52 protein-coding genes (2 of these 52 cut by a window edge) are annotated in these 56,046 nt (G+C 65.7%); 23 read left to right on the forward strand and 29 right to left on the reverse strand.

The genetic code is table 11. The annotated features are described in order from the left end of the window. From urtE to urtA, 5 genes are all read right to left on the reverse strand, one after another. Positions 1-509: the 5' portion of an urea ABC transporter ATP-binding subunit UrtE gene (gene urtE / locus Q376_RS0100510; protein WP_027348629.1), read on the reverse strand. 181 nt of this gene lie to the left of the window's left edge; the window shows 509 of its 690 coding nt (coding positions 1-509); the start codon lies at positions 507-509; its stop codon lies beyond the left edge, outside the window. Positions 510-521: 12 nt separating this feature from the next. After that, positions 522-1,268, reverse strand: a complete 747-nt coding sequence (urtD, locus tag Q376_RS0100515; protein WP_027348630.1) for an urea ABC transporter ATP-binding protein UrtD — start codon at positions 1,266-1,268, stop codon at positions 522-524. Further along, positions 1,265-2,419: an urea ABC transporter permease subunit UrtC gene (urtC, locus tag Q376_RS0100520; protein WP_027348631.1), complete on the reverse strand. Its 1,155-nt coding sequence runs from the start codon at positions 2,417-2,419 to the stop codon at positions 1,265-1,267. The genes urtD and urtC overlap by 4 nt, the downstream gene beginning before the upstream one ends. 15 nt (positions 2,420-2,434) lie before the next feature. Next, positions 2,435-3,355, reverse strand: a complete 921-nt coding sequence (gene urtB / locus Q376_RS0100525) for an urea ABC transporter permease subunit UrtB (RefSeq protein ID WP_027348632.1) — start codon at positions 3,353-3,355, stop codon at positions 2,435-2,437. Positions 3,356-3,443: 88 nt separating this feature from the next. Continuing rightward, entirely contained in the window at positions 3,444-4,694 is a 1,251-nt protein-coding gene (gene urtA, locus Q376_RS0100530; RefSeq protein ID WP_027348633.1) for an urea ABC transporter substrate-binding protein, read from the reverse strand. 329 nt (positions 4,695-5,023) lie between these two features. On the opposite strand from urtA, the gene Q376_RS0100535 reads away from it, so the two are divergent. From Q376_RS0100535 to Q376_RS0100575, 9 genes are all read left to right on the forward strand, one after another. After that, a complete protein-coding gene (locus Q376_RS0100535; protein ID WP_245598870.1) occupies positions 5,024-8,404 on the forward strand; it encodes a hybrid sensor histidine kinase/response regulator in 3,381 nt (1,126 codons plus the stop codon). Further along, positions 8,401-9,309 (forward strand): response regulator transcription factor, encoded by a 909-nt coding sequence (locus tag Q376_RS0100540; protein WP_027348635.1) that lies wholly within the window; start codon positions 8,401-8,403, stop codon positions 9,307-9,309. The genes Q376_RS0100535 and Q376_RS0100540 overlap by 4 nt, the downstream gene beginning before the upstream one ends. 364 nt (positions 9,310-9,673) lie before the next feature. Next, the gene (locus tag Q376_RS0100545; protein WP_052364805.1) at positions 9,674-10,708 is read left to right on the forward strand and encodes an ABC transporter substrate-binding protein; all 1,035 of its coding nucleotides are present in this window, start codon (positions 9,674-9,676) and stop codon (positions 10,706-10,708) included. Then, positions 10,705-11,523: an ABC transporter ATP-binding protein gene (locus tag Q376_RS0100550; RefSeq protein WP_027348637.1), complete on the forward strand. Its 819-nt coding sequence runs from the start codon at positions 10,705-10,707 to the stop codon at positions 11,521-11,523. The genes Q376_RS0100545 and Q376_RS0100550 overlap by 4 nt, the downstream gene beginning before the upstream one ends. Then, a complete protein-coding gene (locus tag Q376_RS0100555) occupies positions 11,520-12,287 on the forward strand; it encodes an ABC transporter permease (RefSeq protein ID WP_027348638.1) in 768 nt (255 codons plus the stop codon). Before Q376_RS0100550 ends, Q376_RS0100555 begins: the two co-directional genes overlap by 4 nt. Next, the gene (locus tag Q376_RS20910) at positions 12,280-12,765 is read left to right on the forward strand and encodes a nucleoside 2-deoxyribosyltransferase (RefSeq protein ID WP_052364806.1); all 486 of its coding nucleotides are present in this window, start codon (positions 12,280-12,282) and stop codon (positions 12,763-12,765) included. The genes Q376_RS0100555 and Q376_RS20910 overlap by 8 nt, the downstream gene beginning before the upstream one ends. A gap of 17 nt (positions 12,766-12,782) precedes the next feature. Continuing rightward, positions 12,783-13,787 (forward strand): ABC transporter substrate-binding protein, encoded by a 1,005-nt coding sequence (locus Q376_RS0100565; RefSeq protein WP_027348639.1) that lies wholly within the window; start codon positions 12,783-12,785, stop codon positions 13,785-13,787. A gap of 10 nt (positions 13,788-13,797) precedes the next feature. Then, on the forward strand, positions 13,798-14,322 hold the full coding sequence (locus tag Q376_RS0100570) for a nucleoside deaminase (RefSeq protein ID WP_052364807.1): 525 nt from the start codon (positions 13,798-13,800) through the stop codon (positions 14,320-14,322). 16 nt (positions 14,323-14,338) lie between these two features. Continuing rightward, positions 14,339-15,274: a LysR family transcriptional regulator gene (locus tag Q376_RS0100575; protein WP_027348641.1), complete on the forward strand. Its 936-nt coding sequence runs from the start codon at positions 14,339-14,341 to the stop codon at positions 15,272-15,274. Positions 15,275-15,304: 30 nt separating this feature from the next. Here the strand turns inward: Q376_RS0100575 and Q376_RS0100580 are convergent, their stop codons facing one another. After that, positions 15,305-15,817 (reverse strand): nucleoside deaminase, encoded by a 513-nt coding sequence (locus Q376_RS0100580; protein WP_027348642.1) that lies wholly within the window; start codon positions 15,815-15,817, stop codon positions 15,305-15,307. Between the two features lie 5 nt (positions 15,818-15,822). Then, on the reverse strand, positions 15,823-16,848 hold the full coding sequence (locus tag Q376_RS0100585) for an ABC transporter substrate-binding protein (RefSeq protein ID WP_043445493.1): 1,026 nt from the start codon (positions 16,846-16,848) through the stop codon (positions 15,823-15,825). A gap of 177 nt (positions 16,849-17,025) precedes the next feature. Here Q376_RS0100585 and Q376_RS0100590 point away from each other — a divergent pair, with 177 nt between their 5' ends. Both Q376_RS0100590 and Q376_RS0100595 read left to right on the forward strand, forming a co-directional pair. Continuing rightward, positions 17,026-18,090, forward strand: coding sequence for an AbrB family transcriptional regulator (locus Q376_RS0100590; protein ID WP_027348644.1), 1,065 nt, complete (start codon positions 17,026-17,028; stop codon positions 18,088-18,090). A gap of 172 nt (positions 18,091-18,262) precedes the next feature. Continuing rightward, complete coding sequence (locus tag Q376_RS0100595; RefSeq protein WP_027348645.1) at positions 18,263-20,092, forward strand: SLC13 family permease; 1,830 nt, start codon at positions 18,263-18,265, stop codon at positions 20,090-20,092. 26 nt (positions 20,093-20,118) lie between these two features. On the opposite strand, the gene Q376_RS25285 is transcribed toward Q376_RS0100595, so the two are convergent. The 7 genes from Q376_RS25285 to Q376_RS0100630 are packed head-to-tail and all read right to left on the reverse strand — an operon-like array spanning position 20,119 to position 26,474. Further along, positions 20,119-21,303, reverse strand: a complete 1,185-nt coding sequence (locus Q376_RS25285) for an ABC transporter substrate-binding protein (RefSeq protein ID WP_027348646.1) — start codon at positions 21,301-21,303, stop codon at positions 20,119-20,121. Further along, positions 21,300-22,289 carry a CobW family GTP-binding protein gene (locus tag Q376_RS0100605; protein ID WP_027348647.1) on the reverse strand — a complete coding sequence of 330 codons (990 nt, stop codon included), beginning with the start codon at positions 22,287-22,289 and terminating at the stop codon, positions 21,300-21,302. The genes Q376_RS25285 and Q376_RS0100605 overlap by 4 nt, the downstream gene beginning before the upstream one ends. Beyond that, positions 22,286-22,585 carry a hypothetical protein gene (locus tag Q376_RS0100610; RefSeq protein ID WP_027348648.1) on the reverse strand — a complete coding sequence of 100 codons (300 nt, stop codon included), beginning with the start codon at positions 22,583-22,585 and terminating at the stop codon, positions 22,286-22,288. Before Q376_RS0100610 ends, Q376_RS0100605 begins: the two co-directional genes overlap by 4 nt. Before the next feature lie 17 nt (positions 22,586-22,602). Beyond that, positions 22,603-23,388 (reverse strand): SDR family NAD(P)-dependent oxidoreductase, encoded by a 786-nt coding sequence (locus tag Q376_RS0100615; RefSeq protein WP_245598871.1) that lies wholly within the window; start codon positions 23,386-23,388, stop codon positions 22,603-22,605. Between the two features lie 31 nt (positions 23,389-23,419). Continuing rightward, on the reverse strand, positions 23,420-24,190 hold the full coding sequence (locus Q376_RS0100620; protein WP_043445499.1) for an SDR family NAD(P)-dependent oxidoreductase: 771 nt from the start codon (positions 24,188-24,190) through the stop codon (positions 23,420-23,422). Then, a complete protein-coding gene (locus Q376_RS0100625; RefSeq protein WP_027348651.1) occupies positions 24,187-25,557 on the reverse strand; it encodes an MFS transporter in 1,371 nt (456 codons plus the stop codon). Before Q376_RS0100625 ends, Q376_RS0100620 begins: the two co-directional genes overlap by 4 nt. 35 nt (positions 25,558-25,592) lie before the next feature. After that, the gene (locus tag Q376_RS0100630) at positions 25,593-26,474 is read right to left on the reverse strand and encodes a polysaccharide deacetylase family protein (protein WP_027348652.1); all 882 of its coding nucleotides are present in this window, start codon (positions 26,472-26,474) and stop codon (positions 25,593-25,595) included. A gap of 466 nt (positions 26,475-26,940) precedes the next feature. On the opposite strand from Q376_RS0100630, the gene Q376_RS0100635 reads away from it, so the two are divergent. Beyond that, positions 26,941-27,948, forward strand: a complete 1,008-nt coding sequence (locus tag Q376_RS0100635; protein ID WP_027348653.1) for a GntR family transcriptional regulator — start codon at positions 26,941-26,943, stop codon at positions 27,946-27,948. A 25-nt stretch (positions 27,949-27,973) separates the two neighbouring features. On the opposite strand, the gene pdxT is transcribed toward Q376_RS0100635, so the two are convergent. Continuing rightward, on the reverse strand, positions 27,974-28,546 hold the full coding sequence (gene pdxT / locus Q376_RS0100640) for a pyridoxal 5'-phosphate synthase glutaminase subunit PdxT (protein WP_027348654.1): 573 nt from the start codon (positions 28,544-28,546) through the stop codon (positions 27,974-27,976). Next, complete coding sequence (gene pdxS / locus Q376_RS0100645; protein ID WP_027348655.1) at positions 28,543-29,475, reverse strand: pyridoxal 5'-phosphate synthase lyase subunit PdxS; 933 nt, start codon at positions 29,473-29,475, stop codon at positions 28,543-28,545. Before pdxS ends, pdxT begins: the two co-directional genes overlap by 4 nt. Before the next feature lie 163 nt (positions 29,476-29,638). Between pdxS and Q376_RS0100650 the strand changes: the two genes are divergently transcribed. Then, the gene (locus Q376_RS0100650; RefSeq protein ID WP_027348656.1) at positions 29,639-31,051 is read left to right on the forward strand and encodes an aminotransferase-like domain-containing protein; all 1,413 of its coding nucleotides are present in this window, start codon (positions 29,639-29,641) and stop codon (positions 31,049-31,051) included. 7 nt (positions 31,052-31,058) lie between these two features. Here Q376_RS0100650 and Q376_RS0100655 read toward each other — a convergent pair whose 3' ends face one another. Further along, positions 31,059-31,445 (reverse strand): diacylglycerol kinase, encoded by a 387-nt coding sequence (locus tag Q376_RS0100655; protein ID WP_027348657.1) that lies wholly within the window; start codon positions 31,443-31,445, stop codon positions 31,059-31,061. A 220-nt stretch (positions 31,446-31,665) separates the two neighbouring features. Between Q376_RS0100655 and Q376_RS0100660 the strand changes: the two genes are divergently transcribed. From Q376_RS0100660 to Q376_RS0100675, 4 genes are all read left to right on the forward strand, one after another. Then, entirely contained in the window at positions 31,666-32,658 is a 993-nt protein-coding gene (locus tag Q376_RS0100660; protein ID WP_027348658.1) for an MDR family oxidoreductase, read from the forward strand. Between the two features lie 204 nt (positions 32,659-32,862). After that, positions 32,863-34,146 carry a quaternary amine ABC transporter ATP-binding protein gene (locus tag Q376_RS20915; RefSeq protein ID WP_081803324.1) on the forward strand — a complete coding sequence of 428 codons (1,284 nt, stop codon included), beginning with the start codon at positions 32,863-32,865 and terminating at the stop codon, positions 34,144-34,146. Next, a complete protein-coding gene (locus Q376_RS0100670) occupies positions 34,146-34,982 on the forward strand; it encodes an ABC transporter permease (protein WP_043445594.1) in 837 nt (278 codons plus the stop codon). The genes Q376_RS20915 and Q376_RS0100670 overlap by 1 nt, the downstream gene beginning before the upstream one ends. A gap of 38 nt (positions 34,983-35,020) precedes the next feature. Beyond that, complete coding sequence (locus Q376_RS0100675) at positions 35,021-35,878, forward strand: glycine betaine ABC transporter substrate-binding protein (RefSeq protein WP_155834069.1); 858 nt, start codon at positions 35,021-35,023, stop codon at positions 35,876-35,878. 115 nt (positions 35,879-35,993) lie between these two features. Here Q376_RS0100675 and Q376_RS20920 read toward each other — a convergent pair whose 3' ends face one another. Continuing rightward, positions 35,994-36,677 (reverse strand): TetR/AcrR family transcriptional regulator, encoded by a 684-nt coding sequence (locus tag Q376_RS20920; RefSeq protein WP_211266570.1) that lies wholly within the window; start codon positions 36,675-36,677, stop codon positions 35,994-35,996. 57 nt (positions 36,678-36,734) lie between these two features. Here Q376_RS20920 and Q376_RS0100685 point away from each other — a divergent pair, with 57 nt between their 5' ends. Further along, entirely contained in the window at positions 36,735-37,607 is an 873-nt protein-coding gene (locus Q376_RS0100685; RefSeq protein ID WP_027348661.1) for an aldo/keto reductase family oxidoreductase, read from the forward strand. On the opposite strand, the gene Q376_RS0100690 is transcribed toward Q376_RS0100685, so the two are convergent. From Q376_RS0100690 to trmB, 5 genes are all read right to left on the reverse strand, one after another. Continuing rightward, the gene (locus Q376_RS0100690) at positions 37,604-38,521 is read right to left on the reverse strand and encodes a LysR substrate-binding domain-containing protein (protein ID WP_027348662.1); all 918 of its coding nucleotides are present in this window, start codon (positions 38,519-38,521) and stop codon (positions 37,604-37,606) included. The two genes, Q376_RS0100685 and Q376_RS0100690, sit on opposite strands and share 4 nt — an antisense overlap. 136 nt (positions 38,522-38,657) lie before the next feature. Then, on the reverse strand, positions 38,658-40,685 hold the full coding sequence (locus Q376_RS0100695) for a CocE/NonD family hydrolase (protein WP_027348663.1): 2,028 nt from the start codon (positions 40,683-40,685) through the stop codon (positions 38,658-38,660). Continuing rightward, complete coding sequence (locus Q376_RS0100700; RefSeq protein ID WP_027348664.1) at positions 40,686-42,263, reverse strand: BCCT family transporter; 1,578 nt, start codon at positions 42,261-42,263, stop codon at positions 40,686-40,688. A 256-nt stretch (positions 42,264-42,519) separates the two neighbouring features. Then, positions 42,520-43,989, reverse strand: a complete 1,470-nt coding sequence (dacB, locus tag Q376_RS0100705) for a D-alanyl-D-alanine carboxypeptidase/D-alanyl-D-alanine endopeptidase (protein ID WP_245598872.1) — start codon at positions 43,987-43,989, stop codon at positions 42,520-42,522. A 108-nt stretch (positions 43,990-44,097) separates the two neighbouring features. After that, complete coding sequence (gene trmB, locus Q376_RS0100710) at positions 44,098-44,769, reverse strand: tRNA (guanine(46)-N(7))-methyltransferase TrmB (RefSeq protein ID WP_027348666.1); 672 nt, start codon at positions 44,767-44,769, stop codon at positions 44,098-44,100. Between the two features lie 355 nt (positions 44,770-45,124). Here trmB and Q376_RS0100715 point away from each other — a divergent pair, with 355 nt between their 5' ends. The 3 genes from Q376_RS0100715 (at position 45,125) to Q376_RS0100725 (ending at position 47,853) form a co-directional block, all read left to right on the forward strand. After that, complete coding sequence (locus Q376_RS0100715; protein WP_027348667.1) at positions 45,125-47,002, forward strand: beta-ketoacyl synthase; 1,878 nt, start codon at positions 45,125-45,127, stop codon at positions 47,000-47,002. 64 nt (positions 47,003-47,066) lie between these two features. Next, positions 47,067-47,567, forward strand: coding sequence for a pantetheine-phosphate adenylyltransferase (coaD, locus tag Q376_RS0100720; protein WP_027348668.1), 501 nt, complete (start codon positions 47,067-47,069; stop codon positions 47,565-47,567). Positions 47,568-47,598: 31 nt separating this feature from the next. Continuing rightward, positions 47,599-47,853, forward strand: a complete 255-nt coding sequence (locus Q376_RS0100725; protein ID WP_027348669.1) for a YfhL family 4Fe-4S dicluster ferredoxin — start codon at positions 47,599-47,601, stop codon at positions 47,851-47,853. Positions 47,854-48,119: 266 nt separating this feature from the next. Here the strand turns inward: Q376_RS0100725 and Q376_RS20925 are convergent, their stop codons facing one another. Continuing rightward, complete coding sequence (locus Q376_RS20925) at positions 48,120-48,425, reverse strand: metal-sensing transcriptional repressor (RefSeq protein WP_043445600.1); 306 nt, start codon at positions 48,423-48,425, stop codon at positions 48,120-48,122. A 300-nt stretch (positions 48,426-48,725) separates the two neighbouring features. Here Q376_RS20925 and Q376_RS0100735 point away from each other — a divergent pair, with 300 nt between their 5' ends. Next, positions 48,726-50,171, forward strand: a complete 1,446-nt coding sequence (locus Q376_RS0100735) for an aldehyde dehydrogenase family protein (protein WP_027348671.1) — start codon at positions 48,726-48,728, stop codon at positions 50,169-50,171. An 81-nt stretch (positions 50,172-50,252) separates the two neighbouring features. Then, on the forward strand, positions 50,253-51,545 hold the full coding sequence (locus Q376_RS0100740; protein WP_027348672.1) for an NAD(P)/FAD-dependent oxidoreductase: 1,293 nt from the start codon (positions 50,253-50,255) through the stop codon (positions 51,543-51,545). 43 nt (positions 51,546-51,588) lie between these two features. Here the strand turns inward: Q376_RS0100740 and Q376_RS0100745 are convergent, their stop codons facing one another. The 5 genes from Q376_RS0100745 to Q376_RS0100765 all read right to left on the reverse strand — a co-directional run. Beyond that, on the reverse strand, positions 51,589-52,704 hold the full coding sequence (locus tag Q376_RS0100745; RefSeq protein ID WP_052364810.1) for an ABC transporter ATP-binding protein: 1,116 nt from the start codon (positions 52,702-52,704) through the stop codon (positions 51,589-51,591). Positions 52,705-52,807: 103 nt separating this feature from the next. Further along, positions 52,808-53,998, reverse strand: a complete 1,191-nt coding sequence (locus Q376_RS0100750; RefSeq protein ID WP_027348674.1) for an ABC transporter substrate-binding protein — start codon at positions 53,996-53,998, stop codon at positions 52,808-52,810. Between the two features lie 57 nt (positions 53,999-54,055). Then, on the reverse strand, positions 54,056-54,865 hold the full coding sequence (locus Q376_RS0100755) for an ABC transporter permease (RefSeq protein ID WP_027348675.1): 810 nt from the start codon (positions 54,863-54,865) through the stop codon (positions 54,056-54,058). Next, on the reverse strand, positions 54,866-55,735 hold the full coding sequence (locus Q376_RS20930; RefSeq protein ID WP_081803325.1) for an ABC transporter permease: 870 nt from the start codon (positions 55,733-55,735) through the stop codon (positions 54,866-54,868). Positions 55,736-56,030: 295 nt separating this feature from the next. After that, positions 56,031-56,046 carry the final stretch of a helix-turn-helix domain-containing protein gene (locus Q376_RS0100765; protein ID WP_027348676.1) on the reverse strand. The gene runs 590 nt beyond the window's last position, so the window shows 16 of its 606 coding nt (coding positions 591-606); the start codon falls outside the window, past its right edge — the gene reads right to left on this strand; its stop codon occupies positions 56,031-56,033.

The following is a 56,046-nucleotide window of genomic DNA, read 5'->3' on the forward strand; positions in this document are numbered from 1 at the left end:
GCGATGTCTTTGATGATCGAGGGCTGGATGCCCTCGGTCGGCTCGTCCAGCAGCAGCACTTTGGGCTCAGAGACCAGCGCCCTGGCGATGGCCAGCTGCTGCTGCTGCCCGCCGGAGAGATTGCCCCCCTTGCGGCCGCGCATGTCGCGCAGCACCGGAAAGAGCTCGAAGATCTCATCCGGCACCTTCTTGGTCTTGACCGTCTCCAGTCCCGACTCGATGTTCTCCATCACGGTCAAACTGGGGAAGATCATTCGCCCCTGCGGGACATAGGCCAGGCCCGCCGCTACCCGCTCATGGCTGGGCAGCTCGTTCAGCTCGCGGCCGTCGAGCACGATGCTGCCCGAACTGGCCGGGAGGATGCCGATCAGCGACTTGAACAGCGTGGTCTTGCCCATGCCGTTGCGGCCCATGATCGCCAGGGTTTCATCCGCGGCGGTGGAGAAGTCGATGCCATGAATGACCTCGCTCTGGCCGTAGCTCACTCGTAGATCCCTCACTTCCAGCATCGCGGTGCCCTCTCAATGACCCAGATAGACGTCGATGACGCGCCGGTCCTGCTGCAGCGCCTCCATCGCCCCCTCGGCGAGTATTTTCCCCTGGTGCAGCACGGTCACCTTGCCGCCCAGGGATTTCACGAACGCCATGTCATGCTCGATCACCACCACCGAGCGACCCTTGGCGATGGTCTTGAGCAGCTGCGCCGTCTCCAAGCGCTCGCTCAGGCTCATCCCGGCCACCGGCTCGTCGAGCAGCAAAAGCTCTGGGTCCTGGATCAGCAGCATGCCGATCTCGAGCCACTGCTTCTGGCCATGGCTCAGCAGTCCAGCCTCCTGCTCCAGCTTGTCGTCGAGCTGGATCTCCCGCGCTACCTGGCGAATTCGCTCAACGACCTCCTCGTCGCGCTTGAAGGCCAGGGCGCCGAATACGCCACGCCCCCGAGGGTAGGAGGCTTCGAGGTTGTCGAACACCGTCAGCCCTTCGTAGATGGAGGGGTTCTGGAACTTGCGACCCACGCCCTCCCAGACGATGCGGTGCTCGCTCATGCGGGTGAGCTCCTTACCCTTGAACTTGATCGACCCCTCGGTGGCCCGGGTCTTGCCGCAGATCAGGTCCAAAAGCGTGGTCTTGCCCGCGCCGTTGGGGCCGATCACCACCCGCAGCTCGTTTTTGTCCATGTAGAAGGACAGGCCCTCGATCGCCTTGAAGCCGTCGAAAGAGACGGTGAGATCCTCGATGGCAAGCAGAAAATCGGTGTTCGAGCTCATCGCCGTCCCTCCGTGGCGCTGTCCTGCGGTAGAGAGGACGGGGGCGGCGGTGGTGCACGGCGCGAACCCTTGAGCCTTGAGAGCACCCGCTTGCCGTAGCGCTGGTAGACGCTGGCAAGCCCATAGGGCAGCACCAGCACCACCAGGATGAACACCGTGCCGATCATCACCTGCCACAGCTGGGGATAGGCTTCGGCGAACAGGGTCTTGGCGTAGCTGACCAGCAGCGCGCCGTAAACCCCGCCGAGCAGCGACAGGCGACCGCCCACGGCGGCGAAGATGACGAACTCGATGGAGGGCACGATGCCAACGAAGGAGGGCGACATGAAGCCGACCTGGAGGGTGAACATCGCCCCCCCGATCCCCGACATGAACGCCGCCAGGCAGAAGATGAAGATCTTGAAATCGGCCACGTCGTAGCCGGAGAAACGCACCCGGTCCTCGCGGTCGCGAAGCGCAGTGAGAATGCGCCCGTACTTGCCGTTGAGCACCCAGCGCCCAAGCAGCACGCAGCCGATCAGAAGCACTGCGTTGAGGTAATAGAACAGGTACTGGGCGGACTCGTCGCGAATGTCCCAGCCCTTGAGCGTGCGCAGGTCGGTGATGCCGTTGATGCCCCCGGTATAGCCCTGCTGGCCGACGATCAGGATGGTCAGCACCACCGCCAGCGCCTGGGTGATGATGGCGAAGTAGACGCCGCTGACCCGGCGCTTGAACATCGCATAGCCGATCACGAAGGCGAATGCGGCCGGCAGTACCAGCACCGCGACCAGGGTGAAGGCCAGGCTTTCGAACGGCACCCAGAACCACGGCAGCTCGGTGATCCGGTTCCAGTCCATGAAGTCGGGAATCCCCGGCGTGGTCTGGATGCGGGTGCTCTCTGGATCGGAGGCCTCGAGCTTGAGGAACATCGCCATGGCGTAGCCACCGACGCCGAAGAAGATCCCCTGGCCGAGGCTCAGGATGCCGCCGTAGCCCCAGCACAGCACCAGCCCGACGGCGACGAAGGCATAGGTCAGGTAGCGCCCGGCCAGGTTCAGCCGGTAGAGATCCAGCAGTGCCGGCATCGCGACCAGCAGCACCGCCGCCAGGATCAGGATGCCGAGGGGGCCGCCGTGGCGGCCGCGGAGAAAACCGGGAAGCTTGATCATCGCAAGAGTGCTCCTTTAGCGCCGGACCTTGCTGGCCACCAGCCCTTCCGGGCGAAGCAGCAGGATGACGATCACCGTCAGCAGGGTGAGCACCTTGGCCATCGATCCGCCCATGAAGAACTCCATCACCGATTGGGCCTGGGCGATGGAGAAGGCCGAGGCGATGGTGCCGATCAGGCTGCCCGCGCCGCCGAAGACCACCACCAGGAAAGTGTCGACGATGTAGAGCGATCCACTCGTCGGCCCGGTGGAGGAGATGGTGGTGAATGCCGCTCCAGCGATACCGGCGATGCCGCAGCCGATCGCGAAGGTCATGCGGTCGACCCGCTTGGTATTGATCCCCACCGCGCCGCTCATCTCGCGGTTGGCGGTGGTGCATCGCACCCTCAGCCCCCAGCGCGAGCGATAGAGGAACCACCACACCGCGGCGGTGACCAGCACGGTGAGCAGCATGATCGCCAGGCCGTTCAGCGGGATGTCGATGATCATCGTCGGGCGATAGGAACCGCGCAGCCAGTCCGGTACCGGCACGCTCACTTCACGGGCACCGAACGCCGAGCGAAAGCCCTGCTGCATGATCAGCGCCAGCCCCCAGGTGGCCAGCAGGGTATCCAGCGGCCGGTGATAGAGATGTCGGATCAGAAGCCACTCGATCAGATAGCCGGCCACGAAGGCGGCGAGGAACGCCACTGGAATGGCCAGCAGCACCGCGATATCCGTGCCCGCCGGCAAATGGCGCAGGGCGCCGGAGAGCAGGTAGGAGGCATAGGCACCGATCACCATGAACTCGCCATGGGCCATGTTGATCACCCGCATCTGGCCATAGATGATCGCCAGCCCCAGTGCCATCAGCAGCAGCACGCTGAAGAAGCTCAATCCAGCGAAGCCTTGCATGACGAAGATGGCGGTTAGATCTTGCGCGCTGAATCCACCCATGGTGGCTTCCCCCTGTAGCAGGCAGCGTTAGGCGAAACGTCTCGGTGGGCCGCGGCGACGCGGGGGTCGCCGCAGGCAGGGGCGCGGCTTACTGATAGCCTTCCGGGAAAGGATTGGGCTCGATCGGCTCGGACTCCCAGACCACCGTCGCCTGGCCATCATTGTTCCAGCGCCCGATCCGGGTCTGGCTCCATAGGTGACGATTCGGGTGCACCTTGACGTAGCCTTCGGGCGCGGTGGTCAGCTCGATGTCGGCCATGGCGGCGGAGACCGCATCGATGTCGAAGCTGCCGGCCTTCTCCACCCCGGCCTTCCAAAGCCAAGGGCCGAGATAGGCGGCCTGGGTCACGTCGCCGATCACGCTATCCTCGCCCCAGCGCTGCTTGAAGGCTTCGACGAAGGCGGCGTTGTTGTCGTTGTCGAGGCTCTGGAAGTACTTCATCGAGGAGAAGAAGCCCTCGACGTTCTCACCGCCGATGCCCAGCACCTCGTCCTCGGTGACAGAGATGGTCAAAAGCTTCTGGTTCTCGGCGTTGATCCCGGCGGCATTGAGCTGGCGGAACCACGCCACGTTGCTGCCGCCGACCACGGCGGCGAAGATCACGTCGGGATTGCGCAGCCGGATGCGGTTGATGTTGGAGCCGAAGGAGGTGTGGCCGAGGGGTGCGTAGTCCTCGCCCAGCACCTCGCCGCCGAGCACGTCCTCGATGTGGATGCGCGCGATCTTCATCGACGTGCGCGGCCAGATGTAGTCGGAGCCGATCAGGTAGAAAGTGCGAGCGCCCTGCTCGTTCCATGCCCAGTCGATGCCGGCGAGGATCTGCTGGGTGGCTTCCTGGCCGGTGTAGATCACGTTGGGAGACTGTTCGAGCCCTTCATAGAAGGTCGGGTAGTAGAGCAAGCCGTTCTCACGCTCGAGCACCGGCAGCATCGCCTTGCGCGAGGCGGAGGTCCAAGCGCCGAAGATCGCCGCCACCTTGTCCTGGGTCAAAAGCTTGCGGGTACGGTCGGCGAAGGTCGGCCAGTCGCTGGCGCCATCCTCGATGATCGGCTCGATCTGGCGGCCCAGCACTCCGCCCTGGGCGTTGATCTGCTCGATCGCCAGCCGCTCCGCCTCCACCGATCCGGTCTCGCTGATCGCCATGGTGCCGGTCAGGGAGTGCAGGATACCGACCCGTACCGTATCGTCGGTGACCGCAAGGCCGGTGGTATTGATCTCTTCGGTGGGCGAGTTGGCGAGAGCGAAGGTGGACAGCGCAAGCGCCACCGGCAGTGCCATCAGTCCCATCGTCAGGCTGCGCCACGGCGTCGGCGAACATGGGTATTGGATCGTTTTCATGGTTGTCCCCTGGTCAGCGTCTTCGATGGGAATCACTCTGAGTCCCTCGGCTAGCCAGTATGGGAACCGCGCCCCGATCGGCCCATGCGGGAAATACTCCAGGCCACTACGTCATTTGACGCATACCGCACCGCACCTTCAGCCCCTAGGCTTCGCAGGTACCCAACGAAGATGCATAGGCGAACTGGAGATACCTCCTGGTCGTTTAATGGCTTCTGCGATCTTTTCCGCTTATAACCAGGGCGCAGCCTGCACTCGGTCGCAGGCTCCGCGATACGCCCAAGGCCAAGGACAATAACAAAAGCGCCATCATGCGGAGGGTTGCGACCTTGCCGTACAGAACCGGAAGAGAACGGACCACTACCCCGCAGCGGATCTTCCGTGTCAGGCGAAACTACAACAAGTGGGTAGCCAACCAGACCCTCGAAGACTTCGCCCTGCGCTTCACCGCCAAATCGGCGCGCCGCTGGTCCATTGGACGCGTAGCCCATACCGCGCTCGGCGCTATTTCCTTCCTCGCCCTGGAAGCGATCGGCGGGGCCCTGACCCTCAACTACGGATTCACCAACGCGGTCGCGGCGATCATCGTGGTGAGCCTTGCGATCTTCCTGCTCAGCCTGCCGGTGAGCTACTACGCCGCCCGCTATGGGGTGGACATAGACCTGCTCACCCGCGGCGCCGGCTTCGGCTACCTGGGCTCCACGCTGACATCGCTGATCTACGCCACCTTCACCTTCATCTTCTTCGCCCTGGAAGCGGCGATCATGGCGCTGGCGCTGGAGGTGCTGTTCGCCATTCCACTCACCTGGGGTTACGTGATCAGCTCCCTGGTGGTGATCCCAATCGTCACCCACGGCATCACCTACATCAGCCGTTTCCAGATCTGGACCCAGCCGCTGTGGATCGTCCTGCAGCTGGCGCCCTTCGTCTTCATCCTGCTGCAGGACCCCGCATCGCTCGGACGCTGGTCGGACTTCGACGGGCTCGACAACGTCGGGGGAGGATTCGACCTGCTGCTGTTCGGTGCCGGGGCGACGGTGATGTTCGCACTGGTGGCGCAGATCGGCGAGCAGGTCGACTTCCTGCGCTTTCTGCCGGAGCCCACCGCCGGCAAGCGCCTGCACTGGTGGCTGGCGATGCTGAGCGGCGGCCCCGGCTGGGCGATCGTCGGCGCGATCAAGGCCCTGGCCGGCTCGTTTCTCGCGGTACTGGCCTTTTCCCATGGGCTGTCACGCAGCGAAGCCCAGGAGCCGATGCACATGTACCTGGTGGCCTTCGGCCACATCACCTCCCACCCCGCCACGCTGATGGCGATGGCCGGCATCTTCGTGGTGCTCTCGCAGCTCAAGATCAACGTCACCAACGCCTACGCAGGCTCGATCGCCTGGTCGAACTTCTTCTCGCGCCTCACCCACAGCCATCCGGGTCGCGTGGTGTGGCTGGTGTTCAACGTGATGATCGCCCTGGTGCTGATGGAGATCGGCATCTACCGCGCCTTCGAAGCCATCCTCGGCACCTACTCGATGGTAGCGATGGCCTGGATCGGCTCGCTGGTGGCGGACCTGGTGATCAACAAGCCGCTGGGGCTGAGCCCCAAGCACATCGAGTTCAAGCGCGCCTACCTCTTCGATCTCAATCCGGTGGGCTTCGGTTCGATGCTGCTGGCCACGGCCGTAGCCCTGGCGGCACGCCTGGGCCTGTGGGGAGAGGTACCGGCGGCGCTGGCCTCCTTCCTGGCGCTGCTCACCGCCTTCATCGCCGCTCCGGCCATCGCGCTCCATACCCGCGGGCGCTATTACATCGCCCGCACCCCGGAGCCGGCCACCGCCACCCGGGGCCGCCCGTGCTGCATCTGCGAGCACCACTTCGACGACGAAGACATGGCCTTCTGCCCGGCCTACAACAGCCCGATCTGTTCGCTGTGCTGCTCGCTGGACGCACGCTGCAACGATGCCTGCAAGCAGCATGCGGGTTTCCAGCAGCAGCTGATTGACTGGCTGGGCATGGCCCTGCCGCAACGAGCGCTCCAACACATCAATTCGAGGATCGGACACTTCATCAGCCTGCTGATGCTGATCATCCTGGTGATCGCAGGCTTCTTCGCTCTGGTCTTCTACCAGCTCCCCGCCACGTCGCCGGAGGTGAGCGAACTGATGATCGCCACCCTGGCGAAAGTCTTCGCCATTCTGGTGATCATCAGCGGCGTGGTGGCCTGGCTGTTCGTGCTCGCCCACGAGAGCCGGGTGGTCGCCCAGGAGGAGTCCCATCGACAAACCCGGATGCTGATGGCGGAGATCAAGGCCCATGAGAAAACCGATCTCGCCCTGCAAAAGGCCAAGGAGTTGGCGGAAGCCGCCAATCAAGCGAAGAGCCGCTACCTCACCGGGCTCAGCCACGAGCTCCGGTCACCCTTGAATGCCGCTTTCGGCTACGCCCAGCTGCTGGAGCACGACCCGCTGATTCCCGAACATCGCCGGGAGGCGGTGGCCGCCATCCGCCGCAGTACGGGGCATCTCTCGGATCTCATCGAGGGGCTGCTGGAGATATCCAAGATCGAGGCCGGGCGCCTGGAGCTCTATCGCAACCGGGTCCGGGTACGGTCGCTAATCGACGAGCTGGTGGCGATGTTCCGCCTGCAGGCGCAGGAAAAAGGCATCGGCTTCGAATTCCACCACCAGGGGAGCATTCCCGAATGGGTCACCACCGATGAAAGGCGTCTGCGCCAGATTCTGATCAACCTGCTTTCCAATGCGATCAAGTTCACCAACCAGGGCAAAGTGACGCTGAGCTTCCGCTACCGCAATCAGGTGGCGGAGTTCACCGTCAAGGACACCGGGATAGGGATCGCCGAGGAGGACATGCAGCGCATCTTCCGACCGTTCGAGCGGATTCGTAAGCCCGGGGTACCGGCGGTTAGCGGCACCGGGCTGGGACTCACCATCACCCAGCTACTGACCGGGATCATGGGCGGCGACCTGCAGGTCTCGAGCCAGCCCGGCAAGGGCAGCGAGTTCCGCCTTTCGGTGATGCTCTCGAGCGTCACCCAAGGGACGCAGCCACGAGCGTCGGATCGCCCTATCGACGGCTACGACGGCGAGCGCAAAACGCTGCTGGTGATCGACGACGACCCTACCCATCGAGGCCTGATCAGCGACATGCTGACCCCGCTGGGATTCCAGGTCATCGAAGCGCCGGATGGCCGCTGCGGCCTGGATCTGGCACTGCACAACCCGCCGGACCTGGTGCTGATGGATGTGGCCATGCCGCAAATGAACGGCTGGCAAACCGCGCGATTGCTGCGCCGGCAGGGATACCGCGCGCCCTTGGTGATGATCTCCGCGAGCGCGCGGGAAAATCACGCCGCGGCCCTGTCCCAAGGGCTGCACGACGACTACCTGATCAAGCCGTTCAAGCTGGGGGCACTGCTCGACACCTTGGCCCGGCAGCTCGAGCTGGGCTGGACCCATCGGTACGAACGCCACACCGCCCCCGCCGGCCTCACGCTCGAGGAGGTGCGGGAGCTCGACGGCGATCTACGTGACGAACTAATCGCGCTCGCCGAGATCGGTCATCTGCGCGGATTGCGAGAGCGCCTGCTGCAAGCGCGCCAGAGTGGGCTGATTCCCGCACCGCTGGCGATGTCCCTCGAGTCGGCGATGAACCGATTCGATTTCCATGAACTGATACGACTACTGGAGTCGCACCAATGACCGCCGCCACCCGCAAGGATCTGATTCTGGTGGTGGACGACTCCCCGGACTCCCTGGGCATGATCCACCACGCGCTGGACCAGGCCGGGCTCACCGCGCTATTGGCCCTGGAGGGCGCCCAGGCGCTCAGCATCGCGGAAAAGATGGTTCCCGACCTGGTGCTCATGGACGCGATGATGCCCAACATGGACGGCTTCGAAACCTGCCGCCGGCTGAAAGGCAAACCGGATCTCGCCGCCGTCCCGGTGATCTTCATGACCGGGCTCACCGAGTCGGAGGACGTGATCCGCGGACTGGAGGCGGGAGGAGTGGACTACGTCACCAAGCCGGTGCGCCCCTGCGAGCTCATCGCGCGCATCCGCGTGCACCTGAACAATGCCCGCCTCGCCCATAGCGCGCGCATCGCGCTGGACCAGCTCGGCCAGGCTTCGTTCTCCACCGATACGACCGGCCGCTGGCGATGGGCGACACCCTTGGCGGAAAGCCGCCTGGGAGGCAGCGAAGAGCAGCGCCAGGAGCGCCTGGCGAGACTGTCGCAGCACATTCGCCAGTGGCTGCTGCGCGCGCCTCGAGCAGGCGACCAGCTGGCGTTGAATCTGCTGCCTTGCGATCTACGCCTGCGCTACCTGGGAGAGGCCACCCCAGGTGATCACCTTTTCCGGCTGCAGAGGCACGGCGCGGACGAGGAGAGCGAAGTGCTCCAGACCCAGCTGCGCCTGACCCGACGCGAAGCACAAGTGCTGCTATGGATCGCCCAGGGCAAGACCAACCGGGAAATCGGCCAGATCCTCTCCTTGAGCCCTCGCACGGTGAACAAACACCTGGAGCAGGTATTCAGGAAGCTGGGGGTGGAAAACCGCACCGCCGCCGCGGCCATGGCCCTGCAGTGCCTGACCGCGGCCTGAACCCGCGCCAGGGATGGCTCTCGGCGGCAGTTGGCTGATGCCTGTTTTCTCGAGCGCCAAACTGAGGCATGAATGGACTACGGAGGAAATTATTGCACCAAACTGAGACAACCAAATCCCATAGTCCCCCGCTTCGTCGCTTGCACCCGCACGCTGACGCCGTGATGCCAATTCAGCATCATCGTGATCGACAAATCGCAATTATCCGAACGCTTTGGGGTTAGCAGCGGTTACGCTCTCCTCCCTGGCCCACCGCCCTGCGCCCATGGCGCAGTTGGTAAGCAAATTGCACTGGCCTTCGCCATCCGTGGGATCGCGGCATACCGGGCGCGCCCACCGTCATTTCCAAAGATCAGGAGACACCATGACTTCGCGGCATAATTCGACGCTTCCAAGCCGCAGCGCCGGCGCTGCCCTGCTCTCGGGCCTCGGCTTCTCGCTGCTGCTCGGCTTGAGCCCTAGCGCGCATGCGCTCGATGCGGTCAGCGTACAGCTCGACTGGCTGCCCGCCGGCGACAAGGCCTTCGTCTATGCAGGCGTTGCCGAAGGCTTCTACCGTGACGCCGGCCTCGAGGTCACCATTCGCCCCGGGCGTGGCTCGGCCGATGCCGTCACCCAGCTCGCCGCCGGCAATGCCGACGTCGGCACCGCCGGGATCGGCTCGCTGATGCAAGCCGCCGCGGAGGGCGGTGTGCCGGTCAAGGCGGTGATGTCGATCTACTCGAAGCCGCCGGATGCGATCTTCACCGTCGAGGGCTCGGGGATCACCGACCTTGAAAGCGCAGTCGGCAAGCGGCTCGCGATGCCGACCTTCTCCTCCTCCAATGCGCTGTGGCCGGCGGTGCTCGAGCGCAATGGCATCGCTCCCGACTCGATTCCGGTCATCAATACCGATCCCAGCGGCATGGCGCCGCTGCTGGCGCAGGGGCGGGTCGACATGACCCTGAACTGGGTGACCAAGGCGCCGGAGTCCGAGTCGGTGCTGGCCCAGGCCGGCAAGCAGCTCCAGGTGCTGCCGCTCTCCGACTTCGGCCTCGAGGGCTATGGCTTCTCGCTGATGGCTTCCGAGCGAACCATCGAGCAGCGCCCGGAGGTGCTCAGGCGCTTCGTCGAGGCCTCGCGCCGCGCGATCGAATTCTCCTCCGCCCATCCCGACCAGGCCGCGGCGGCGGTCAAGGCAGCGGTGCCGGAGGCGGATCTCGCCGTGCTCGAGGGCGAGCTGCGCAACTCGCTGCCGCTGATCGACAACGAGATCTCCGCACGCGACGGATTCGGCGCCTTCGACCCTGCCCTGCTCTCGACCACCTGGGAGTGGATCGCCGACTCGATGGACTTCGATCGCGATGCGCTCGACCCGGCGAGCCTGGTCGACACCCGCTTCCTCGGAGCCGAGCAATGAGTGCCGACGCCCACGAGCGCGCGGTGATCACTCTAGAAGGGGTCGGCCAGACCTTCCGCTCCAGCGACGGAAGCCCGGTGATCGCGCTGGACGGCGTCGACCTGGCGCTGGAGCGCCATGAGTTCGTCTCGCTGATCGGCCCCTCCGGCTGCGGCAAGTCGACCATCCTGCGGCTGGTCTCGGGGCTGCTGCTGCCGACCAGCGGTACGCTTTCGATCTACGGCAAGCGTGTCACCGAGCCGCGCGACGAGATCGGCATGGTGTTCCAGAAGGCGACCCTGCTGCCGTGGCTCTCGGTCGCCGACAACATCACCTTCCCGATGAAGCACAAGTACGGCCGGGTCACCGCGGAGGAGAAGCGACGCGCCGGTGAGCTGCTGGAGATGATCGGGCTCAAGGAGTTCGGCCACAAGCGGCCCAACGAGCTCTCCGGCGGCATGCAGCAGCGGGTCGGGATCGCCCGCTCGCTGCTGCATGATCCCGACATCCTGCTGATGGACGAGCCGTTCTCGGCGCTCGATGCGCTGACCCGCGACGAAATGAGCTTCGAGCTGCTGCGGATCTGGAGCGAGCGGCCGAAGACCGTGGTATTCGTCACCCACTCGATCCAGGAGGCGCTGCTGCTCTCCGACCGGATCGTGGTGATGAGCGCTCGTCCCGGCCGGGTCGCCGAGATCATCGATGTGCCACTGGCACGTCCGCGCACGCTGGATACCCTGTCCGATCCGCTGTACAACCAGCTGGCCAACGATATCCGCCGCAAGGTATTCAGCCGCGCACCGCTCGAGGCTGGCGGCGAGGAGGCCCGCGCATGAGCGCACTCAAGCGAATCGCGACGCGCTATGCCTCGCTGATCGCCTTCATTTTCGTCGTACTCGCCTGGGAGCTCGGCTGCGACCTGTTCCAGGTTCCCGCCTTCGTGCTGCCGGCGCCGAGCGCGATCCTCACCGCCTTCACGACGCTGTCGCCATCGCGCTGGTTCGAACACACCTGGGCGACCCTGGAAGTGGCGCTGCTGGGCTTCGCCATCGCCACTGCGATCGCGGTGCCGCTGGCGATCACGATCACCCGCTCGAAGCTGGTCTCCCGCGTGGTGATGCCGTGGCTGATCGTGATCCAGTCGACCCCGATCGTCGCCATCGCGCCGATCATCGTCGTCACCCTCGGCGCCGGGGTGCTGCCCCGGGTAGTGATCACCACTTTGATCTCGTTCTTCCCGATCGTGATCTCGACCGCCACCGGACTCGCCTCGGTGCCGGCGGAGTTCACCGAGCTTTCGCGCTCGCTGCGCGCATCGCGCAACCGCGAGTACTGGCAGATCCGCATGCCCTACGCCCTGCCGCACCTGTTCAGCGCACTGCGGGTGGCGATCACCCTGGCGATCGTCGGCGCGGTGGTGGCGGAGTTCGTCGCCGCCGAGCGCGGGCTCGGCTACCTGATCCTCTATTCGACCTCTTCGTTTCGCATCGCGGTCGCCTTCGCCGCACTGGTGATCCTGGTCGCCTCGAGCCTGGTGCTCTACGGCCTGATCACCCAGCTGCAGCGGCGTCTCTTCCCGTGGAGCGAGCATCGTGGCTGAACGGATCTACTTCGCTGGCCCCGAGGTCTTTTACCCCGAGGCGGAGGCACTCGCCGCGCAGGCCCATGCCCAGGCGACGGCGCGCGGGTTCGAGGCGATGACACCGATGGACAATCGCCTGCCGGCGCTGGCGGATGGCGCAGCCATGCGCGCGGCGATCTTCCACAAGAATCTCGCGCTGCTCGACCGTGCCGAGCTGGTAGTGGCGAACCTGTCACCGTTTCGCGGTCCGTCCGCCGATGCCGGCACGATCTGGGAGGTCGGCTACGCCTTCGCCCGGGGACTGCCGGTGTTCGCCTGGAGCGACTGCGCCGGCGACTACCGCTCGCGGGTGGTCGACGACGGCCTGCGCATCGAGGATTTCGACGGCTTCGACAACCTGATGATCAGCGAAAGCATCATCGCCCCGCTGCATCCGAATCTCGCCGCCGCCCTCGACGCCGCCGTGCTCTTCCTGCATCCATCCACCGCCCGATGACCAAGGACCATTCTTCCATGACCCTGCGCCGCCTGATTTCCGCCCTGCTGGCCGTACCCGCCTGCACAATGCTCGCCGCGATGCCAGTCCAAGCCGCCGAGCTCGACCCGGTAAGGGTCCAGCTCGACTGGCTGCCGACCGGCGACAAGGCATTCTTCTATGCCGGCGTGGCCGAAGGCATCTACCGTGACGCCGGACTCGACGTCACCCTGGCGCCCGGCCGCGGCTCGCCCGATGCGGTGACCCAGGTCGCCGCCGGCAACGCCGACATCGGCGCCGCCGGCATCAATGCGCTGATGGAGGCCTACGCCGAGGGCGGGGCACCGGTCAAAGCGGTGATGTCGATCTACTCCAAGCCGCCGGAGGCGGTATTCACCTACGAGGGCTCGGGCGTGACCGACCTCGCCTCGACCCTTGGCAAACGCATGGCCTATTCGATGACCAGCGCGCCGTGGCCCGGGGTGCTGCGCCAGGCCGGGCTCGATCCCGACGAGGTGAACATGGTCAACGTTTCGCCGGCGAGCCTCGCGCCGATGCTCGCCCAGGGCCAGGTCGAGATGAACCTCAACTGGGTGACCAAACAGCCCGATGCCGAGGCGCTGATGGAGGCCGCGGGGCGCAAGCTCAAGGTGCTGCCGCTCTCCGAGCACGGCCTCGAAGGCTACGCCTACAGCCTGATGGCGAGCCAGCGGATGATCGACTCGCGCCCCGAGGTGCTCGCACGCTTCATCACCGCCACCCGTGAGGCGATCGAGTTCTCCATCGCCCATCCGGATCAGGCCGCGGCGGGCCTCGCCAAGGTGGTGCCGGAGAGCGACCCGGCGATTCTCGAGGGCCAGCTGCGCGCCTCCTTCCCGCTGATCGACAACGAGATTTCCCAGACCGAAGGGCTGGGCGTCTTCGAGCCTCAGCGCCTCGCCACCGCCTGGCGGTGGGTTGCCGAGTCCGACGGCTACGCGATCGACGCGATCGATCCCGCCGCGCTGATCGACTCCCGCTTCCTCGATACCGCCGCTCAATGACGAGCCCGAAATGACTCAGGAACCTTGTGTCGCAACCACCGGGGCGCCGCGCAGCGCCCCCAGCCGCGAGCAGGTGATCCGCCACCTGCGCCGCTCCAACCAGGTCGCCCAGCGCGCGGTCGCGCTGGGCCACCATCCGTTCGGCGCGGTGCTGGTCGCACCGGACCACGAGACGGTGCTGCTCGAGCAGTGCAACATCGATACGGTCAACCACGCCGAATCGACCCTGGCGCGGATCGCGGCGACCAACTTCAGCGCCGACTACCTCTGGCGCTGCACGCTCTACACCGCGGTGGAGCCGTGCTGCATGTGCTCGGGCACGATCTATTGGGCCAACATCGGCCGGGTGGTGTTCGGCCTCCACGAGCACCAGCTGCTCGAGGCCACCGGCGATCATGGCGAGAACCCGACCATGAGCGTCTCATCGCGCTACGTGTTCGATCATGGCCAGAAGCCGGTGGAATTGATCGGGCCGATCGAGGAACTGACCGAAGAGACCGCGCGGATGCAGCGCGAATTCTGGGCGACCCGCTGATACTGGGAGCAGCGCAATGAAGCAGACCCTGCGCGTGCACAATGCCGCGATCCACTACTTCGACATGGTCCGCCGCTGCGGCTCGATCCGCGAGGCGGCGCGACGGCTCAACGTCGCCTCCTCGGCGGTCAGCCGGCAGATCATCAAGCTCGAGGACGAAATCCAGGCGCCGCTGTTCGAACGCCTGCCCAGCGGGCTCAAGCTGACCACCGCCGGCGAGATCTTCGCCCGCCACGTGATGGTAGTGATGCAGGATACCGAGCGCACCCGCTCGGAGCTCGGTGCGCTGCGAGGCCTGCGCAGCGGCCATGTGAGGCTGGCGATCGTCGAAGGGCTGATCAGCGACCTGATGCCCACGGTGATCGAGCGCATGCGCGAGCGCTACCCGAACATCTCGACCGATATCGCGATCCTCGGCTCCCAGCAGATTCCCGAGGCGCTGGCCAAGGGCCAGGCCGACCTGGGCGTCGCTTTCTCGCTCAAGCGCCATGCCGATCTGCGCCAGCTGGCGATCGCCCACTTCGAGCTCGGCGCGATCATGCGCCCGGACCATCCGCTCGCGCGCCACGCCGAGCTCAACCTGATCACCTGCAGCCAGTATCCGATGATCCTGCCCACCCCGGAGCTGTCGCTCTATCAGCTGGTCGCCCCCTTGTTCAGCGGCCAGGAGCGGCCGACCAACGGCGTCGCCCGGGTCAGCTCGGTGGAGCTCGCCAAGCAAATGGCCAAGCGCGGGGTCGGCATCGCCTTCCAGACCCGGATCGGCATCCTCGAGGAGCTCGAGAAAGAGACGCTCGCCTTCGTTCCGGTACGTCTCGGCGGGCCGATCTACAGCGACCTCGGCGTCTACGCCCGCAACGGCCGCTTCCTCCCCGTCGCCGCCGACGCCTATGCTCGAGCGCTCAACGAGGAGATCGTCGCCCGCGGCCAGGGCGACCGCCGGCAGTGGTGAGCACCGCCGCGCGGATAGCTGGCGCGACGCTCACTCCTTCCATACGCCCTGGTGCGCCGCGGCGGCCTCCTCGATCAGTGCGGGGCCGATGCACTCGATCACTCCGGGCGATGCGTCGAACACCTCGCGGCAGGACAACTCGACATCCCGCTGGTCGAGCCGCTCGCCGCGAAAACGCCGCAGGCTGACTGCATCGATGCCATAGACCACCCGCTGGATGTTGGCCCAGAAGATCGCGCCGGCGCACATCACGCAGGGCTCGGCCGAAGAGTAGAGCGTCGCCTCGCCGAGCGTCTCGCGGCCAAAGCGCGGCGAGGCCAGGCGTACCGCGGTGGTCTCGGCATGGCCGGTGCAGTCGCGCGTTTCGAAGGTATTGTTCCAGGCGCGGGCCAGCACCTCCCCTTGCCGCGACACGATCACTGCGCCGAACGGGCGGTTGCCGCGCTGGCGGGCGGTGTGCGAAAGCTCGATGGCATGGCGCAGCCACTCGGCGTCGCCCGGCGAGAGCGTGGCTTCGCCGGGCGTTGGATGATTGGCGGGCATCACTGTCACTCCTGGACAGGTGGGACGTTATTGGGCAGAAAGCGCCGGTCGACGACGCTGTCGGGATCGAGCCGGTCGGTTGGGTAGTCCATCGAGGCGCTGACCCAGCGCCAGTTGGCCGCGAGCATCCCGGGAGTGAGCGCGCCCAGCCCGTCGCGCTGGGCGATGGGCGTATCGATCAGCCCGATCGCCGCCCGGTACTCGGCCTCGATCACCTCGGCATCCGCCTCCTGCACCGCCGCGACCAGCGCTTGAGCCGCCTGGTCGGGATGGGCATTGGCGTATTCCAGCCCGCGCAAGGTGGCGCGTACGAAGCCTTCGAGCTGCTCGGGGTGGCTCTCGATCAGCGCCTCGGGGGCGGCGACTACCTGCCCGTAGCCATCTAGCCCCGCATCGCTCCAGGGCAGAGCGACCAGCTCGCGGCTGGTCTGCTCGAGCAGCTGGGCGACCCTGGGCGCGTCCGGTATCCAGTTGATGATCGCATCGAGCTGGCCGCGCGCCAGCATCGGCCCCAGGGTGCCGGGGCCGACCTTGACCAGGGTGACCTGATCGGGGGTGACGCCGTTGTGCTCGAGCATCACCGGCCAGAGGGTGTTGGAAGAGGTGAACGCCGAGGTCCCCACCCGCTTGCCGACGGTCGCCGCCAGCGAATCGATGCCGCTGCCCGAATAGGTGAAGAGCGCGTCCGGCTGCAGCGTGTGCACCGACATGATCGCCTTGACCGGCAGCTGGTTCTCGACCCGGGCGGCCATCAGCGCCGGCATCCCGAGCAGGGCGACATCGGCGCTGCCGGCGGCCAGCTTGGTGAGCGCGTCATTGGAGCCGCGACTCGAGTTGATCTCGACCTCGAGCCCCTCTTGAGCGTAGAAGCCCTGGGCCGCCGCGGTATAGACGTAGGCCTTGTCGCCGCTCGGCAGCCAGCCGAGTTCGAGGCGCAGCGTGGCACTCTGCGCCTGGGCGGAAAATGCCATGCCCGCCAGGGTGAACCCCAGCAGCGCGGCGCCGACCATCCTTTTTGGCATCGTTGTCATTGTAGTGATGTCCCGAATGGAAAAGAGGCCAAACGGATCGACTATAGCGGCTCGGGCAGGCGATCGAGAGCGACTCCCCGAGCGCACCCCGCTGCCGATTGCGCAGCGCCGGCGGCCCGCGCAGTGATGAGGATATACCCGCATGCTATGATCGCCCGGCAACCAGGAGATGCTCCCTTGGCGACCCGCTTCGATCTATCCCGTCTTCCGATCCCCTTGCGCTGGCTACTCCTCATCGCGCTTAGCGCGCTGGTTGGTCAAACCCTCGACGCTCTGCACATGCCCGCCGGACAGTTCATCGGTCCGATGGTGGTGGCGATCGTGCTCGCGATACTCGGTATTTCGCTGCGCCTGCCGCGGCTGTGGTTCAAGCTCGGCCAGGGAGCGGTCGGCATGCTGATCAGCCAGACGCTGAGCATCGCCGTGCTCACCACCATCGTCGGCCACTGGCCGCTGATGGTGGCCGCCACCGCGCTGACCTTGGCGTTCAGCTACCTGGTCGGCGTCGTCAGCGTACGCTACGGCGGGATGCCCGGCACCACGGCCGCTTGGGGCACCACCCCTGGAGCGGCGGCGGCGATGGTGGCGATGGCGGAGGAAAACGACGCGGATCCGCGCATCGTCGCCGCGATGCAGTACGTGCGGGTGATCTGCGTGGTATTGATCGGTGCGCTGGTCGGTCACGTCTTCAGCACTGGCGAAGGCAGCGCGGTCAAGGAGAGCGTCTACGGCTTCGAGCTGTTTCCCGTCGCCGCCTCGCTGGCGGTGCTGGTGGTCGGCTCGCTGATCGGCCAGCGGCTGCTGCCTGCGGGCGCGCTGCTCGGGCCCGTGCTGCTGGCCACGCCATTGCACCTGCTCGGACTGGTGGAGATCAACCTGCCGGCCCCGCTGCTCGCGATCGCCTACGCCGCGATCGGCTGCTACGTCGGCCTGCGCTTCGACCGCCCGACGGTACGCTACGTGATGCGCTCGCTGCCCTGGATGGTCTTCGCCTCGCTGCTGCTGATTGCGCTCTGTGCCTTCTCGGCCTGGCTGGTGCTGCATTTCATCGCCACCGACTATCTGAGCCTTTACCTCGCCACCAGCCCCGGCGGGCTGGACTCGATGACGATCATCGCCATCGACACCCAGGCGGACGTTGGCCTGGTCGCGGCACTACAGGTGATGCGGCTGTTCGCGGTGATCCTGATCGGGCGCTGGATGGCGAGCTCGATCGCCCGCTTCGCCATCGACGAGCGCTAGCCTAGCGCGTCGTCTCCAACCCGACCGCCACTGCCCCGCGAGAGCCCATGCCCGACATCTCCTCTCCCGCCCACTTTTGCGCTGACCAGCCGATCCGCGTAGTCGCCGGCTGCCTGCGCGCACTTCACGTTCCGTCGGCGCTGCACGCAGCAGTCGATGCCGAGCGACGCCGATGAACGCGGAGCTGATCTGGGTACTGGCGCTGCTCGGCTTCACCGTCGCGCTGTTCGTCAGCGACCGAGTGCGCATGGACGTGATCGCGCTGCTGGCGATCGTGGCGCTGGCTGCGAGCGGCACGCTGAGCGCCGAGGAAGCGCTGGCGGGATTCTCCGATCCGAGCGTTGTGCTGATCGCGGCGATGTTCGTGATCGGCGAAGGCCTGGTGCGCAGCGGCATCGCCCATCGGCTGGGAGGGCTATTGGTGCGCGGGGCGGGCCAGAGCGAAACGCGGCTACTGATCCTTTTGATGCCTTGCGTGGTGCTGCTAGGTGCGGTGATGAGCTCTACCGGCGTAGTGGCGATCTTCGTACCCGTGGTGCTCAGCGTCGCCGCGCGGATCAAGACCGCCCCTTCGCGGCTGATGATGCCGCTCAGCTTCGCCGGCCTGATCAGCGGGATGACCACCCTGGTCGCCACCGCGCCCAACCTGGTGGTCAACAGCGAACTGCAGCGCGCGGGGCTCGAGGGCTTCGGCTTCTTCTCGATCACCCCGCTGGGCGTCGTGGTGCTGCTGGTGGGGGTCGGCTACATGCTGATCGCGCGCCGCTGGCTGGCGGGCGACGGCGGGCTGGTCGCCGGGCCACTGGGCAACCGCAGCACGCTGAACCAGCTGATTCAGCGCTACCGCCTCAGCGGACGCGCCTGGCGACTCAGGCTGCGACCGGACTCGCCGATGATCGGCAAGCCGATGGACACCCTCGCACTGCGCGAGCGCTATGGGATCAATGCGATCGGGATCGAGCGCAAGCGCCGGCTGCGCCGGGTGATCGTCGCCGTGTTCCCGGGCCTCGAGCTGCGCGAGCGCGACACCCTGCTGGTCGACGCCGCCGATGAGGACCGCGTCCGCGCCTTCTGCGCCGAGTGCGGGCTCGAGCCGAGGATCCTGCGCGGCGACTATTTCAGCGATCGGGTCGAGGAGATCGGCATGGCCGAAATCACCCCGCTGCCCGACTCGGAAAAGCTCGGCAAGAGCCTGCGCGAGCTTGCGTTTCGCAGCACCACCGGGCTCAGCGTGGTCAGCATCCTGCGCAATGGAGAACTACTCGCCGGATCGTTGATCGACGAGCCGATCAGCAGCGGCGACGTGCTGCTGGTGGCGGGCGAATGGCGCAGGATCTCGCGCCTGCAGCGCGACTCGCGCGATTTCGTCGTCTTCGGCCTGCCCGCCGAGATCGACGACGTCGCCCCCAGCCGCCGCAAGGCACCGCTGGCGCTGCTGGCGCTTGCGCTCACCATCGTGCTGATGGTCTCGAACGCAGTGCCCAACGCGATCGCCGCGCTGATCGGCTGCCTGCTGATGGCGGCGAGCCGCTGCATCGACGCAGAGAGCGCCTACCGCTCGATCCACTGGCCGAGCCTGATCCTGATCGTCGGGATGATGCCGTTCGCGATCGCACTGCAGAAAACCGGCGGGGTAGCGCTGATGGTCGAGCTGATGGTCGACACCGTCGGCGGGCTCGGACCGCGCACCATCCTCGCCGGCCTCTTCGCCCTCACCGCGGTGATCGGACTGTTCATCTCCAACACCGCCACCGCAGTGCTGATGGCCCCGATCGCGATCGCCCTCGCCGAGCGCCTCGACGCCTCGCCCTATCCCTTCGCGATGATCGTCGCCCTCGCCGCCTCTGCGGCGTTCATGACCCCGGTGTCATCGCCGGTCAACACCCTGGTGGTCGCCCCCGGCGGCTACCGTTTCGTCGACTTCGTCAAGATCGGAGTCCCCTTCACCCTGATCGTGATGGCGATCAGCGTGGCGCTGGTGCCCTGGCTGTTCCCGTTTTGAGTCGGGCCTACCGACAGCCGCCCAGCTCAGGCCGTGGGCCTTGCACTGCGCAGTAGATCGCCCCAGCGCCGAACCAGATAGTTGTGCTCGTCCATCACCGAGTTCCAGACCCCGATGCGTGCCATGCGCTGCGCATAGGAGCCGCCTTCGCGTCGCTCTCCGGCATCGATCAACGCCATCCCATCGCTGCCGTAGAGCTGCTCGCTGGCCGGGGCGCCCGCATACCAGTAGTCCCACTCCGCTGGGGAGAGGTAGTCCCGGGCCCGCGGAGGGTTCGAAATGTAGAAGCCCTGGCGCGCCATCATCGCGCCCGGCCAGCCCGATAGCCACCAATTGAGATAGGCGTACGCGGCATCACGTACCTTGCCCTGCACGCACCGGGACAAGCAGAGCCCCCCGAACCAGGCCCGGTATCCCTCCTTTGGAACCGCCAGGCGGTAGCTGATCCCCGCGCGATGCAGCCGCATCAGCGTCGGCGACCAAAGGCTCTGGATGTGCACCTCGGGGTCGAGCATCAGCTCCCCGGCCTCATGATCGTCCGACCAGAAGGCGGCGAAATGACCGTGCCGCTGGCGCTCGATGAGCAGGTCGGCCAGTCGATCGATCTCGTCGAGGCGAAGATTGCCGACATCGCCGAAGCGCAGGCAGCCACTGGCCTGCAGCGCCAAGGCAACGTCGAGGGCACCGATCGCCGCGTCGCTCTGCAAGGCGATGTGACCGCACCAATCCTCGTCGACCAGCCAGGCCCAGCTTTCTTCGCTTTGCCGCAGCGAGAGTGGCAGACACTCTGGCCGGTAGGCGAAGCTATCGGCGTTGTGGGTCAGCGGCAGCATGCTGATCAGCGAACTCGGCTGGCTGCCCAGCGTCCCATCGTGCTGGACGAACAGGCGATCGCAGGGCAGGCTGCCAACGGCGAGGCGATCGCCGGGATGCAGACGACCGCGCTTGGGCAGATCGTTGATTTCGTCCCACAGCGCGATCCGTCGAATGTCGATCGGCTGGATCGCACGCGCTGGCCAGACGAAATCGACGTTGTGGAACCACTGGTCGTAGAGGTCGTAGCTGTGCGGATCCATCACCGCGATCCGCTGGGCCTGCTGCACGTCGTGAATCTGGTAGATCAACTCGATACCCAGTTCCTGCTCGGCGCGCAGACGTATCGCTTCGAGCAGAGTGACCGAGGTGCCGAGTACCCGCAGCGTAGTGGTCATAACGCATGCTCCGCTCGGCCGAGAAACGCAGTGAAGGAGCGCCGTAGCGCGGCGACCTCGAGGCCACGAACGATGAACACTAACCGTGAATGCCGCTCGCCTTTCGGCCAAGCGGCCAGATGCACCGGCGCATGCAGGCAATGCTGCACGCCGTGGATCACCACCGGGCTCGCCGACCCGGCCACATCGAGAATCCCCTTGACCCTGAGGATTCGCTGACCATGGCATCTCAACAGCATGGAAAGCCAGACGCCGAAGAGCATCCAGTCCAAAGGTCGATCGAACTCGAGACAGCAGACCTGCGCCTCCCCGTGGACACTTGCCTTAGGCGGGGAAAAAAGACGCCATTGCGCCACTTCGCCGCCCGGATCGGGGCCGTGCACGCCGGCGTCCAGCAGCAGCGCGTCATGGTCGTCGATCTCCGTGGTCAATGCCTGCACGGCGGCGGGATTAAGCCGTGACAGACGCTGTCGCAGCTGGTCGATCGCGTCAGCGTCGACCACGTCTGCCTTGCTGATCAGCAAACGATCGGCCGCCGCCACCTGGGCGAGCCACTCGGGATGCAGGGCGGCCTGGGTCACCGCGTGCTGGGCATCGACCACGGTGATGATCAAGCCGAATCGATAGCGCCCGCGCAGCTGATGATCGGTAGCAACCGTTGCCAGGATCGGCGCCGGCTCGGCAAGCCCGGTGGTTTCCAGCAATACACGCCGGAACGCGGGCAGCTCCCCTCGCGCCCGCTTCGCGTCCAGCTCGAGCAGCGCTTGCTTCAGATCACCGCGGACCGAGCAACAAACGCAGCCGCTCGGCAGCAGCACGGCATCCGGCGCGATCTCCTCGACCAGCAGGTGATCGATGCCAATCTCGCCGAATTCGTTGACCAGCAGCACAGTATCGCCCAGCGCTTCGCCGGTCAGCAGACGCTTCAATAGGGTGGTCTTGCCGCTGCCGAGAAAACCGGTGACCAGATTGAATGGAATGCTCATGGAGCTGCTTCCAGGTGGTCCAGGATCGCCGGTGACAACGGGTCGAGCGCGCGCCCGAGCAGCGCCTCGGCCGCGCGCCAGAGCTCGTCGAGACCGCTCGCCAGTTGCTGGCGCCCGGTCGCTCCCTGCAGCAGATAGGCAACGCCCTGGAAGTCGGTGACGCTCAGGCGCGAGGGCGCAATCGCTCGATTGATCGCGTGGATCCTGCGCGCCCGTTCGCGACGCCACAGCGCGTCCTCACCGAGCGGGTCGCTCCAGTGCGCTTGCTCGCCCAGCAGACCGCAAAGTCCGCACATATCCTTTCCTCCCTATATCAGGGCATTACGTCGCCGGAATTGGGGCCGAGCGTCTGACCGACGAACAGGTTACCACCGGGCTCCGACGCCAGCAGTACTGCGACCGGAGCGACTTCCTCGGCGAGGCCGAAGCGCCCCAGCGGCAGCTCCGCGGCCTTGGAGCGCTTCCATGCTTGGCTGATGCCGTCGACCAACGGTGTCTCGATCGGCCCCGGTGCGATCGCATTGACCAGCACGTTGTACTTGGCCACCTCCAGCGCCAGGGACTTGGTAAAACCGATCACCCCGGCCTTGGCAGCGGCATAGTGGCAAAGTTCGGCGCCCCCCTTGATGCCAAGCTGAGAGGCCAGGTTGATGATGCGGCCCCAGCGCTGGTCGATCATGAAGGGCAGCGCGCACTGGCTGGAGACGAATACGCTGGTCAGATCGACGCGCAGCATCTCGTCCCACATCGCCTGGGTGAGGTCGAGGCAGCGCGCCTGGGTCAGCAGGCCCGCATTGTTGACCAACACATCGATACCACCGTAGCCCTTCACGCATGCCTCGACGCCTGCGCGAGCGCCCTCGCGGCTGCCGACGTCGGCGGTCACCTCGATCACTTCGGCACCGAGATCGCGGCAGGCCGCGGCGCTGCGCGCGAGTTCCACAGCGTTGCGGTCCGAAAGAACCAGGCGCGCGCCGGCGAGCGCGTATGCCCGCGCGATCGCGGCACCGATACCGCTGGCAGCACCAGTGACGACGGCCCGCCTGGTGGAGAGCTGAGAACACGACGGCGAGCTCATTGGGGTGTGCGATGATGGCACCAGTCTTCCTCCAGCAAATGGGGCGCTGACCTCAATCGGGCCAACGCACGGTGAGCCCATCGTCGATGACGATGCTCTGGCCCGTCAGGTAGCTGGCTTCGCTACCGGTCAGGTAGCGCACCAGATCGGCTACCTCAGTTGGCTGCCCGACCCGACCGAGCGGAATCGACCGAGCCGCCTTCTCCAGCCCGTCCGGGCCGAGGGAATGCTGCGCATCCAGCGACTGGGGAGTTTCGATCAGACCTGGAATCACCGCATTGCAACGAATTCCCCGCGGCGCCAGCTCTACCGCGAGCGAGCGGCACAGTCCCAGCACGCCAGCCTTGGCCGCAGCGTAGTGGGCATGCTGCTGCCAGCCGTAGACGCCGCCCGCGATAGAAGATATCGCCACCAGCGAGGCGCCTCGCCCCATGTGGCGGACACAGGCTCGAAAGGTGCGCATCACCCCGGTCAGGTCGACATCGAGCATCTCGTGCCAGCGTTCGTCGCTCATCTCCAACAGCGGTGCACTGCGCAGCAAGCCGGCATTGGCCACGGCAATGTCGAGCCGGCCGAAGCGGTCCAGCGCTGCATCGGCCAGTGCATCCACGGAGCCGCTGTCGGTCACATCCAGAGGCAGCATCAAGCATTCGCCGCCGGCTCGCTCGACCTCGCCCACGGTGACCCGATGATCATGCGGGTCCGCCGGAAAATAGCCGCCGACCACACGCACTCCCTGCCTGGCATAGCCCACCGCCAGCGCCTGGCCGATACCGCTGGCGGCGCCGGTGATCAGGGCAACGACGCTGGTTTCGCCAATCATCGGCTCACTCCTTCACCGAGGCTGCTGGGGTCGACATGGCGTGCCGCCCACATCACGATGCCTGAAAGCAGGCAAGGCAGCGCACCGAACCACAGCGCCGCTTCGTGCCAGCTACCTCCGGCGCTGAGCACGGAGGTGGCGCCGAATCCGGCGAGGATCGCGCCGACCGGTCCCATTGCCCCGATCAGTGCGCCTGCGGTGGCACGAATCGAAGTCGGAAAACTCTCGCTGATGAAGAACAGCGCGGCGGCATAGGGGCCGATGAGAAAGAACAGCCCCAGGCTATAGAGCGCGACGATGGTGGTGAAATCGTCCGGTGCCTGGAGCATCAGGGTGAACACCACGCCCCCCAGCATCCATCCCACCGCGATGACGTTGCGACGACCATAGCGGTCACCGAGCCAACCATGGGTGAGATAACCGAAGTAGCCCACCAGGTTGGAGAGCACCAGGATCAGCAGGGAGTTTTCGAACGAGACTGCGTGCACCTGGGTGATCACCGTGGTACCGAGCACGCTGAACACCTGGATGGCGAACCAGTTGAGCAGGAAGGCACCGCCGAGAACCAGCGTGGCGCGCAGCGAAGGGCCGCGAAACGCTGCGGCGATACCCGCGCCGCGGTGCTGTTCGTAGTCCACCCCATGGGCGTCCGCCAGCGCACGCGCCCGGCTCTCGCCACCCTCCTTACGTAGCCCCGCGATACGCCGGTGGAGTTCGAACTGCGGACTCTCCTTGAGTCTCATCGCAAGTACCGCGATCACCAATGAAGGCAGCGCAGCGAAGATAAAGCTCCCCTGCCAGCCGATGATCGGCATCAGTACCGCGGTCAGCGCCGCAGCCAGCAGTGCGCCGACCGGCCATCCCCCCTGCACCAGGCTGTAGACGAATCCTTTGCGCCGCTGCAGCCGCGGGTCGTCGGTGGAAGCATAGAGCTCGCTCAGGTAGGTGGCGTTGACCGTCTGCTCGGCATAGCCGAGACCTGCGACCGAGCGAATGCCGATCATCGCGCCCTTGCCCCAGCCGCCGGCGATCGCGGTCAGCAACGAGCAGATCGCGGCCCCGCCCACGGTGATCACGATGCCGCTGCGGCGCCCCAGACGGTCGACCACAGGCCCGATCGCGAAGGCGATGACCGCGCCGCCGAGGGCGACCCAAGTCGCGATCTCGGCCTGCTCGGTCTCGTTCCAACCGAAGTGGCGTCCGATCTCCGGCAAGAGCGTACCGAAGAGGATGAAGTCGTATACCGCGAAGACCCAAGCGAAGAACGCGATCCAAGTCGCGAAGCGGATATCCTTGGAAGATAGTCGGTCCGGTGCCCATGGGGCGTGCTCGGCGCTGGGATGAGTCGAAGCATCTTGAGTTGTCATTGTGGCTTGCCTCGTGAAGAAGAGTGGGACGCGGGTCAGCGCTGGCGCGGTCGACGCTGGAGGTAGTCGTCGGCGATCTCGTCCATGGTGACGAAGCGCGCGCCGGCGTGAGCGCGGATGTGCTCGATCAAACGTTCGAGCATCAGCAACACCTGTGGGCGGCCGGAAACGTCGGGATGGATGGTGATCGGGAACACGGCGTAGTCGTACTCGCGATAGACCCAGTCGAACTGGTCGCGCCACATCTCTTCCAACTGGCGTGGATTGACGAAACCATGGCTGTTGGGTGACTTCTTGATGAACATCATCGGCGGCAGGTCGTCGAGGTACCAGTTGGCCGGGATCTCGACTAAATCAGTCTGCTCACCACGCACCAAGGGTTTCATCCAGGTATCCGGATGCTGGCTATAGTCGATCTTGGTCCAGCGATCGCCGACCCGGACGTAATACGGATGGAAGTCGTCGTGCATCAGGCTGTGGTCGTACTTGATCCCCTTCTTCAGCAGCAGTTCGTTGGTCACTCGGCTGAACTCCCACCAAGGCGCGACATAACCGGTGGGCCGTTTGCCCGACAGCTGAGAAATGAGCTCGATCGACCTGTCGAGCACGATTTCTTCCTGCTCGGGAGTCATCGCGATGGGATTTTCGTGGCTGTAGCCATGGATGCCGATTTCATGCCCTGCCTCGGCCACTGCCTTCATCTGCGTGGGAAAGGTTTCAGCCGAATGACCAGGAACGAACCAGGTCGTGCGCAGCTCGTACCTGGCGAACAGCTCGAGCAGGCGCGGCACCCCGACCTCCCCCGCGAACAGCCCGCGCGAAATGTCATCCGGCGAATCTTCCCCGCCGTACGAGCCTAGCCATCCGGCCACCGCATCGACGTCCACGCCGATAGAAACGAATATTTCCTTGGTCATCACTACAGTCCCATTTCCGGTCGGGAGCGGGCGCTGGACGAAGCACCGGACCTCTTCGTCCAGCGAGAAGCAAGCCCGAGCTGGTCGCAAGTTCGCGTCGGCTCCATCGCCAGCCTGTTGTCAGGAACGGCGGCGGAATCCATCGCAGCGGAGACGACACCACAGCCTGAGCATGCATTAATGGATATTTACGAAATAAATACATTTTATTCATGCAGGCAGCATGCCAACATTGGCAGCGCATGTGCTGTCACTGCTGTAAACCGCCGGAATCATGCGGTTATCGACAGCCAACAGCCAAAGAAGACAAAGCACCGATGGTGATCGTTTTTCCAATAAGTACATTTATTCAAAGAAGAGGGCATGCGCACTCCATCGATGCACCACCATGGGGCGAGCAACCGATCATGAACCAGCCCAGCGGCTATGCGATAATCACCGCCCCGCTTCAAACCTACGGATTTAGATGAAAGCGAGCCCCTGTGCAGATGAGCCCCGTGCCACAGCGCGCTACGAGATGATTCGCGATGCGCTGCGGGAGGCGATGCTGGATGGGCGCCTCGCGCCAGGACTCGTGCTGGTCGAGGCCCCCTTGGGGCAGCTGTTCGGCACCAGCAGGGTGCCGGTACGCCAGGCGCTGGCGCTGCTGCACGAAGAAGGTTTGATCCAGCGTTTCGATGGGCGCGGCTACCTAGTCAATCCGCAGCGAGTCGAGCTCGCACCGCTGCGCCTGCCGCTGTCGCGCAAACTGCTCGGCCTCGATCCCGCCGAAGAGTTGATCGACGTCAGGCCGCTCGGCGAACGGATCCTCGACGAGCTCGCCAAACAGGTCGGCAACGCCATCGCATTCGGCCATTACCGCATCGACGAACAGCGTGCCTGTGAATATCTGGGGGTCAGCCGCCACGTGATTCGCGAGACGCTGATGCGTCTGCACGACCGCGGCTTGGTGGAGAAAAGGCCTTATGCGCAATGGCTCGCAGGCCCCCTGACCGCCCAAGCGATCACCGAGGATTACGAATTGCGCGCGCTACTCGAGCCGGAAGCCCTGCGCCAGGGTGCCGCCGAGCTGCCGCGCGAGACGCTGCTCGCGATGCTCGAACGCATTACCACCATTCAGCGCCGTGGCAACGCGACCGGCTGGGAAGAGATCGAACGGCTGGAACAGGACCTTCACGTCATCTGTCTCGGCCGCCCGCGCAATCTGAAGATGTCGAAGCTGATCCGGCAGTGCCAGAACCCAATCAACATCGGCAGAATCTTCGTCGAAGTGCTCAATGCCGGTATCGACCCCAATACCCTGGTCGAGCACCGGCTAGTAATGGAGTCGCTGCTCCACGGCACAGTGGACTCGGCGGTGATCAACCTGCGCGATCACCTGCAACGCGCCCGCGAACGCACACTCAAGCGGATCAAGGTACTCTCGGTACTGCCCGACCCCGACCTGCCGCCTTACCTGGAGCGGCTCAGCTGAGCCAACGGCCTGGGCCATCACTCGCTCATACATGCGCACAGGCCTCGATCAACAGCCGATGCACCCGATCGTCGTTTCCAAGCTCGGGATGGAAGGCGCAGCCGATGGCATGCCCCTGGCGCACCAGCACCGGGTCGTCCCCGCGCCGGGCAAGTACCTCCACGCCCGCGCCGAGACGGGTGATCCTCGGTGCGCGAATGAACACCATCTCGAGCGGCCCGCCGGGCAGGCGAGTCTCGCTGCGCAGCACCTTCGAGTCGCGCTGGCGACCATAGGCGTTACGCGCCACCGTCACATCGAGCGCGCCAAGGCTCGGCTGGTGCGGTTCGACCTCGCGGGCGAGCAGGATCAACCCGGCGCAGGTTCCCAGCGCGGGCCTTGCGGCGACGAACTCGCCCAGCGCCTCGAACAGTCCGTCACGGGCGAGAAATCGCTGCATGGTGGTCGACTCGCCGCCGGGCAGTACGATGGCGTCGAGCCCTTCGAGGTCACGGGTACTACGCACCAGCGGCGCCTCGACACCGAGGCCTGTGAGCACGCGGCGGTGGGCATCGAAGGCGCCCTGGAGCGCGAGCACGCCGATGCGTCGCACGCTCACCAGCCGCGTCCTTGGAACAGCTCGCGATCCTCGAGCGAACTTACCGCGAGGCCCTTCATCGCGCCGTCGCACTCCTCGCAGCAGGCGGCGACCACCTCAGGCTGATCGAAGTGGGTACAGGCGCGGACGATCGCCCGTGCGCGCTGCTCGGCCTCTTCTCGAGGGGCGAAGGTGCGCCCGTCGCTCATGAAGATGCCTGAGCCGACGAATACCGCCTCGGCGCCGAGGCTGCGCATCAGCGCGGCGTCCGCAGGGGTGGCGATGCCGCCGGCGGAGAAGTTCGGCACCGGCAGCCGGCCTTGGGCGGCGACTTGCTGAAGCAGCGAGAACGGCACCCGATGGTCGCGCGCGGCGACGTAGAGCTCGTCTTCGCGCATCCCGGCGAGGTTTCGGATCTCGGCCATGATCTGGCGCATGTGCTTGACCGCGTGCACCACGTCGCCGGTGCCGGCCTCGCCCTTGGTGCGGATCATCGCCGCGCCTTCGTTGATTCGCCGCAGCGCCTCGCCGAGATCGCGCGCACCGCAGACGAAGGGAATCTCGAAGCCGTGCTTGTCGATGTGATGGACTTCGTCCGCCGGGGTCAGCACCTCGCTCTCGTCGATGAAATCGACCCCCAGGCTCGCCAGTACCTCGGCCTCGGCGAAGTGGCCGATGCGCGCTTTGGCCATCACCGGGATCGACACCGCCGCCATGATCGACTTGATCAGCCGCGGATTGGCCATTCGCGCCACCCCGCCCTCGGCGCGGATCTGCGCCGGCACCCGCTCCAGCGCCATCACCGCACAGGCACCAGCGGCTTCGGCGATCTCGGCCTGCTCGACGCTGCAGACGTCCATGATCACGCCGCCCTTAAGCATCTCGGCGAGACCGACCTTGAGTCGCATGCGCTCGGCGCGCTGCTGGTTTTCGGCGGAAGTCGTAAACATCTAATCGTTCTCCTCGGCGGCGATGGCAGGCACACCGCACGAATGGCGGTGAATGCGACGATGGTGGCTGACGCCAGGCCGACGGGACAGGTACAGTGCCAGTACGATTCAACCGAACCGTACTGGTCGCTCGACCAGTACACTCGCCATGGGGAACGCTGCGATGACTTCGACCCATCGAGGAGAGCCGGGCCAGACGCTGGTGGCCCGGGTAATGGCCCAAGTCCGCGAGCGTATCGAAGGCAGGAGCCTCAGCGCCGGCAGCCGGCTGCCGTCGATCCGGGCACAGTCCGAGTCGCTCGGGGTGTCGAAGTCGACCGTGGTCGAGGCCTACGAACGGCTGGTCGCCGAGGGGCTGATCGAAGCGCGGCGCGGCTCAGGGTTCTATGTCGGCGAACAGCTGCCACCGCTACGCCTGAGCGAGGTGGGGCCCAGGCTCGACCGCGAGATCGACCCGGTATGGGTGACGCGTCAATCGCTCGAGGCCGGTGCCGACATGCTCAAGCCGGGCTGCGGCTGGCTACCCGAGGAGTGGATGCCCGAGCGTGAGATCCGCCGCGCACTGCGCGCGCTGTCGCGTCAGGCGCTGGCGCCGCTGACCGCCTACGGCACGCCGCAGGGCTCGCCCTCGCTGCGCCAGCTGCTCTCCCACCGGATCAGCGAACGCGGGGTGATCGCCCCGCCCGAACGGCTGATGCTGACCGAATCCGGCACCCAAGCGGTGGATTTGCTCTGTCGTTTCCTGCTCGAGCCAGGCGACACCGTAGTGGTCGACGATCCCTGCTACTTCAGCTTCCAGGCAATGCTGCGCGCCCACCGCGCCCAGGTCGTCAGCGTGCCCTACACCCCCCAAGGGCCGGATCTGGCCGCGTTCGAGCGTTGCCTGGTCGAGCACCGCCCGAAGCTCTACATCACCAACGCCGCCCTGCACAACCCGACCGGCGCATCGATCTCGTTCGACGTAGCGCACCGACTGCTGCGCCTCGCCGAGCGTTTCGAGCTCAAGATCATCGAGGACGACGTCTTCGCCGACTTCGAGTCTCGCCCCTCTCCCCGGCTCGCCGCGCTCGATGGCCTCGAGCGGGTGATCCACACCGGCAGCTTCTCGAAGACCCTCTCCGCCTCGGTGCGGGTCGGCTACATCGCCGCGCGCGGGGAATGGATCGAGGGGCTGGTCGATTTGAAGCTCGCCACCGCGTTCGAGTCTGGGCACTTCTCCGCCGAGCTGCTGCACACCCTGCTCAGCAACGGCGCCTATCGCAAGCACATGGAAGGGCTGCGCAAGCGGCTTTCGGACTCGATGGGCACAACGCTCGAGCGGCTGCGCCGGCTCGGTATCGAACCATGGCTCGAGCCACGCGGTGGAATGTTCGTCTGGTGCCGGCTGCCGGAGGGTCTCGACGCTGGACGACTGGCCCAGCGAGCATTGCAGCAGCGGGTAGTGCTGGCACCGGGCAACGTCTTCAGTCTGTCGCAGAGCGCCGGGCGCTTCCTGCGCTTCAATGTCGCCCAGTCGCAGTCGCCGAAGATCTATCAGGCGCTGGAGGAAGCGATGGAGGCGCAGCGCCGCGTCTAGCAGGTGCTCAGCCACCGAACGGCGCGAAGCCGAGCCTCACCAGCAGGAGCCCGCCCCACACCAGGGCGGCGAACAGCGCGCTGATCAGTACTGCGGCGGAGCCGAGATCCTTGGCCCTGCCGGAAAGCTCGTGGTACTCGCTGCCGACGCGATCGACCACGGCTTCGATCGCTGAGTTGAGCAACTCGACGATCAGCACCAGCAGCGCGCTGCCGACCAGCAGCAGCCAGTCGGTGAACGAGCGGGCGAGCCAGAAGGTGGCGGGGAACAGCACCACCAGCAGCACCACCTCGAGCCGAAATGCCTCCTCGAAACGCCAGCCGGAGCGCAGGCCGTACCAGGAGTAGCGAGTCGAATGAAGAAGTCGAGTGAAGCCGGTGTTAGCTGATTTCATCCGCGCGATGACCCGTTGCATGAATTGATGAGCGAAACGAACGCCGCGCGCACCTTCGGCCTTGGTCCTAATGCCCGATGGCAAGCGTCGCGAATTTCCGACACCTTGGAATTCCTAGAGGGTGGGATGCCAGAGGGCCCAAGGCCCCACGCAGGCGTCCCGCATACCAGTCAAAAAGCTTACCAGACATCATTCCACGTCGCGCTACCAGGAGATTTACATGCCCCTTGCCCAGACGCACTTTCGCGCCTTGCTCGTCGATGAAACCGCCCCGCGCGTGCGTGTCGAGCAGCTACCGGCCCAGCGACTGCCCGATGCCCCGGTGGTCCTCGCGGTGGAGTACTCGGCGCTCAACTACAAAGACGCCCTCGCGGTCAGCGGCCGCGGCAAGATAGTGCGCCGGTATCCGATGGTGCCGGGTATCGATGCGGCCGGCCGGGTGATCGAATCGACCGATCCGCGCTATCCCGAGGGAAGCCAGGTAGTGGCGACCGGCTGGGGCATCGGCGAGCGCCATTGGGGCGGCTATGCCGAGCGCATGGCCGTCGATCCCGACTGGCTGGTACCGCTGCCCGAGGGGCTCGATGCACGCCGCGCGATGCTGCTCGGCACCGCCGGGCTGACTGCGATGCTCGCGCTGCTCAAGCTTGAGCGCGCCGGGATCGCCGCCGACCAGGGAGCGGTGCTGGTCAGCGGCGCCAGCGGCGGGGTCGGCGCCTGGGCGATCGCCCTGCTCGCAGACGCAGGCTACGAGGTCCATGCGCTCAGCGGCAAACCCGAGCAGCAGGAGTGGCTGCGCGCGCTCGGCGCCACAGAGGTGCTGCCCCGTGAAGGATTCGCCGATGACGTACGCCCGCTCGGATCAGCGCGCTGGGCCGCGGCGGTGGACAACGCCGGTGGCGGGATTCTCAGCGCCATCCTGCCGCAGATCCGCCCCGAGGGTGCGGTCGCGTCGATCGGACTCGCCGCGGGCATGGAACTCGCCACCACCGTGGCCCCCTTCATCCTGCGCGGCGTATCACTGCTCGGGATCAATAGCGTCGAGACCCCGTACGCCCTGCGCCTCGAAGCCTGGGACAGGCTCGCCAGGCTGCCCGCCGCCCGCTTCGCTGAGATCGACGCGGGCACGCTGACGCTCGACCAGCTCGAGCAGGCATCGAACCAGATGATCGAAGGCAAGCTGCATGGCCGCCGCTTGGTCGTCCCTGGCTGATGAGCGCAGGCTGATCGCCACCGGCGCCTTAATCACACATTTTGTTTCGATTTGAATCGAATTCCATAAATACCTATGATGGATCGCTCGTTTCGAAATCCAAGAATCGATGACAACCCCTTGAGCGAGAAAGAAATTCCGTCACCCGAGCCGCGCTGTCGTGCCTCGAGGGGATGACGCATCGATCCAGCAAGGCAATCTGTCATGAGCGACGATCCGCAATCGCAAGACGGGGTCAGGATCAGGGTGCGCAAGCTGAGCAAGGTGTTCGGCAAGCATCCCGACCGCGCCCTGGCGCTGCGCGACCAGGGCCTCGATCGCGCCGCGATCCTCGAGCGCACCGGCGATACCCTTGGCCTGTCCAACATCGATTTCGAGGTCAGAAGCGGCGAGCTGCTGGTGATCATGGGGCTCTCCGGCTCGGGCAAATCGACCCTGATCCGCTGCCTCAACCGCTTGATCGAACCAAGCGAAGGCGAGATCTCGATCGAGGGCGACGAGATCACCCGGATGGACGCCAAGCGCCTGCGCGAGTGCAGGCGTCGCCATTTCTCGATGGTATTCCAGCATTTCGCCCTGTTCCCCCACCGCAGCGTGCTGGCCAACGCCGAGTACGCCCTCGAGATTCGGGGCATGCCCAAAGCCCAGCGCCAGGAGAAGGCGCTCGACGCGCTCAGACGGGTCGGCCTCGAGGAGTGGAAGGACGCCTACCCGCGCCAGCTCTCCGGCGGCATGCAGCAGCGCGTCGGCCTCGCCCGGGCGCTGGCCAGCGACTCGAGCGTGATGCTGATGGACGAGGCGTTCTCCGCCCTCGACCCGCTGATCCGCCGCGACATGCAGCAGGAGCTAGTCGGACTGCAGCGCGAGCTCGACAAGACCATCGTGTTCATTACCCATGACCTCGATGAGGCGCTCAACATCGGCGATCGGATCATCCTGCTCAAGGATGGCGAGATCGTGCAGGTCGGCACGCCCGAAGAGATCCTCACCCGTCCCGCCAACGCCTACGTCGAGCGCTTCGTCGAAGGGGTCGACATGAGCCGAGTGCTGACCGCTCAGGCGGCGATGCGACGCCCCGTGGCCCCGGTCACCCTCGACGACACGCCGGGCGAAGCGCTCGCGCGGATGGACGAGGGCGGTGTCGATACCCTCTACGTGGTCGACGATGAGCGACGGCTCGCCGGCATCCTCGAGCGAGGCGCTGTGGTCCGCGCCTGCGCCGGTGAGGCACCATCGCTGGCGACTTTGATCGAGCGCGAGGTACCGCGCGTGCTGCCCGAAGAACCGCTCCATCACCTCTTCCCGATGTTCAACAAACGCAGCTACCCGATCGCCGTGGTCGATGGCGAGGGCCGGCTTCGCGGTGTTGTGGTGCGCGGCGCGGTACTGGCCCAGCTCGCCGAGGTCGGCCGTGAAGCACCTTCCCCCGAGCCGGTGCCCAGCCTGGCACCGCTCGACGGCCCCTCGGCCACAGGAGTCTCATCATGATCGATGTGCCACGCATCCCTCTCGGCGGTTGGATCGAAGCTGGCCTCGACTTCCTCACCGGCCACTACTCGCATGTCACCCGTGCGATCTCGCGCTTCACCCGCAGCAACATTTCATCGCTCAACGACCTGCTGATGGCGGTGCCGCCCTGGGCGATGATCGTGGTGATCGCCCTGCTCTGCTGGCGGATATCAGGCTACCGGCTGGGTGTCTTCGCGATCCTCGGGCTCTCGCTGATCTGGAACCTAGGTCTCTGGCAGCCGACCATCCAATCGCTGAGCCTGGTGGTGATCGCGACCCTGGTCGCGATCATCATCGCCTTGCCGATCGGAGTGCTCGCCGCGCTCTCGGACGGCTTCAACCGCGTGGTGATGCCGATCCTCGACTTCATGCAGACCATGCCGGCGTTCGTCTACCTGATCCCGGCGATCCCGTTCTTCGGCATCGGCGCGGTGTCGGCGATCTTCGCCACGGTGATCTTCTCGATGCCACCGGCGATCCGCTTCACCGCACTCGGCATCCGACAGGTGCCCACCGAGCTCGCCGAGGCCGCCGACGCCTTCGGCTCCACCCGAATGCAGAAACTGCTCAAGCTGCAGCTGCCCTTGGCACTGCCGACCGTGATGGCGGGCATCAACCAGACCATCATGCTGGCGCTGTCGATGGTGGTGATCGCCGCGATGATCGGCGCCAACGGCCTCGGGGCAGAGGTCTGGAGCGCGATCCAGCGGCTCCAGCCCGGTGCCGGCTTCGAGGCCGGCATCGCGGTAGTGATCCTGGCGATGCTGCTCGACCGCATCACTCAGGCGATGAAGGGGCGCGAAGCCGCGCGATGAAGCCGCGCAATCACAACCAAGAGCAAGGAGCGAAGACAATGCAACTGACCAAGACGCTAGGAACATCGCTGATCGGCGCGCTCAGCGGCCAGGCACTGGCTCAGGACAAGGGCACGGTGAACATCGCCTACGTCGAATGGGCCGACAACATCGCTTCATCCAACGTGCTCAGGGTGGTACTGGAGCAGCAAGGCTACCAGGTCGAGACCACCTCGCTCTCGGCGGCGGCGATGTGGCAGGCGGTAGCGTTCGGAGACGCCGACATGATGACCGCTTGGCTGCCGACCACCCACGCGCAGTACTACAGCCAGCTCGAGGACCAGGTCGAGAACCTGGGTCCGAACTTCGAAGGTACCCGCCTGGGGCTCGTGGTGCCGAGCTACGTCGAGGAGGTGAACTCGATCGAAGACCTTGCCAGCCACGCCGACGAGTTCGAAGACACCATCACCGGCATCGATCCAGGCGCCGGGATCATGAGCATCACCGAGCAGGCGATGGAGGCCTACGGACTCGATGACCTGCAGCTCACCACCGGCAGCGACGCGACCATGACCGCCGCGCTCGGCAGTGCGATCGCCAATCAGCAGCCGATCGTGGTCACCGGCTGGACCCCGCACTGGATGTTCTCGCGCTGGGATCTCAAGTACCTCGAGGACCCGCAGAACGCCTTCGGCGAAGCCGAGCAGATCGACACCGTGGTGCGCGAGGGCCTCGAGGACGACGATCCCGAAGCCTACTGCATCTTCGACAACTTCAGCTGGAGCCCGGATGAGATGGGCGCAATGATGCTGCTCAACGAGCAGCAGGGCAGCGATCCCTATGAAAACGCCAAGCAGTGGGTCGCCGATCACCAGGCACTGGTCGACAGCTGGACCGAAGGCTGCCACCAGGGCTGAGCTGCCCTGGCCCTCGACCATCGAGGTTTGCTCCGACACCCCCGGGCCGTAAGGCCCGGGGTGTTTCGTCCAGGCGCGCCGGACGCCAAGCGGCGGAAAGCCTAAGCTACGACGGCTAACCACCTGCCTCGGGCTTCCGGCGTTGCCGCCGCTTCGCTGGAAGCTCATGTGCCTGGACGTAAGCGGTCAAGAGCAGGATCAGCTGTGCTTCGAGGCAGGCCTCGAACCCGGCCGGGGCAAGCCCTTCGAGCACGGTCCGCACCGGCCCGACGAGGGCGTCCAGCGCGATCACGGCCGCCACGGCGGGATCGTCGAAGTGGGCATCGGGGGCGCTCGCCAGCATCGCCGTGATCGCCTCCACGAGGCGCGCATGCGCTCGAGCGGCCAGCTCGGCGCCGCGGCGCTCCCCCGCGACCGCATAGAGCGCCTTGGATTCCTCGGGATCGCGCAGCTTGGCAGTGAGAAAGGCGGTGACCAGGGCCGCGGCCATCTCGGCAGCCGGCTTGCCCCAATGTTCGCGGCAAACCCGGCAGACGGTGCCAACGGTGTCGTCCAGGTGCTTGTTCAGCACTGCGACGAGCAGCGCGTCGCGGTTTGGATAGTACTGATAGAGGCTACCGACCGACATGCCCGCGCGCTTGGCGACGCGCGTCGTCGTGCAGCGGCTCAGACCCTCCCGGATCAAAACCTGAACGGTGGCGACATGCAGCGCTTCGACGGTGGCTGTGGAACGGGCCTGAACCGGGGATTTCCGCGGCTCTAGCGCCGATGTGCTTGTGCTCATGGAATGCGAATTCAAGAACTGAGAGATCCTTCATATACTGCCCTGGACGCAACTTGGCAAGGGGGAATCGACATGACCAGCATCGATCAGATCGGCACCTTCACGCTCGGCACCCGCACCGTCAAGCGGCTCGGCTACGGCGCCATGCAGCTCGCAGGCCCCGGCGTGTTCGGCCCGCCGAAGGACCACGACGCAGCCTTGGCGGTGCTGCGCGAGGCGGTCGCGCTGGGGGTCGACCATATCGATACCAGCGATTTCTATGGCCCGCATGTCACCAATCAAATCATCCGCGAGGCGTTGCACCCCTATCCCGATGACCTCACCATCGTGACCAAGATTGGCGTGCGGCGCGGCGCGGACTCCGCTTGGCTGCCCGCTTCCTCGGCGAAGGAATTGACCCAGGCGGTGCATGACAATCTGCGCAACCTCGCACTCGACGTGCTGGACGTGGTCAACCTGCGGATCATGTTCAAAGCGGAGGGACCGACCGAGGGCTCGATCGAAGCGCCATTGACGGCTTTGGCCGACTTGCAGCAGCAGGGGCTGGTGCGGCACATCGGCCTGAGCAACGTCACGCCCGCGCAGGTAGCCGAAGCGCGCAGGCTCACCGCCATCGTCTGCGTGCAGAACATGTACAACATCGCCCACCGGCATGACGATGCCCTGATCGACGATCTCGCCCGGGACGGCATCGCCTATGTACCGTTCTTCCCGCTGGGCGGATTCACGCCGCTGCAATCGTCCGCGCTGTCGACCATCGCCGAGCGTCTCGGCGCCACACCGATGCAGGTGGCACTCGCATGGCTGCTGCGCCGGGCACCCAATATCCTGCTGATCCCCGGCACCTCGTCGATCGCGCATCTACGGGAGAATCTCGGCGCAGCCAAGCTCGAGCTACTGGACGAAGAGCTCCCCGCGCTCGACGACATCGCGGCCGCCCGCTAGCGACTATGCTCGGCCAGCCAGTGGCGGAACTCGCGCATCGATAGGTTGAGATGGCGATGCTCGGGGATCAGCAGGGACAGGCCGCCCGGGCTCGGCAGCCGGTCGGGCAATGCGAGCACCAGCTGGCCCTGGCGAATCTCGTGGTCGAACAGGCGGGTCCAGCCCAGGGTCACGCCCTGCCCGGTGAGCGCTGCGTTGATCAGCAGCTGGTAGCTGTTGGCACGCAGGGCGTGCTTCGGCGTGCGCCAGTCGAAATCGAGCAGCTGGTACCAGCGCCGCCAGGTCATCCAATCGTTGTAGTGATCCTCAAGCACCAGTAGTACATGCGCCTCGAGCAGCTCGTTCGAGTCCGTAATCGGCCCCATCTGCTCCAGGTAGTGCGGCGCGCAGAGCGCGGCGATGCTCTCGCTTTCGAACACGGGCTCCACCCTGACCCCGGCAGGCGGCGGCTCGTGCTCGAGCAGGTAATAAAGCCCCAGGTCGAACTCGGCGAGATCCAGCGAGAAAGGATCCTCGACCACCAGCAGACGGATCGCGGTCCCCGGATGCTGGGCGCGAAAGTCCGGCATCAGCCGGGAGAGCCAGAAGGAGGCGATGGTCGGGCTGGCGGCGATGGTCAGCTGGCGTTCATTGGAGGCTCGACGTAGCTCGACCGTGGCCTCGCCGAGCTCGCGCAGCAGACGCTGCACCACCTTGTAGTAGCGCTCCCCCGCCGGCGTCAGGCGAAGCCCTGCGGACTCACGGAAGAACAAGCCACGGCCGAGGTCCTGCTCGAGACGCTTGATCTGCCGGCTCACCGCGCTCTGGGTCAGGTGCAGCTCCTCGGCGGCACGGGTCACGCTGAGATAGCGCGCCGCCGCCTCGAACGCGCTGAGGCAGTTGAGCGGCGGTAGCGGATCGCTGCTCGGCGACATCGGCTTGGACTCCTCGCCTGGAAGGTAGCGCAGGTTAGCACAGTGGTGACTCGTGCCCCGCTGACCGAACTACCGTCGCAAAGCCAGAACGCCGCCGTCCTGATCGGGACGGCGGCGTTCCTATGCGGGCGCCGGTTCAGATTGCGCTGCGGGGGATGGTGGTACGCCAGGTCTTGCGGTGGACTTCGCGCCCGCCTTCACGCGCGACCTGGCTGGCTTCGAGGTGGAAGTTCTCCTCGTCGCAGCTGAGCGCGTAGCGGCTGTCGACCTCGATCGAGAACGCGCCCTCGCCCTCGCGTCGCCCGGCGCTGTAGTGCCAATCGATTTCGGCACGGGTGCGCGAGGCATCGTCGGGATGGCTGATGTAGACCTCCCGGCAGCGCTGGTCGACCTCGAGGCCGTGGTCGAGGAAACGCACCTTGCCCATGTCGTCCTCGATCACCACGCTGACCTCGCCGCTGCCGACGTCTTCGCTGACCGTGCGCTTCGGCGCCGCTGGACGCAGGGCCTCGAGCGCGCAGGGCGTGGCGCTCTCGGCCGGCTCGAAGGGATCGTCGACGTAGCCGAGCTTGGACACCGGCAGTTCGAGCCTGGGCTCGCCGGGCAGCAGGGTAAGATCGGCGCGACGCTTGGGTGACCACACCAGCGGGAAGTTGGCCGAGGAGAGCGAGACCCGAAGCCTGTGCCCCTTGGGCAGCCGGTAGCCGATCATATCGAGGTCGAGACCCACCTTCATCGGTTTGCCCGGCTCGACCGGCGAGATCCGGCTCGGGTCGTCGCGCAGCAGCAGGTTGAGGGTGGCGTAGGTGATCAGCGCGCTCTCGCCACTCGGCGCTACGTCGCACAGCCGCACGTTGAGCTGGCCGCAGTCGGTGGCGCTGGCAAGCTTCAGCTCGACCCTCGGCTGGCCGAGGATATCGAGACCGTCGCGATACGGCGCGGTGTCGAAGGTGAGCGCCAGGCCATCGTCGCGCCGCTGGTCGGTGGGGAAGTCGGCGCCGAACCAGAGCGGAATGTACTCGCCCTGCTGGGCGCCGGCGGTAAGCGGAGAGGCGATCGGGCGCGGCTCGGAGAGACCGGCACCATATTCGCTAAGCCCGGTGTCGGAGAGCAGCAGCGAGCGGCGCTCGATCTCGAGCGACGATGCCGGCCAGCCCGAACATCTCACCCACCGCCCGGGGCGATGGGCGTACTTCGGCGCCGGCGGCAGGCCATCCTGCAGATAGAAAGTCGCCGGAGGCTCGTCCATCACCCCGGTATCGATTCCCTTCAGGTGCTGGTCCCACCAGCGCAGCGCCTCCTGGAGGAAACCGATCGCCGGGCCCGGCACGGCGAAGTGCGGGTACTTGTGCATCCAAGGGCCGATCAGCGCCTTCTTCGGCCCCTTGAGATGCGCCATCATCCGCGGAATCGAGTTCATGTAGGAGTCGGCCCAGCCGCTGACCATCAGCACCGCGGCCTCGACGTCGGCGTAATTCTCGCAGATCGAGCCATGGCGCCAGTACTGGTCGCGGGTCTGGTGGCGCAGCCAGGTGTCGGCGAGCAGCGGCATGCCGTCGAGCCGCGCCTTCCACATCTCGCGCCAGCGCTCGCCGACCAGCAGCGGATCGGGAGCGGCCGAGGAGAAACTCAGCATCGTCGCCGCCCAGGCGAGGTTCTCGAGCAGCATGTTGCCGCCCTTGTAGTGGATGTCGTCGGCGTAGCGGTCGTCGGTGGAACAGAGCGTGACCACCGCCTTGAGCGGTTCGGGCTTGAGCGCTGCGACCTGCAGGCCGTTGAAGCCTCCCCAGGAGATGCCCATCATTCCGAGCTTGCCATCGCACCAGGGCTGGGAGGCGATCCACTCGATCACCTCCAGTGCATCGGCCTGCTCCTGGGGCAGGTACTCGTCGTGCATCAGCCCATCGGACTCACCATTGCCGCGCATATCGACCCGCACGCAGGCATAGCCATGGCCGGCGAACCAAGGGTGGGTCAGCTCGTCACGCACCGCGGTGCCGTCGCGCTTGCGGTACGGCAGGTACTCGAGGATCGCCGGCACCGGATGCTCTTCGGCATCCTCAGGCAGCCAGATCCGCGCCGCCAGCCGCGTGCCGTCGGCCAGCGTGATCAACGTGTGCTCGATCTCGCGCACCCGATGGGGAAACTCAGTCCTCGTCTTCACTTACGCTATCTCCTTGACCACCGATTCAGCGTCTTTCTTTTCCACCGTTTCCGTCTCGATCCGTTCAAGATCGGACGCGTTCTGGATCAGGCGCCAAAGCGAGCCGCTGGCGACCAGGATCATCAGCATTGCCGGCAGCCCACCTAGATTGGAAAGCATCTTCACCCCGCCTACGCCGACGAAACTGACCATCACCCAGGCGACCACCCCGACCGTACAGCCCCAGACGATCTTCATCCGCAGGCCCGCGTTGAGATCAGAATCGGCGGTGAGTCCGCGGGTGCAGAGATTGCCGATCGCGTCGGTGTTGGAGTCGGCAGCGGTGACGTAGGAGATGTAGGCGATGAACAAAAGCATCGGGATCATCAGCCAGGTCAGCGGCAGCTGGCCGAACAGGGCATAGAGCACCTGCTCGACGCCGAGGGTGTTGAGCACGCTGTAGAGGCCGTTCGGCTGCGCCATCGAGGCGTCGAAGTGCAAGGCCGAGCCGGAGAAGATCGAGATCCAGATGATCGCGAACAGCGCCGGGTAGACCAGGTTGACCCTAAGGAACTGGCGCACCGTGTAGCCGCGCGAGATCTTGCCCAGAAAGAGCGCCGTGACCGGTGCCCAGGCGAACCATACCGCCCAGTAGAAGATGCTCCATGAGTGCGACCAGTCGTCCCCGGCGGCGGCGCCGGTGAACAGGCTGAGGCGGAAGAAGCCGTCGAGGTAGGCGCCCAGCGACTCGACCCCGAGGCTCAAGATGAAAAGCGTCGGCCCGCAGAGAAAAACGAACAGCCCCAGCGCGAACAGCAGCCAGGCGTTGAACGAGGAGAGCCTGGCGATGCCCTGGTTGAGTCCCGAAGCGGCGGAGGCGACGAAGGTGATCACGATCACCGCGATCACCAGCGCCAGTCGCATAGGCGTGGTGGTGCCGCCAAGGTACTGGTTCAAGCCACCGACGATGGTCAGGGTTCCGGTGCCCAAGGTCGAGGCCATGCCGGCGACCAGGGCGAACAGCGCCACCGAGTCGATCAACCCACCGAAGCGCCTGACCCCGGGACCGAACAGCGGCTCGAACAGGCTCGAAATCGAGAAACGCATCCGCCGGTTGTAGAACACCAGGGCGAACAGCAACGCAGGCACGGCGTAGATCGCATAGGGCGTGAACGACCAGTGCAGGAACATCGCCGACATCGCGAACAGGCGCGCTTCGGGCGAACCCGGCTCGAGGTGCAGCGATTCGGGCGGTGCATGGAGATGATAGAGCGGCTCGGCGGTGGTCCAGAACAGCACGCCGACCGCGAGCGTGGTGCAAAGCGTGATCGAGAACCAGCGCCAAGGAGTCAACAAAGGTGTCGCTTGGGCGCCGCCGATCCTCACCCGGCCGAGGGGGGATGCGTAGATCACCACCGCGAGCCCCAGCAGGTAGAGGCTGCCGAGGCTGAACAGCCAGGAAAACTTGTCGAGGATGAAATCGTTGATCATCCCGCTCACGGCGAGGAAGCCATCGAGATTGAGGTAGCTCGCGGCAACCGCCGCAAGGAGAACCAGGAAGGTCGGCCAGAACACCAGCGGCCGAATCGAGTGCTTCATCGTCACTCCTCTTTGATTATCGTTGGATGTTGGAAACGCACTCGTCACCGGCGTCCCGACCGGCCGGCCATGCGCGAGAGGTGCTCCATCTAAACGACTCCCGCGCCGTAGCGGCAAACGATCAATGCGCATGACCCCATTCCGCCAGGGAATACCCCTTACGTTGCAACGGTGGAGAACGCAGCGCGCCGACGCCCCTTGTCCAGGGCATCGGCGCGTGAATGACGGCAATCGGAATGACGGCAGGTAATGCCCGTCAGTATCTCTCGATCAGCGGGGTGAGGTCGCTGGAGAGCGCCTCGAGCACATCGGGCCAGACCAGGTAGGGGGTCGCCGCACGGCCGTTGAGCATCACCGCGAAGGCGCCCCAACGCCCGGAAGAGGTGCGGAAGTAACCCGCGATCGCCCGCACTGGCACCGGCTGGTTGAGCGTGCCGGTCTTGACCATCACGCTGCGCTGGAACAGCGGATCGCCGCGACGAATGAACCTCGCCGCGCCGTTGGCCGGAGTCTGCATCGCACTGACGAAGGTGGGGAACAGCTCGGCACGCCGGTACATCGCATCGAGCAGCGCAACCAGCCCGTGGGCGCTGGTGCGGCTGTCCGGCGTAAGCCCGCTGCCGCTGGCGAGGCTCACCGGACCATGACCAGGGACCGTGTCGACGAACCGCTCGAGCGCGGCGGCTCCGCTGGCCAGGCTCGGTGGCTGGCTGGCGGAGAGCCCGATGGTGAGCACGTCGGCCATGAAGTTGTTCGAGTAGTTGAGCATGTCCATCAACGCCATCTGCAGCGGCGGGCTCTCGACCGCGGCGAACTCGCGCGCGCCCGCCGGCGGCGGGGTCGCATCGATGGCGAAGCCCCTCGCCACACGGATCCCGCTCTGGGCGAACAGCATCTCGAGCGTCGCCAGGGTCTGCTGGGCGGGGTCGGAGGCCGAGCGGTAGACCGACTGCGGCCCGTCGGCGATCGAGACCTGCCCGGAAATAGTCAGGGTGTCGCGACCGTTGGCGGTAGTGCGCCGCGCGCTGAGCCGGGTCGGCTGGCCCTCGGCGACGGTCTTTACCTCGCCGCTCACCGTGACCAGCGGCCGAGAACTGAAGCAGCCGCCGACCCGTGCGGAAGCCCCGGGACGCGTCGGCAGCAGTTGCACGCACCAGGCCGCATAGTCGACCGCCAGCGGGGAAAGCCGCGCATCGTAGGAGCTCATCGTCGCATCACGCGCGCTGCAGCGGTCCGCCACCCCGCACGGCTCGGGGCCGAACTGCCACTGAGCGAGCCGCACCCGGCCGTCGATGCGCTCGATACCGCGCGCGGCCAGCTGCTCGACCAGGGTCCAGTAGCGCTCGGTGGTCATCGCCGGATCCCCACCGCTGTCGAGGACCAGATCGCCATGCAGCGTCGCACCGCGCTGCTCGCCGTCGCTGACCATGCGAGTGACGAAGCGATGCTGCGGCCCATAGCGGCCGAGCGCCGCGGCGGCGATGTAGAGCTTGGAGAGAGAAGCCGGGGCAAGCGAGCGTCGCGGGTCGAGCTCGCCGAGCACACGGCCGTCGTCGAGCATGCGCACCTCGGCGCTGATGTCGAAACGGCCTTCGGCCAACGCCTGGAGCGTCGGCAGCCCGGCGGCCTGGACCAGCACCGGTGCGCCAAGGGAGAGACCGAGCAACAGCAACGAGGGAGCCCACGGCGAACGCCGGGCGGTGAAACGGATCAGGCGCAGGAACACTCGGCGACTCCTCTGCAGACGAAAGTGCCGCGCTGGGTCGGGACGAAATCGATGCAAAGCGGCACGTCGGAGTGTACATGAGCCGAGCGACAATGCGATCGACCCGGTTCAACCCAAACGTTGGAGCCCGACACGCAGCCGCCACAGTGCGTGGCCGCTACGCTGGTACTTGGCCTCGAACGGCGTCAGCGCTGCACCTTCGGGCATGAAGCCCTCGACCGTGGGGGCCGACCCGGTGACCAGCCCGACGGCGATGGCGAACTCCTCGACGTAGATCTTCCAGTTGGAGCGAAGCTCCAGCTCGCCACCGAGACCGAGCAGGCTCGGCAAGACCGGGTGCCCGTGCCAGCGCAGCTTGAGCAACCCCGGCTTGGGATAGGGGTTGGGATAGAGCAGGTAATGAGCCCGCGGCGCCCAGCCCGCCTCCAGGGCAAGGCGCCAGAAATCGACCAGGTCGGCGCGAATCAGGCAGGCATTGCCGGGCAGCGGGCCGTGATCGCGATTGATCCGGTCGAGGCTTCGATCGACACCGATCACCAGCGCATCAGGATGGCGCTCGGCGAGCCTGCGGGTGGAAAGTCCCACGCCACAGCCGGAGTCGAGTACCAAGGGGTGTCCCGGCCGCGCGTCCAGCCACGCCTGGGCGCTGGCGAAGGCGACCCTGCTATGCTCGGCGAACGGCCGCTGCCACGGCGTTCGCAGCGCGCGCTCGACGCGCTGGGCAAGACCCTGGTGAGGGCCGTGCTGGGAGCTGTGGATCGGCGTCGAGTCGGCCTGCATCGGCGGAGGGACCTCTTGCGCGGGGCTTGGGACCAGGCCCCGCCGTTGACTGACGAAAGAATCAGAAACACTGTTCGAAATATCGCTCGGCTCGAATGACGGGCTCGCGGCCGCGATGTTATCATCACAACATTACATCCGCGCACCTTCTTGGGGCACCTCGACGCCTCAGGTGCGCGACGTTCGCAATTCACGCGGCACGTCGATGACGCCACGCCAAGGATCTGGACGACGATAGGCTTGGGCCCTGGAAGCAGGCCACTGGCCTCGTCGCCGTCGCTCCAAAGTAGGTGGACCGGCGCCGCGAAGCACGAGTGAGGGTAGCGGCTTGTCACAGTTACCGGTGATCGTCGGTATGGGCGGGGTCAACGCCGCCGGCAGGACTTCAGGGCATCAGGCGTTTCGCCGCACGGTGCTCGACGCGCTGCCGCAGGACGAACGCGAGCGCACTCTGCTGGGGCTGGCCTCGCTGATGGCGTTGGCGAAGCTCGACGACCAGGGCCAGTGGATCGATGCCGAAGACCGGGCACTGACGCCCGCCGAGCTGGTCGAGCGCTACCGCGAACGGATCGTATCCCATACCTTGATCCGCCGGATCGAGCCGCCCACCTACGATGCCCAGGGCATCGTCGCCAATCGTGCCGCCAAGCTCGAGCTAGACGCGCCGCTGAGCTTTCGCCTGCGCCGGCGCGAACTGCCCGAGCAGCTGCCGGCGCAGTGGGAGGTGGTCGAAATCGACGCCCGACACGTCGAAGTCCGCGTGCCCCAGGGCGCGCTCGAGGTGCTGCTCCCCGACCATCGCCAGCCGCTGGTCAACAGTGCAGGCCAGCTGCCGAGCGGCTTCGAGCCGACCTCTTTCTATCGCAGCGTGCATCATCCGCGGGCCTTGGCGATGACCATCTTCGGCGCCTCCGACTGCCTCGGTCAGAGCGGGCTCGAGTGGCAGGAGGTGGCCGACCGCCTGCCCCCCGACCAGGTCGCGGTCTACGCCAGCAACTCCACCGGCCAGCTCGACCGCGAAGGCTGGGGCGGACTGCTGCAGAGCTTCGTCACCGGCAACCGCGCGACCTCGAAGCAGATGCCGCTGGGCTATGGCCAGATGCCCGCCGACTTCCTCAATGCCTACGTGCTCGGCAGCGTCGGCGCCACTGCGGGCCTCCAGGGCGCCTGCGCGACCTTCCTCTACAACCTGCGCATGGCGGTGGATGACATTCGCGCGGGCCGCCGTCGGGTGGCGATGGTCGGCACCGCCGATGCACCGGTCACCGCGGAGGTGATCGAGGGCTTCCGGGTGATGAGCGCGCTGGCCGACGACCAGAGCCTCAAGGCGCTCGACGCGCTGGAGCTCTTGACCGATCAGGATTACCAGCGCGCTTGCCGGCCGTTCGCGCGCAACTGCGGCTTCACCATCGCCGAATCGGCGCAGTTCGTGCTGGTGATGGACGATGCCCTGGCGCTGGAGCTCGGCGCCGAGCTGCTCGGCTCGGTGCCCGAGGTGTTCGTCAATGCCGATGGTTGGAAGCGCTCGATCTCCGCCCCCGGGGTCGGCAACTACGTGACCATGGCCAAGAGCGTCAGCCTCGCCCGCGCGATCCTCGGTGAAGAAGCGGTGCAACGGCGCAGCTTCGTCCACGCCCACGGCACCAGCACGCCGAAGAACCGCACCACCGAATCCCACGTCTTCGACCAGGTCGCCGCGGCTTTCAGTATCGAGCGCTGGCCGATCGCGGCGATCAAGGCCTACATCGGCCATTCACAGGGCAGTGCCGCCGGCGACCAGATCGCCAGCGCCATCGGCACCTTCCATCACCGCCTGATGCCGGGCATCGCGACCCTCGACGAGGTCGCAGACGATGTCTTCGCCGAACGCCTGGTGCTCTCCCGCGAGCATCTCGAACTCGACGCCGATGTCGCCTTCATCAACGCCAAGGGCTTCGGTGGCAACAACGCCAGCGCCCCGCTGCTCTCGCCGCGGGTCACCGAGCGGCTGCTCACCCAGCGCCACGGCGAGGCGGCGATGAGCGCCTGGCGGCGCAAACGCGAGAAGGTCCGCGAGGCCTCCAGCGCCTTCGAACAGCGCTCCCTCGGCGGTCGCTTCGAGCCACGCTATACTTTCGGTGAGGGCGTGCTCGAAGGGCCGGAACTGATGATCGATGACCAGTCGATCAAGCTGCCAGGCTACGCCAAGCCGATCTCGCTCGAGATCGACAACCCCTTCGGCAGCCTCGACTAGCGGTGCGGACGCGGGTTCGACTCCCGCCGCCCGCCCATCGCGCAACGTTCGCCACTGAGCCGCCATGACCACTATCGTCTATCCCGGCACCTTCGATCCGATCACCAATGGCCATATCGACCTGATCGAGCGAGCGGCCCCGCTGTTCGAACGCCTGCTGGTCGCGGTCGCCGCCAGCCCGCGCAAGCGCCCAGCGCTCAGCCTCGAGCAGCGCGTGGCGCTGGCCAGCGAAGTGCTTTCGGGGATCCCCAACGTCGAGGTCATCGGCTTCGACGGCCTGACCACCGACTTCCTCATCGAGCAGGAGGCCCGCGTGCTGCTGCGCGGGCTACGCTCGAGCGCCGACTTCGACTACGAGCTGCAGCTGGCCCAGATCAACCGCATCCAGCTGCCCGGCACCGAGAGCCTGTTCATGGCCCCGGCACCAGAGAACGCCTGTATCTCCTCGACCATCGTCCGCGAAATCGCCCGCCTGCACGGCGACGTCTCGCGCCTCGTTCCCGCCGCCGTAGCCCAGGCGCTGAGCGTACGTTTCGCCGACGAGGCCGCGGAGCGCGGCGAGTGATCGACATGCACAGGCCAGGGGGTGATCAGCCATGTCATTGATGATTACCGACGAATGCATCAACTGCGACGTCTGCGAGCCGGAGTGCCCCAACGGCGCGATCTCGCCAGGCGAGGAGATCTACGTCATCGATCCGGGCCTGTGCACCGAATGCGTCGGCCACTTCGACGAACCCCAGTGCCAGCAGGTCTGCCCGGTCGACTGCATCCCCCACGACCCCCAGCACGCCGAGAGCCAAGACCAGCTCTACGCCAAGTACCAGCTGATCGTCTCCAGCGTGGGCTAACGGGCGAAAGGCGCGCTCCTATCCTCGCCATTCATCCATCGACCTTCATCCAGCTCTATCATCTTCACCGCTCGATCGGCGGTCAGCGGTTCGAACAGCCAGGTGAGTGCACCAACGGCTAGGGAGCCAGCGGACAGCCCGGCCTCGTACCGGGGCCAATCCGGGTGATCCGCCGCGTCGAACGAAATAGTGACGGCGATCTGCTCGTAATCTGCAGGCGCTCCGATGGTCGTGGCGGCCCGACATGCCTTGGACGAGATAACACGTCAAAGATACTTGGTGATGGTCTTGAACTCGTCGATCGGCCCTCGTTGGCTACGGGGCAAAGAGCCGACCACATCCTCGAGGCAGTGATCGAGGTGATCCTGGATCAGCGTCCGCTTGGCCTGCGTGATCGCCCTCTCGACGGCGAAAAGCTGCTGGGCGATATCGACACAGTTGCGCCCGCTTTCGATCATCTGCAACACGCTGCGCAAATGACCTTCGGCGCGTTTCAGGCGCTTGGAGATCGCCTCGTGATGGTGGTGCGGGGCGTGGCTATGAGGACTGGAACTGCTGTCGGCTTCGCTCATGGAGGGGTATGCATCCGGCGGAATCGAGCCGTCGCTGCGGCTCAGGCTAAGGGAGTCGCGATGAGCCATATGAGTCACTCGACCCGGGAATGGAGCTACAGGTGGCGTCAGTGAACTTGGAGAACTGGGGCGGGTGGAACACGCTTCATCCACGCCCCCATTCAGTTGCGCCTGGACTCACGCTAGAGTGAGCCGATCCTCACCCAAGAGGGTTTTGAAAGCTCATATGATCGATGATCGAATGAGCATTTTTCCCATAGCGAAAGGCATGGATTTTCCTCCCGGAGATAACAACAACGAATGAATATCCACGACAGCTTCTATATCGATGGTGAATGGCGCAAGGCTCGCTCCTCGCAGACCACCGAGGTGATCGATCCGGCGACCGAACGGCCGATCGCAAGGATCGCGCTGGGCAACGAAGAAGACGTCGACCGAGCGGTCACCGCGGCGCGCAACGCCTTCCCCACCTTTTCCCAGTGGAGCCGCGAGCAGCGCCTGGCGCTGCTCGAACGCATCCTGGTCGAGTATCGCGCGCGGCGCGAGGAGCTGGCGCTGCGGGTCAGTGAAGAGATGGGCGCTCCGCTCGGCTTCGCCCTCGAGTGGCAGGTCGGCATCGGCGAGGCCCACATCACGCGCATGATCGAAGTATTGAAGCACTATGAGTTCGAGTCATCGCGCGGCTCGACGCTGGTGGTCAAGGAGCCCGTCGGCGTGGTGGCGCTGATCACGCCCTGGAACTGGCCGTTGAACCAGATCACCTGCAAGGTGATGCCGGCACTGGCGGCAGGCTGCACCATGGTGCTGAAACCGAGCGAGATCGCCCCGCTGGATGCACTGGTGTTCGCCGAGATCCTCGATAGCGCGGGCGTCCCGGCCGGGGTCTTCAACTTGGTCAATGGCACCGGCGTCGAGGTCGGCGAAGCGCTCTCCCGCCATCCCGAAGTCGACATGGTCTCGTTCACCGGATCGACCCGGGCGGGCGTCGCGGTGGCCAAGGCGGGCGCGGATACGGTGAAGCGGATTCACCAGGAGCTGGGCGGAAAATCGGCCAATATCCTGCTTCCCGACCTGACCAGCGAGGCGGGGCTCGAACGCGCGGTCAGGCAAGGAGTGCTGTCGTGCTTTTCCAACACCGGGCAGTCCTGCAACGCGCCCACGCGGATGCTGGTACCGCGCCAGCACTACCAGGAAGCGGTCGGCTATGCCGTAGAGGCCGCCGCCGGGGTGAAGGTCGGCTCGCCCAAGGCTTCCGATACCTCCATCGGCCCTTTGATCAGCGCACTACAGTTCGAACGGGTCCAGTCGTGGATCGCCTGTGGGATCGAAGAAGGCGCGACGGTGGCGATCGGCGGCTTGGGTAAACCCCAGGGACTCGAGCAGGGCTACTACGTCAAACCCACCATCTTCACCGAAGTCACCGCCGGGATGCGCATCGCGCAGGAAGAGATATTCGGCCCGGTGCTGGTGATGATCGCCTATGAAGACGTCGAGCACGCCGTCGCCTTGGCCAATGATTCACCGTACGGACTGGCCGCCTATGTGCAGTCGAACGACCTGGACAGCGCACGTAGCGTCGCCCGGCGGCTGCGGGCAGGGACGGTTGCGATCAACTACCCCGCCTGGGACTCAGCAGCGCCCTTCGGTGGCTACAAACGCTCCGGCAATGGCCGGGAATACGCTGACTTCGGCCTCGATGAGTTCCTCGAGATCAAGGGCATCACCGGCTACGCAAGCGCGCAGTGATGAGCCGCGCGCTCTGAACGATCACAGCCTGGATATCTTGCCCATATCGCCGACGAGCGGCGATCTCACCACGAGCCCATGATGAAAGACAACGATCGGTTCGGCATCAACAATCTCTATCGTCAAACAGCGATCGCGCCCCCCGAAAGCCCGCAGCTCGACCAAGACGTCAGCGCCGATGTGGTCATCGTCGGCGGCGGATACACGGGCCTGTCGACGGCGCTGCATCTCGCCGAAGCCGGGCTCTCCTGCGTGCTGCTCGAAGCCCATGACATCGGCCATGGCTGCTCGGGCCGCAACGGCGGGCAGGTCAACCCGGGGCTTAAATGGGCCCCCGACCAGGTCGAGCGGGACTTCGGCCCCGAACTCGGCAAACGGATGGTCGAGCTCTCCTACGCGGCGCCAGCCGAGGTCTTCGATCTGGTCGAGAAGCACCAGATCGACTGCGCTCCCCGGCGCACCGGCACCATCCGGGCGGCGGTGGACAGCGCCGGGCTGCGCGACATCCAGTCGCTGGCGGCTCAGTGCATCCGCCGCGACATGCCGGTCGAGCTGGTCTCGGCCGAGGGTATGCGACAGCTCACCGGTACCGGGCGCTATCTGGGTGGGATGCTCGATCACCGCGGTGGCCATCTCAACCCGCTGGGATACGCCCGGGGCCTCGCCCGCGCCGCGACCCTCGCCGGCGCGCGCTTGCACGGCCAGAGCGCGGCGCAGTCGATCGAGCGCCAGGGAACGGGCTGGGTGGTGCGCACCGCCAAGGCCAGCGTCAAGGCCGCCCAGGTGGTGGTGGGCACCAATGGCTACACCGGGGATCTATGGCCCAAGCTCAAGCGTACCATCGCGCCGATCTACACCTATGTGACCGCGAGTGAACCGTTGCCGGATGAGATCCTGCGCACGCTGATGCCATCCGGCGCGGCGCTTTATGAGTCCGCCTGGGACGTGGTGTACTACCGCGTCGATGATGGCGGGCGCTTGGTGATGGGTGGACGCGGGCCCCAGCGCGACGCCACCAGCCTCGATGACTACGCCCACCTGATCCGCTACGCGGAGAGACTCTGGCCCCAGCTCGAGGGGGTCTCCTGGCCCTGGCACTGGTACGGCCAGGTGGCGATCACCGAGGACCACTACCCGCATTGGACCGAGCCCGAGCCCGGCGCCAAGCTGATGCTGGGCTACAACGGCCGCGGCATCGCGATGGCCACCGTGGCCGGCAGGCTGATCAGTCGGCGGATCGTCTCGAACGGGAGTGACGAGCAGGACTTTCCGATTCGCACCCGGCTCAAGCCGATGCCTTTCCAGCCGTTCTGGCGCGTGGGCGCCGAAGCGCGGATGCTGCTCGGCCGCGCGGGCGACCTGTTCAAGCACTGAAACATCAAGGTCCGTGCCTGGCCATGCGCCAGGCACGGGGCCTTCACACCACCAAGAGGAAATCGTCCACCGCCCAGTGCAACCTGGCGAGCTCGCCGGGTGCCAGGGTCTGCGTACCGCTGCGGTGCGGCTGCGATACGGTCAGCGAACAGCCGTCGACCTCCACGCTGTAGCGCAGGCTTTCGCCCAGGAACAGGGCGGAAGTGACCGTCCCTTCGAGCTGGCCCCCAGTGGCATCGAGCGCATCGGATGCTGCGGTGAGATGGATCTTCTCCGGGCGCAGCACGCACTGCGCCGGACCCCGCCTCGAGCCGTCGCCGCCGCGTGCGGTGAAGGTACGATCGAACATTCGCACATCGTAGTACCCCGCTGCCGCGGCGCCGACCACCTCAACGCCGAGGAAGTTGGCCTCGCCGATGAACGATGCGGCGAACCGGCTGCATGGACGGTCGTAGAGATCGCGGGGGCTACCGATCTGCTCTATCTTGCCGTCGTTCAACAGCGCCACGCGGTCCGACATCACCAGTGCTTCACGCTGGTCGTGGGTCACGTAGATGAAGGTGATGCCCAAGCGCTCGTGCAGGCTCTTGATCTCCAGCTGCATCGCTTCGCGCAGCTGCTTGTCGAGCGCGCTCAATGGCTCGTCCATGAGCAGCACCGGGGGGTCGAAGACCACCGCGCGCGCGATCGCCACACGCTGCTGCTGCCCTCCCGAAAGCTGCTGTGGATAGCGGTTCTCGAAGCCCGACAGCTGCACCAGGTCGAGCATCTTGCTGACTTTGTCGCGGATGACCGCTTTGGAGGTACGCGTCTGGCGCAGCGAGAAGCCGATGTTCTCGGCCACGGTCATATGCGGAAAGAGCGCGTAGTTCTGAAACACCATGCCGATGCCGCGCCGCTCCGGCGGGAGCAGCGTGACGTCGCAGTCATCGATGAGTATCCGGCCGCCGCTGACCTGCTCGAATCCTGCCAGCATCATCAGAAGCGTCGACTTCCCCGAGCCGGACGGACCGAGCAGGCTGATGAACTCTCCTTGCTGGACATCCAGGTCGAGCCGTTCGATCGCCACGCTCGAACCATAGCGCTTGTGGATACCCTCGAACTTGATCGCCGCTCCAGCGCGCTTGCCCGTCACCTCGGTGATACCTGCCCGCTGCATGCCGGCCCCCTTCTCTTGTACTTTTCTCGATCCGGTCGAAAGATGATCCCGCGCAAGGCCCGCCGCCCTTGGCGGCAGGCCTTGCGCACGGTACGTACGCTGCTCAGCTGAGGATGAACCTGGCCCAGCGGCTCGAGAGCTCGTCGTAGCTTTGCGACCACCAGACGTCGTCGTAGGGAATCAGCTCATCGATGTACTCGCTCGAGGTCGGCAGCATCTTGAGCCGCTCCGCCGGCAGCAGCGCCTCGGCGCCATCGTTGATGAAGCCATAGGAGATCAGCGAGGAGAGCCGCGCCTGCGGTGCCGCCATGCTCATGAACGCCGAGAGTTTCAACGCATTCTCACGGTTGGGAGCGTTCTTCAGGATCGCCCAGCAATCGTTACGCAGCAGCTGGTTGCGCCAGATGATCTCGATCGGCGCGCCCGCGCGCTGGGCGGCATCGATGCGTCCGTTCCAGGCCGTGGCCATCACCACCTCGTCGTCGCTGAGCAGCTGGGCGGGAATCGCCCCCGCCTCCCACCACCTGACCACCTCGGGCTTGATCTTCTCGAGGCTGGCGAAGGCCTTGTCCATGTCGATGGGATAGACCTCGGAGGGAGGTACACCCGCCGCCATCAGGGCGATCTCCAGGTCGGGGCTCAGCCCGCCGCCGCCGGACTGCAGCGACCTGGGGCCTGGGAAGTTCTCGGTATCCCAGAGATCCTCGGCGCTGGCGGGTGGCGTATCGAAGGCGTCCGGGCGGAAAGCGATGATCTGGGCATAGGGAAGCATCAGGAAATAGTGCTTCTTCAGATAGTGCTCGGGGATGTTGGCGGTATCGAACAGGGAGTAGTCGAACTCCTCGAAATAATCGCCCTTGGTCTGGAGGTTGAGCACCGATGCGCCTTCGAACTCGCACAGGTCGTACTCGTAATTGCCAGTGTCGACCATCGCCCGGATCTTGGCCGAATCCGGCCCCTCGCTTTCGATCACGCGGATCCCGGTCAGCTCGGTGAAGGGCTGCAGATAGGCCCTGCGCTGAGCCTCCTGCAGTGCGCCGCCGTAGGAGCAATAGCGGACTTCGCCGCTGCCCTTGAGCGCGTCGGGCACCGTGGTGATCTCCGGCAGCGTCACCTCCTGCGCCAGGGCAGGGAGCGCGAACATGCTGGTCATCTGGGTCGCGGCCGCGGTGGTCAGGCCGAGCTTGGCCGCCGCACCGATGAACTGACGACGGGTGAAGTCGGCGACGTGGGGCGGCTGCGACGACATCAGTGCAAAGAGCCGGTTGATGATGCGGAGTCTGGCATCGGACATCTGGACATCCTCGTTGTGGTTGTTGTTCGACCGATGATCGCCGAGCGGCCTCGGTGGTCAGGTGCGTTCCTGCTCCCGGGTGCGCAGGCGTTCCGTGCGCCGCCTGAGCAGCTCGGCGACGATCATCAAGCCAAGGGTGACGACGATCAGCAGGCTGGAGGCGGCGGCGATGGTGGGTTCCAACTGGTAGCGGATCTGGTCCCACATCCGCCGCGGCAGGGTGACCGCGTCCGAGCCAGAGACGAACAGTGCGATCAGCAGCTCATCGAAGGAGGTGGCGAAGGCGAAGACCCCGCCCGCCAGGACGCCTGGACGAATCAGCGGGAAAGTGACCTGGCGAAACGCCGCGAAAGGCGAAGCGCCCAGGTTGCGCGCGGCCTGCTCGAGGCGCGGATCCACCCCGCTGAGCGCGTTGGCGACGGTGATCACCACGAAGGGGACCGCCAGGCAGGTATGGCCGATGACTAGCGCAATCGGATTACCGATCAGCCGATAGTCGGCATAGGTGTAGTAGAGCCCGATCGCGACGATGATCCCCGGAACGATGATCGGCGAGAGGATCATCGCCGCCACCAGCCGACGCCCGGGAAAGCGGCCGCGCATCAGGCCTATCGCGCCGGGAATCCCCAGCGCCAGCGACAACAGCGTCACCGCGACGGCGACACCGACGCTCATGGTGGCGGCGCTGGTCCAGGCATAGGAGGAGAAGAACTCCTGGTACCACTGCAGGCTGAGACCCGGAGGAGGAAAGCGCAGGAACCGCGCCGAAGAGAACGACAAGATGATGACGATCACCATCGGTGCGATCAGGAAGGCCAGAATCAACGCCGATACGAGCCCGAGGGAAAAGCCTGCCAAGCGTCTCATCTATCGCCTCATCAACGGGTTGAGCGCAACGATACGGGCGAACAGCGCGCAGATCACAAGCACCGCCGCCAGCACCACCACCGCCATCGCCGCGGCGATGTTCCAGTTGAATCCGCGCACCTGCGTCTCGATCAGCTGGGCGATCATCATGTCCCGCGGCCCGCCCACCAGGGCGGGGGTGATGTAGAAGCCGATCGACAGGGTGAAGACCAGCACCGCACCGGCGGCGACACCCGGCATGGACAGCGGCAAGGTGACTTGGCGAAAGCTGGCGAAAGGACCCGCGCCCAAGCCTTTGGCGGCGTCGACCAGACGCCAGTCGAAGGACTTGAGCGTGGCGTAGAGCGGCAGCACGACGAAGGGCAGCAGCACATGGACCATCGCGATGTAGACCGCCGTGCGCGTGTTGAGCAGCTGCATCGGGCGCTCGAGCAGGCCGATGTTGACCAGCGTATCGTTGATCACTCCCCGCCTGCCCAACAGCACCATCCACGCGTAGGTGCGAACCAGGATCGAGGTCCAGAACGGCATCAGCACCAGCAGCAGCAGGATGTTGGCGACGCTGGTCCTGGTCCGGGCGATGAAGTAAGCCAGTGGATATCCGAGCAGCAGGCAGAGCACGGTGGTGATCAGGCTGATCGTCATGGTGATCTGCATCACCCGCCAGAAGGCGCCGTCGGAGAGCACTGCTCTGAACGCCGATAGCGACCAGCCTTCGCCACTCTCCAGCGAACGCAGCAGCATGCTGAACACCGGGGTTAGGTAGAAGAGCGCGATGAAGGCGATCAGCGGCAGGATCAGCAGCGCCGTGCGGTCGAACCGCAAGACGGCCCTGCCGCGACGCCGGGATGAGTGCTTGGTCAAGGCCATCGTCACGAAGTTGTCCTTATTGGAATTTTGGCCGTGAGGGTCTGCACCAGCGAGATCCTGCGATGGATGTCGCGTGGCTGCTTGCTAACTGATACCGGAGTCTCGAGTTTTTGTAAAGAGTGAAATTATTGGTATGAAATTTCACGAAAGAGAAAACAGGCAGTGATCGAAGGACCAGCCCTTGCGCGCCCATAGCTCGGATGCAGGCGCCCGGACGCAGCGCAAGGAGGCAGGTAAAGCGGCGCGCAGGGCGCGAGGAAAACGAGCGAGCCGGCGACTCCCGCGCCGGCTCGGGTCAGTAAGAGGCGGGG

It is taken from the genome of Halotalea alkalilenta DSM 17697 (assembly GCF_000621205.1).
In the GTDB taxonomy this organism is placed as follows: domain Bacteria; phylum Pseudomonadota; class Gammaproteobacteria; order Pseudomonadales; family Halomonadaceae; genus Halotalea; species Halotalea alkalilenta.

What these genes read in the sequence shown, in the direction of transcription:
- Q376_RS0100725 (WP_027348669.1), top strand. Translation starts at nt 47,599, where the DNA reads ATGTCATTGATGATTACCGACGAATGCATCAACTGCGACGTCTGCGAG.
- coaD (WP_027348668.1), top strand. Translation starts at nt 47,067, where the DNA reads ATGACCACTATCGTCTATCCCGGCACCTTCGATCCGATCACCAATGGC.
- Q376_RS25285 (WP_027348646.1), bottom strand. Translation starts at nt 21,303, where the DNA reads ATGACCACTACGCTGCGGGTACTCGGCACCTCGGTCACTCTGCTCGAA.
- Q376_RS0100585 (WP_043445493.1), bottom strand. Translation starts at nt 16,848, where the DNA reads ATGACAACGATGCCAAAAAGGATGGTCGGCGCCGCGCTGCTGGGGTTC.
- Q376_RS20925 (WP_043445600.1), bottom strand. Translation starts at nt 48,425, where the DNA reads ATGAGCGAAGCCGACAGCAGTTCCAGTCCTCATAGCCACGCCCCGCAC.
- Q376_RS0100690 (WP_027348662.1), bottom strand. Translation starts at nt 38,521, where the DNA reads ATGTCGCCGAGCAGCGATCCGCTACCGCCGCTCAACTGCCTCAGCGCG.
- Q376_RS0100550 (WP_027348637.1), top strand. Translation starts at nt 10,705, where the DNA reads ATGAGTGCCGACGCCCACGAGCGCGCGGTGATCACTCTAGAAGGGGTC.
- Q376_RS0100570 (WP_052364807.1), top strand. Translation starts at nt 13,798, where the DNA reads ATGACTCAGGAACCTTGTGTCGCAACCACCGGGGCGCCGCGCAGCGCC.
- Q376_RS0100620 (WP_043445499.1), bottom strand. Translation starts at nt 24,190, where the DNA reads ATGATTGGCGAAACCAGCGTCGTTGCCCTGATCACCGGCGCCGCCAGC.
- Q376_RS0100555 (WP_027348638.1), top strand. Translation starts at nt 11,520, where the DNA reads ATGAGCGCACTCAAGCGAATCGCGACGCGCTATGCCTCGCTGATCGCC.
- Q376_RS0100545 (WP_052364805.1), top strand. Translation starts at nt 9,674, where the DNA reads ATGACTTCGCGGCATAATTCGACGCTTCCAAGCCGCAGCGCCGGCGCT.
- Q376_RS0100740 (WP_027348672.1), top strand. Translation starts at nt 50,253, where the DNA reads ATGAAAGACAACGATCGGTTCGGCATCAACAATCTCTATCGTCAAACA.
- Q376_RS0100735 (WP_027348671.1), top strand. Translation starts at nt 48,726, where the DNA reads ATGAATATCCACGACAGCTTCTATATCGATGGTGAATGGCGCAAGGCT.
- Q376_RS0100745 (WP_052364810.1), bottom strand. Translation starts at nt 52,704, where the DNA reads ATGCAGCGGGCAGGTATCACCGAGGTGACGGGCAAGCGCGCTGGAGCG.
- Q376_RS0100660 (WP_027348658.1), top strand. Translation starts at nt 31,666, where the DNA reads ATGCCCCTTGCCCAGACGCACTTTCGCGCCTTGCTCGTCGATGAAACC.
- urtA (WP_027348633.1), bottom strand. Translation starts at nt 4,694, where the DNA reads ATGAAAACGATCCAATACCCATGTTCGCCGACGCCGTGGCGCAGCCTG.
- Q376_RS0100635 (WP_027348653.1), top strand. Translation starts at nt 26,941, where the DNA reads ATGAAAGCGAGCCCCTGTGCAGATGAGCCCCGTGCCACAGCGCGCTAC.
- Q376_RS0100595 (WP_027348645.1), top strand. Translation starts at nt 18,263, where the DNA reads ATGAACGCGGAGCTGATCTGGGTACTGGCGCTGCTCGGCTTCACCGTC.
- Q376_RS0100610 (WP_027348648.1), bottom strand. Translation starts at nt 22,585, where the DNA reads ATGTGCGGACTTTGCGGTCTGCTGGGCGAGCAAGCGCACTGGAGCGAC.
- Q376_RS0100715 (WP_027348667.1), top strand. Translation starts at nt 45,125, where the DNA reads ATGGGCGGGGTCAACGCCGCCGGCAGGACTTCAGGGCATCAGGCGTTT.
- pdxS (WP_027348655.1), bottom strand. Translation starts at nt 29,475, where the DNA reads ATGTTTACGACTTCCGCCGAAAACCAGCAGCGCGCCGAGCGCATGCGA.
- trmB (WP_027348666.1), bottom strand. Translation starts at nt 44,769, where the DNA reads ATGCAGGCCGACTCGACGCCGATCCACAGCTCCCAGCACGGCCCTCAC.
- Q376_RS0100605 (WP_027348647.1), bottom strand. Translation starts at nt 22,289, where the DNA reads ATGAGCATTCCATTCAATCTGGTCACCGGTTTTCTCGGCAGCGGCAAG.
- Q376_RS20915 (WP_081803324.1), top strand. Translation starts at nt 32,863, where the DNA reads ATGAGCGACGATCCGCAATCGCAAGACGGGGTCAGGATCAGGGTGCGC.
- Q376_RS0100655 (WP_027348657.1), bottom strand. Translation starts at nt 31,445, where the DNA reads ATGAAATCAGCTAACACCGGCTTCACTCGACTTCTTCATTCGACTCGC.
- urtD (WP_027348630.1), bottom strand. Translation starts at nt 1,268, where the DNA reads ATGAGCTCGAACACCGATTTTCTGCTTGCCATCGAGGATCTCACCGTC.
- Q376_RS20930 (WP_081803325.1), bottom strand. Translation starts at nt 55,735, where the DNA reads ATGGCCTTGACCAAGCACTCATCCCGGCGTCGCGGCAGGGCCGTCTTG.
- Q376_RS0100685 (WP_027348661.1), top strand. Translation starts at nt 36,735, where the DNA reads ATGACCAGCATCGATCAGATCGGCACCTTCACGCTCGGCACCCGCACC.
- urtB (WP_027348632.1), bottom strand. Translation starts at nt 3,355, where the DNA reads ATGGGTGGATTCAGCGCGCAAGATCTAACCGCCATCTTCGTCATGCAA.
- Q376_RS0100575 (WP_027348641.1), top strand. Translation starts at nt 14,339, where the DNA reads ATGAAGCAGACCCTGCGCGTGCACAATGCCGCGATCCACTACTTCGAC.
- Q376_RS0100755 (WP_027348675.1), bottom strand. Translation starts at nt 54,865, where the DNA reads ATGAGACGCTTGGCAGGCTTTTCCCTCGGGCTCGTATCGGCGTTGATT.
- Q376_RS0100650 (WP_027348656.1), top strand. Translation starts at nt 29,639, where the DNA reads ATGACTTCGACCCATCGAGGAGAGCCGGGCCAGACGCTGGTGGCCCGG.
- Q376_RS0100630 (WP_027348652.1), bottom strand. Translation starts at nt 26,474, where the DNA reads ATGACCAAGGAAATATTCGTTTCTATCGGCGTGGACGTCGATGCGGTG.
- Q376_RS0100700 (WP_027348664.1), bottom strand. Translation starts at nt 42,263, where the DNA reads ATGAAGCACTCGATTCGGCCGCTGGTGTTCTGGCCGACCTTCCTGGTT.
- Q376_RS0100540 (WP_027348635.1), top strand. Translation starts at nt 8,401, where the DNA reads ATGACCGCCGCCACCCGCAAGGATCTGATTCTGGTGGTGGACGACTCC.
- urtC (WP_027348631.1), bottom strand. Translation starts at nt 2,419, where the DNA reads ATGATCAAGCTTCCCGGTTTTCTCCGCGGCCGCCACGGCGGCCCCCTC.
- Q376_RS0100750 (WP_027348674.1), bottom strand. Translation starts at nt 53,998, where the DNA reads ATGTCCGATGCCAGACTCCGCATCATCAACCGGCTCTTTGCACTGATG.
- Q376_RS0100565 (WP_027348639.1), top strand. Translation starts at nt 12,783, where the DNA reads ATGACCCTGCGCCGCCTGATTTCCGCCCTGCTGGCCGTACCCGCCTGC.
- Q376_RS0100580 (WP_027348642.1), bottom strand. Translation starts at nt 15,817, where the DNA reads ATGCCCGCCAATCATCCAACGCCCGGCGAAGCCACGCTCTCGCCGGGC.
- Q376_RS0100625 (WP_027348651.1), bottom strand. Translation starts at nt 25,557, where the DNA reads ATGACAACTCAAGATGCTTCGACTCATCCCAGCGCCGAGCACGCCCCA.
- Q376_RS0100675 (WP_155834069.1), top strand. Translation starts at nt 35,021, where the DNA reads ATGCAACTGACCAAGACGCTAGGAACATCGCTGATCGGCGCGCTCAGC.